This is a genomic window from Marivirga sp. (assembly GCF_024636815.1).
Classification (GTDB): Bacteria; Bacteroidota; Bacteroidia; order Cytophagales; family Cyclobacteriaceae; genus Marivirga.
This window is the reverse complement of record NZ_JAGXGF010000101.1, coordinates 1-53,756: the sequence shown is the minus strand read 5'-3', so window position 1 is coordinate 53,756 and position 53,756 is coordinate 1. Positions and strand designations below refer to the sequence as shown.

The 53,756-nt window shown below is 33.9% G+C and carries 46 protein-coding genes; 26 read left to right on the top strand and 20 right to left on the bottom strand.

Translation table 11 applies throughout. The features are described from left to right. Positions 1–157: 157 nt before the first annotated feature. From rfaD to Q0L29_RS07775, 3 genes are all read left to right on the top strand, one after another. Entirely contained in the window at positions 158–1,111 is a 954-nt protein-coding gene (gene rfaD, locus Q0L29_RS07785) for an ADP-glyceromanno-heptose 6-epimerase (RefSeq protein ID WP_296620551.1), read from the top strand. A gap of 67 nt (positions 1,112–1,178) precedes the next feature. After that, positions 1,179–2,000 carry a mechanosensitive ion channel domain-containing protein gene (locus Q0L29_RS07780; RefSeq protein WP_296620550.1) on the top strand — a complete coding sequence of 274 codons (822 nt, stop codon included), beginning with the start codon at positions 1,179–1,181 and terminating at the stop codon, positions 1,998–2,000. Between the two features lie 131 nt (positions 2,001–2,131). Beyond that, positions 2,132–3,283 (top strand): BamA/TamA family outer membrane protein, encoded by a 1,152-nt coding sequence (locus tag Q0L29_RS07775; protein ID WP_296620548.1) that lies wholly within the window; start codon positions 2,132–2,134, stop codon positions 3,281–3,283. On the opposite strand, the gene Q0L29_RS07770 is transcribed toward Q0L29_RS07775, so the two are convergent. From Q0L29_RS07770 to Q0L29_RS07745, 6 genes are all read right to left on the bottom strand, one after another. Beyond that, complete coding sequence (locus tag Q0L29_RS07770; protein WP_296620546.1) at positions 3,264–4,190, bottom strand: hypothetical protein; 927 nt, start codon at positions 4,188–4,190, stop codon at positions 3,264–3,266. The two genes, Q0L29_RS07775 and Q0L29_RS07770, sit on opposite strands and share 20 nt — an antisense overlap. Before the next feature lie 102 nt (positions 4,191–4,292). Further along, a complete protein-coding gene (locus tag Q0L29_RS07765) occupies positions 4,293–4,865 on the bottom strand; it encodes a hypothetical protein (protein ID WP_296620545.1) in 573 nt (190 codons plus the stop codon). A 123-nt stretch (positions 4,866–4,988) separates the two neighbouring features. Further along, a complete protein-coding gene (locus tag Q0L29_RS07760) occupies positions 4,989–7,220 on the bottom strand; it encodes an NADP-dependent isocitrate dehydrogenase (RefSeq protein ID WP_296620543.1) in 2,232 nt (743 codons plus the stop codon). Between the two features lie 697 nt (positions 7,221–7,917). Beyond that, positions 7,918–8,736, bottom strand: coding sequence for a 3-methyl-2-oxobutanoate hydroxymethyltransferase (gene panB / locus Q0L29_RS07755; protein WP_296620541.1), 819 nt, complete (start codon positions 8,734–8,736; stop codon positions 7,918–7,920). A gap of 8 nt (positions 8,737–8,744) precedes the next feature. Next, positions 8,745–10,274, bottom strand: coding sequence for an ATP-binding protein (locus Q0L29_RS07750; RefSeq protein ID WP_296620540.1), 1,530 nt, complete (start codon positions 10,272–10,274; stop codon positions 8,745–8,747). Between the two features lie 172 nt (positions 10,275–10,446). Then, complete coding sequence (locus tag Q0L29_RS07745; protein WP_296620537.1) at positions 10,447–11,289, bottom strand: DMT family transporter; 843 nt, start codon at positions 11,287–11,289, stop codon at positions 10,447–10,449. A gap of 100 nt (positions 11,290–11,389) precedes the next feature. On the opposite strand from Q0L29_RS07745, the gene Q0L29_RS07740 reads away from it, so the two are divergent. Further along, positions 11,390–11,671 (top strand): GNAT family N-acetyltransferase, encoded by a 282-nt coding sequence (locus Q0L29_RS07740; protein ID WP_296620535.1) that lies wholly within the window; start codon positions 11,390–11,392, stop codon positions 11,669–11,671. A 54-nt stretch (positions 11,672–11,725) separates the two neighbouring features. Here Q0L29_RS07740 and topA read toward each other — a convergent pair whose 3' ends face one another. Next, entirely contained in the window at positions 11,726–14,086 is a 2,361-nt protein-coding gene (gene topA, locus Q0L29_RS07735; protein ID WP_296620534.1) for a type I DNA topoisomerase, read from the bottom strand. 136 nt (positions 14,087–14,222) lie between these two features. On the opposite strand from topA, the gene Q0L29_RS07730 reads away from it, so the two are divergent. The 3 genes from Q0L29_RS07730 to Q0L29_RS07720 all read left to right on the top strand — a co-directional run bounded on the left by Q0L29_RS07730 (position 14,223) and on the right by Q0L29_RS07720 (position 16,153). Further along, a complete protein-coding gene (locus tag Q0L29_RS07730; RefSeq protein ID WP_296620532.1) occupies positions 14,223–14,720 on the top strand; it encodes a histidine phosphatase family protein in 498 nt (165 codons plus the stop codon). A 6-nt stretch (positions 14,721–14,726) separates the two neighbouring features. Then, on the top strand, positions 14,727–15,800 hold the full coding sequence (locus Q0L29_RS07725; protein ID WP_296620531.1) for an agmatinase family protein: 1,074 nt from the start codon (positions 14,727–14,729) through the stop codon (positions 15,798–15,800). A gap of 95 nt (positions 15,801–15,895) precedes the next feature. Further along, a complete protein-coding gene (locus Q0L29_RS07720; RefSeq protein ID WP_296620529.1) occupies positions 15,896–16,153 on the top strand; it encodes a hypothetical protein in 258 nt (85 codons plus the stop codon). A 72-nt stretch (positions 16,154–16,225) separates the two neighbouring features. Here Q0L29_RS07720 and Q0L29_RS07715 read toward each other — a convergent pair whose 3' ends face one another. Further along, complete coding sequence (locus tag Q0L29_RS07715) at positions 16,226–18,085, bottom strand: tetratricopeptide repeat protein (RefSeq protein WP_367275762.1); 1,860 nt, start codon at positions 18,083–18,085, stop codon at positions 16,226–16,228. 303 nt (positions 18,086–18,388) lie between these two features. Between Q0L29_RS07715 and Q0L29_RS07710 the strand changes: the two genes are divergently transcribed. Genes Q0L29_RS07710 through Q0L29_RS07700 form a run of 3 tightly spaced genes read left to right on the top strand, consistent with a single transcriptional unit; the run spans position 18,389 to position 20,426 of the window. Then, positions 18,389–18,931, top strand: coding sequence for a hypothetical protein (locus Q0L29_RS07710; protein ID WP_296620525.1), 543 nt, complete (start codon positions 18,389–18,391; stop codon positions 18,929–18,931). A gap of 24 nt (positions 18,932–18,955) precedes the next feature. Beyond that, entirely contained in the window at positions 18,956–19,723 is a 768-nt protein-coding gene (locus tag Q0L29_RS07705; RefSeq protein ID WP_296620524.1) for a hypothetical protein, read from the top strand. Beyond that, complete coding sequence (locus Q0L29_RS07700) at positions 19,716–20,426, top strand: hypothetical protein (protein WP_296620522.1); 711 nt, start codon at positions 19,716–19,718, stop codon at positions 20,424–20,426. Before Q0L29_RS07705 ends, Q0L29_RS07700 begins: the two co-directional genes overlap by 8 nt. 63 nt (positions 20,427–20,489) lie before the next feature. Here Q0L29_RS07700 and Q0L29_RS07695 read toward each other — a convergent pair whose 3' ends face one another. Genes Q0L29_RS07695 through proC form a run of 3 tightly spaced genes read right to left on the bottom strand, consistent with a single transcriptional unit; the run spans position 20,490 to position 23,359 of the window. Continuing rightward, positions 20,490–21,689, bottom strand: a complete 1,200-nt coding sequence (locus tag Q0L29_RS07695; protein WP_296620520.1) for a glutamate-5-semialdehyde dehydrogenase — start codon at positions 21,687–21,689, stop codon at positions 20,490–20,492. A gap of 54 nt (positions 21,690–21,743) precedes the next feature. Beyond that, complete coding sequence (gene proB / locus Q0L29_RS07690; RefSeq protein WP_296620518.1) at positions 21,744–22,541, bottom strand: glutamate 5-kinase; 798 nt, start codon at positions 22,539–22,541, stop codon at positions 21,744–21,746. 11 nt (positions 22,542–22,552) lie between these two features. Further along, complete coding sequence (proC, locus tag Q0L29_RS07685; protein WP_296620517.1) at positions 22,553–23,359, bottom strand: pyrroline-5-carboxylate reductase; 807 nt, start codon at positions 23,357–23,359, stop codon at positions 22,553–22,555. Between the two features lie 386 nt (positions 23,360–23,745). Between proC and Q0L29_RS07680 the strand changes: the two genes are divergently transcribed. Next, positions 23,746–25,776, top strand: a complete 2,031-nt coding sequence (locus Q0L29_RS07680) for a copper-translocating P-type ATPase (protein ID WP_296620515.1) — start codon at positions 23,746–23,748, stop codon at positions 25,774–25,776. 349 nt (positions 25,777–26,125) lie between these two features. Here Q0L29_RS07680 and Q0L29_RS07675 read toward each other — a convergent pair whose 3' ends face one another. Then, positions 26,126–26,551 (bottom strand): hypothetical protein, encoded by a 426-nt coding sequence (locus Q0L29_RS07675; protein WP_296620513.1) that lies wholly within the window; start codon positions 26,549–26,551, stop codon positions 26,126–26,128. Positions 26,552–26,930: 379 nt separating this feature from the next. Between Q0L29_RS07675 and Q0L29_RS07670 the strand changes: the two genes are divergently transcribed. Continuing rightward, on the top strand, positions 26,931–28,883 hold the full coding sequence (locus Q0L29_RS07670; RefSeq protein WP_296620512.1) for a tetratricopeptide repeat protein: 1,953 nt from the start codon (positions 26,931–26,933) through the stop codon (positions 28,881–28,883). Here Q0L29_RS07670 and Q0L29_RS07665 read toward each other — a convergent pair. From Q0L29_RS07665 to Q0L29_RS07655, 3 genes are read right to left on the bottom strand one after another with little or no spacing between them, the layout of a single operon-like run. Further along, on the bottom strand, positions 28,880–30,109 hold the full coding sequence (locus Q0L29_RS07665; protein WP_296620509.1) for an alanine dehydrogenase: 1,230 nt from the start codon (positions 30,107–30,109) through the stop codon (positions 28,880–28,882). The two genes, Q0L29_RS07670 and Q0L29_RS07665, sit on opposite strands and share 4 nt — an antisense overlap. Further along, the gene (tsaE, locus tag Q0L29_RS07660) at positions 30,102–30,551 is read right to left on the bottom strand and encodes a tRNA (adenosine(37)-N6)-threonylcarbamoyltransferase complex ATPase subunit type 1 TsaE (protein WP_296620507.1); all 450 of its coding nucleotides are present in this window, start codon (positions 30,549–30,551) and stop codon (positions 30,102–30,104) included. Before tsaE ends, Q0L29_RS07665 begins: the two co-directional genes overlap by 8 nt. Then, positions 30,541–32,103, bottom strand: a complete 1,563-nt coding sequence (locus Q0L29_RS07655; protein WP_296620505.1) for a bifunctional response regulator/alkaline phosphatase family protein — start codon at positions 32,101–32,103, stop codon at positions 30,541–30,543. The genes tsaE and Q0L29_RS07655 overlap by 11 nt, the downstream gene beginning before the upstream one ends. A gap of 32 nt (positions 32,104–32,135) precedes the next feature. Here Q0L29_RS07655 and Q0L29_RS07650 point away from each other — a divergent pair, with 32 nt between their 5' ends. The 11 genes from Q0L29_RS07650 (at position 32,136) to pgk (ending at position 43,010) form a co-directional block, all read left to right on the top strand. After that, positions 32,136–33,392: an HD domain-containing protein gene (locus tag Q0L29_RS07650; protein WP_296620504.1), complete on the top strand. Its 1,257-nt coding sequence runs from the start codon at positions 32,136–32,138 to the stop codon at positions 33,390–33,392. Then, positions 33,382–34,431 carry a UDP-3-O-(3-hydroxymyristoyl)glucosamine N-acyltransferase gene (gene lpxD, locus Q0L29_RS07645; RefSeq protein ID WP_296620502.1) on the top strand — a complete coding sequence of 350 codons (1,050 nt, stop codon included), beginning with the start codon at positions 33,382–33,384 and terminating at the stop codon, positions 34,429–34,431. The genes Q0L29_RS07650 and lpxD overlap by 11 nt, the downstream gene beginning before the upstream one ends. Beyond that, positions 34,432–35,826 carry a bifunctional UDP-3-O-[3-hydroxymyristoyl] N-acetylglucosamine deacetylase/3-hydroxyacyl-ACP dehydratase gene (locus Q0L29_RS07640; protein ID WP_296620500.1) on the top strand — a complete coding sequence of 465 codons (1,395 nt, stop codon included), beginning with the start codon at positions 34,432–34,434 and terminating at the stop codon, positions 35,824–35,826. A 52-nt stretch (positions 35,827–35,878) separates the two neighbouring features. After that, positions 35,879–36,658, top strand: a complete 780-nt coding sequence (gene lpxA, locus Q0L29_RS07635; protein ID WP_296620498.1) for an acyl-ACP--UDP-N-acetylglucosamine O-acyltransferase — start codon at positions 35,879–35,881, stop codon at positions 36,656–36,658. Positions 36,659–36,726: 68 nt separating this feature from the next. Further along, positions 36,727–37,344: an ABC transporter ATP-binding protein gene (locus tag Q0L29_RS07630; protein ID WP_296620496.1), complete on the top strand. Its 618-nt coding sequence runs from the start codon at positions 36,727–36,729 to the stop codon at positions 37,342–37,344. Positions 37,345–37,443: 99 nt separating this feature from the next. Then, entirely contained in the window at positions 37,444–37,893 is a 450-nt protein-coding gene (locus Q0L29_RS07625) for a hypothetical protein (protein WP_296620495.1), read from the top strand. A 72-nt stretch (positions 37,894–37,965) separates the two neighbouring features. Next, positions 37,966–38,502 (top strand): NUDIX hydrolase, encoded by a 537-nt coding sequence (locus Q0L29_RS07620; RefSeq protein WP_296620493.1) that lies wholly within the window; start codon positions 37,966–37,968, stop codon positions 38,500–38,502. Beyond that, positions 38,492–39,547, top strand: coding sequence for a trans-acting enoyl reductase family protein (locus Q0L29_RS07615; protein ID WP_296620491.1), 1,056 nt, complete (start codon positions 38,492–38,494; stop codon positions 39,545–39,547). The genes Q0L29_RS07620 and Q0L29_RS07615 overlap by 11 nt, the downstream gene beginning before the upstream one ends. Before the next feature lie 181 nt (positions 39,548–39,728). Continuing rightward, entirely contained in the window at positions 39,729–40,439 is a 711-nt protein-coding gene (locus Q0L29_RS07610; protein WP_296620490.1) for a tetratricopeptide repeat protein, read from the top strand. 306 nt (positions 40,440–40,745) lie between these two features. Beyond that, on the top strand, positions 40,746–41,699 hold the full coding sequence (locus Q0L29_RS07605; RefSeq protein WP_296620488.1) for an L-threonylcarbamoyladenylate synthase: 954 nt from the start codon (positions 40,746–40,748) through the stop codon (positions 41,697–41,699). 123 nt (positions 41,700–41,822) lie between these two features. Continuing rightward, on the top strand, positions 41,823–43,010 hold the full coding sequence (gene pgk, locus Q0L29_RS07600; protein WP_296620486.1) for a phosphoglycerate kinase: 1,188 nt from the start codon (positions 41,823–41,825) through the stop codon (positions 43,008–43,010). Between the two features lie 62 nt (positions 43,011–43,072). Here pgk and Q0L29_RS07595 read toward each other — a convergent pair whose 3' ends face one another. Both Q0L29_RS07595 and Q0L29_RS07590 read right to left on the bottom strand, forming a co-directional pair. Beyond that, a complete protein-coding gene (locus tag Q0L29_RS07595) occupies positions 43,073–43,843 on the bottom strand; it encodes a helix-turn-helix domain-containing protein (protein ID WP_296620484.1) in 771 nt (256 codons plus the stop codon). 443 nt (positions 43,844–44,286) lie between these two features. Beyond that, positions 44,287–44,553: a hypothetical protein gene (locus tag Q0L29_RS07590; protein WP_296620481.1), complete on the bottom strand. Its 267-nt coding sequence runs from the start codon at positions 44,551–44,553 to the stop codon at positions 44,287–44,289. Positions 44,554–44,677: 124 nt separating this feature from the next. Between Q0L29_RS07590 and dinB the strand changes: the two genes are divergently transcribed. Continuing rightward, on the top strand, positions 44,678–45,883 hold the full coding sequence (gene dinB / locus Q0L29_RS07585) for a DNA polymerase IV (protein ID WP_296620479.1): 1,206 nt from the start codon (positions 44,678–44,680) through the stop codon (positions 45,881–45,883). Between the two features lie 8 nt (positions 45,884–45,891). On the opposite strand, the gene Q0L29_RS07580 is transcribed toward dinB, so the two are convergent. Beyond that, positions 45,892–47,037, bottom strand: a complete 1,146-nt coding sequence (locus tag Q0L29_RS07580) for a DUF4221 family protein (protein WP_296620477.1) — start codon at positions 47,035–47,037, stop codon at positions 45,892–45,894. Positions 47,038–47,106: 69 nt separating this feature from the next. Further along, positions 47,107–47,328 (bottom strand): hypothetical protein, encoded by a 222-nt coding sequence (locus tag Q0L29_RS07575; RefSeq protein WP_296620476.1) that lies wholly within the window; start codon positions 47,326–47,328, stop codon positions 47,107–47,109. A gap of 596 nt (positions 47,329–47,924) precedes the next feature. Between Q0L29_RS07575 and Q0L29_RS07570 the strand changes: the two genes are divergently transcribed. After that, positions 47,925–48,653: a DUF4114 domain-containing protein gene (locus Q0L29_RS07570; protein ID WP_296620473.1), complete on the top strand. Its 729-nt coding sequence runs from the start codon at positions 47,925–47,927 to the stop codon at positions 48,651–48,653. A 28-nt stretch (positions 48,654–48,681) separates the two neighbouring features. Here the strand turns inward: Q0L29_RS07570 and Q0L29_RS07565 are convergent, their stop codons facing one another. Then, positions 48,682–50,475, bottom strand: coding sequence for an SLC13 family permease (locus Q0L29_RS07565; protein WP_296620471.1), 1,794 nt, complete (start codon positions 50,473–50,475; stop codon positions 48,682–48,684). A 125-nt stretch (positions 50,476–50,600) separates the two neighbouring features. Here Q0L29_RS07565 and dnaE point away from each other — a divergent pair, with 125 nt between their 5' ends. Beyond that, the gene (dnaE, locus tag Q0L29_RS07560; protein ID WP_296620469.1) at positions 50,601–53,552 is read left to right on the top strand and encodes a DNA polymerase III subunit alpha; all 2,952 of its coding nucleotides are present in this window, start codon (positions 50,601–50,603) and stop codon (positions 53,550–53,552) included. Positions 53,553–53,756: the final 204 nt, after the last annotated feature.

Genomic DNA, 53,756 nt, shown 5'->3' with positions numbered 1-53,756 from the left:
GCTCCAGTTAGGATTAAAAAGCTTATGCGCTGCGTTAAAATGTTCTTTACGATTAACGTAAACCATGTCAATCTTAATTTTTAGGCTGCAAATATACGTTTATTCATTTATAATAAATAGTTTTGCTTAAAGAGCTTAATATAAAAACATACATCTCATGATAATAGTTACCGGAGCCGCTGGATTTATTGCATCAAATCTTATCAAAAAACTTAATACTGATGGTTTTAACCACATTATTGCGGTTGATAAATTTGATAAGCCTGAAAAAAATAAAAATCTGGAAGGCTTAAAAATTCAAGAAAAAGTTGAAAGAGAAGTGTTTTTTGAATGGCTTGGGAAGCAAAATGAAAAAGAAATTGAATTTATATTTCATTTAGGTGCCAGAACAGATACCACTGAATTCGATACCGAACTATTAACTAAACTCAATACTGAATACACTAAAGAAGTATGGAAGAGATGCATTGACATGCAAATTCCTTTAATTTATGCCAGTTCTGCTGCAACATATGGCTTGGGTGAATTAGGTTATGATGATGACGAAAGTAAAATACCTGATTTAAAACCTCTTAACCCGTATGGCATATCCAAAAATGAGTTTGATAAATGGGCGCTTAAACACGAAAAGAAACCATTTTATTGGGCTGGATTAAAGTTTTTTAATGTTTATGGGCCCGGTGAATATCATAAAGGGAGAATGGCAAGCGTGATTCTTCACGCTTACAAGCAAATTTCGGAAACGGGAAAAATGAAATTGTTCCGTTCTCATAATCCTGAATTTAAGGATGGAGAACAAATGAGAGATTTCGTTTTTGTAGATGATGTGGTTCAGGTAATGATTTGGTTGATGCATCACCGAAAAAATTCAGGTATATACAATCTGGGTAGCGGAAAAGCCCGTACTTTTTTGGATTTAGTAAAAGCAGTTTTCAAATCCATGAATAAAAATGAAAACATCAGCTTTATTGATACCCCAGAAGATATCCGTGATAAATATCAGTATTTTACAGAAGCAAAAATGGAGAAATTAAAATCAATTGGTTACCTTAATGATTTTACTAGTTTAGAAAGTGGGGTAGATGCTTATATAAAACAAATGAAACCATAAATGGTTTAATCCGATAAAATAATGTATGTCAATACATTTAAACTAAAACTTACCAAACCATAAAAACATGTTTGAACAATTAGATCCGGAATTATTAGATAAAATTTATTCTTATGCTATTGAAATAGGAATCGCATTAATAAAAGTAATTCTCATATTTATTGTAGGTAGAATTACTATTGGTTATCTCATGAAAGGCATAGATAAAGCCTTCAAAAAATCTGAACTAGATGTTTCCCTTGTTTCTTTCTTGGGTTCATTTTTTAGATTTGTATTTTATATTGCCTTAGTATTAGTTATTGCTCAAAGCATTGATATAAAAATTGCTGCTATTCTAGGAGTGTTAGGTGCCGCTGGTTTAGCGATAGGTTTGGCCCTACAGGGCAGCTTATCCAACTTTGCAGGTGGTATATTAATTTTAGTAACAAAACCATTCAGAGTAGATGATATAATCGAAGCTCAGAGCTATTTCGGAGTGGTTGAGAAAATTGACATTCTCCATACCTATGTCAGAACTTTTGATAATCAAGTGATTGTGATGCCAAATGGAGGATTAGCCAACTCAAATGTCACGAATACCACATTAAAAGATACCCGAAGAGCAGAATTGAAAGTGGGTGTAGCTTATGGATCTGATATTAGTAAGGTCAGAGAAATCATATTGGATGTAGTGTCACGAGATGAGAGAATTCTTGACGACCCTGCCCCAGTCGTAAAATTCACCAATTTTGGAGATAGTTCACTAGATTTAAGTGTTAGAGTGTGGACTGCTACTGATAATTTATGGCCAGTTTATTGGGATAATATGGAAGCTATCAATAATGAATTTGTAAAAGAAAACATTGAAATCCCTTTTCCACAAAGAGATCTTCATATGAGAACAAAATAATAAATATGGTTAAAAACATTTTATTCTTAGCCTTCGATTATATCGAGGGCTATTTTTTTGAAAAAAATCAAGAAAAATTAACAACTAAAAGGACGAATACCGTTCTTTAGAGAGTTCTATAAAAATAAATTGTGAAGAAAACTATGCCTGTAAAACTGAAAGTATTTATACTAGCCCTGTTTCTAGTTTGTGGTCACTCCTCCTACTCTCAAAATTTTGTCAAAAGATACCTTAATAATATAATCAATGATACAAGTGACATATCAAAACCTCAATTTTTGATTTATCCCACAGTAGCTTATGCTCCTGAAACAAGCTGGGAATTTGGCTTAAGCTCATTGCTAGTATTTTATGCCAAACAGGATACCTCTAACCGCTTAAGCGAGGTGAATGGATTTACCTTTTTCACCTTAGAAAATCAGTATGGTCTGTGGTTTGATCATGCCATCTATTCTGATGAGGATAATTGGTTTTTCTTAGGACGGATTCGTTTTCAAAGTTTTCCATTGTTTTATCATGGTATAGGAAACCAAACTCCAGAAGATTATATAGCACGAGTAGATGCTAATCAAATCTTTATCAAAGAAAGGGTTTTACGTAAGCTTAAAAAAGATTTGTTTGTTGGGTTGGAAATGGATTTCCAACGCCTAAGCTCAGTGGATTTTATTCCAGCTGAAGGCTCAAATGGAATTCAAGATTTACCTTTGGGAAGTCAAGGATCAACAAACTTAGGTTTCGGGCTAGGTTTAGTTCATGACAATCGACACAATGTTTTAAATGTAAGAAAAGGATTTTTCTCAGAACTAGCTTTACTTCATTATAATCAAGCATGGGGCAGTACATACGATTTTACCACTGTGATATCAGACACAAGAATTTACCGACCTGTTGGAGCAAACAATGTCTTTGCTGCGCAAATATTAGGTCAATTTAATTCAGGAGAGGTTCCGTTTAACCAATTAGCGCTAATGGGCGGGGAAAGTATAATGAGAGGCTATTATTATGGTAGATACAGAGACCAAAATCAGTTAGCTGCCCAATTTGAATATCGATTTTTACCTATACCTTTTAATTTCACTGATCGAATCGGAGCAGTAGTTTTTGCAGGTGCAGGAAAAGTATTTCCAGAATTACGCAGTTTTGATTTGTCTGATATAGTAGTTTCAGGAGGAGCAGGAATTAGATTCTTACTATTCCCTAAAAAAGATATTTATACTCGTTTTGATGTAGCGTTAACTCAGGAAGGCCCAGGATTTTATTTATTTATTGGTGAGGCTTTTTAAAATCTAATTTTTCAGATAGCATTTTTGCCTCCTTAACAACTGCTCTAGGATATTGATTTATGTCTAATATTCTAATGGCATTTCTAGTTTTGAGCTTCCCTTCTTTCAACTTATAATCGAAGTCTACTTTTTCTTCATTTATAAGCTCACTAAAATGATATAAATCATATTCATCCTTTAATAAATCTGCAAGTTCGATATCATGAGTGGATACAAAAACCAAATTATTATTACTGGTCAAATAAGATAATACGGCTTTCCCTGCTGCAATTCTTTCTATCGTATTGGTTCCTTTAAATATTTCATCTAGAAGGAATAAATGAAAGTAATTGTTCTCAGAACAAGATGTCATTTCTTTTATAGTTGATACCTCTTCAAAATAATAACTTTTTTCATTCATTAAATCATCACTAATTCTGATAGCTGACATCAATCGCATTTTAGGTAATTGAAAAGCCTCGGCAAAAGAAGTATTCAGTGCCATTGCAGTAATGACATTAACTCCTACTGTTCGAATAAAAGTAGTTTTTCCAGACATATTGGAACCTGTTAATAAAATTGATTTGCCAGAAGTGTCAATATTATTCTCAACACAATTTTCAATTAATGGGTGATAAATTGCTGTAGCCTTAATACCCTCTTCAGGTCTAGAAAAATGTGGTGTACAATAATTCTGTATTCCTTTCCGCAATGAACTAATGGAATAAAGCATATCAATTCTACCAATAGAATTAAATAAATTCTCAATATATTTTTGATGGGTTTTAATTTTATTTAGCGCCTTAAAGAACATAATGGGTTCCAAAACCAAAATGATTTTGATAATTTCCAAACTTCCCCAAAATAAATTAGTAACATCACTTTGTGCTTTATTTTCGATTTGAAATAAATAGAAGTGCTTTTTCACATTCTCGATGGCATTTATGGACTTCTTAAATTCCTTATCTCTGAAAATATCAGAATCATAGTCATTAAGGCTTTTAGCTAAGGAATGTAATTTTAAAAGTTCTTATAATGAAGAAATATAATGGTCTAGATTGTTCTTATTTCTATAGTGGACACCCATATTAATGATAATCAAAACAGGGACTACAAAAACCATTGCAGTACTATATAATAGGCTAAGTACACAAATTAAGGACGTAATGGATAAAAAAGGAAGAATCCAATACCACTTTGGTGCTTCGATGGGTTTATCTTGAAACAATTTAGCAATATAAAATGCTTCCGTTTGATCGAGTTTTGATAATTGCTTTTCTAAAAATGATCTGAACTGCTCATCCTTATTAATTTTATGAATTAACTTTTCATCCTCCTCACTAATGTCATTTTCATCATTAAATGATCTTAATTGATGATAGAGATACTGCTGACCAACTTTAGAATTGCATCTATCCAAAAACATAAAAAGCTCCTCAAAATCCATATCATTGCAAACTTTACCAGATAATTGATGTGAAGAATCGGGTTTTGTGGCTTTTAGATAATATTCTGATATCCAGCTAAAAAGAAAGGTTTGGTTCTTCGGTTTTCCAAATTGTGATTTCGCTTGCCTTTTGTCTTTATACTTAAAAAATTTCAACTATATAAACTTATAATATTCAAAGAAATAATATTTCCAAAATTAGCTGATTTTTTGTTTTAAAACCAAAAAACCATCGATCTTCCGATCGATGGTTTTTAAATATTATAGAAAAATTTGAATTTAACTCTTAATAGATTCTAAAATCTCATTTAAAGTATTACTAGGTCGCATTTGCTTCTCTAAAATACTTTCGTCAGGCTTATAATAACCTCCCATATCAACAGCATTACCTTGTGCTGATATCAGTTCTTCATTTATTACTGCTTCCTTTAAACTCATATTTTCAGCTGCTCTACTAAAAATCTTTTTCAAATCAGCATCCTTATCTTGATTTGCCAAAGCTTCAGCCCAATACATAGCTAAATAAAAGTGACTTCCTCTGTTATCAATTTCATTTACTTTTCTAGATGGAGATTTATTTTCATCCAAAAATTTTGATGTCGCATTATCCAAAGCAGCACCTAAAATTATTGCTCTTTCATTTCCAAAAGTTTTTCCTAAATGATCTAGAGAAACTGCTAATGCTAAAAATTCCCCTAAAGAATCCCATCTTAAGTGACCTTCTTCCATGAACTGTTGAACATGCTTTGGAGCAGATCCACCAGCACCAGTTTCAAATAATCCACCACCATTCATTAATGGTACGATAGACAACATTTTTGCACTTGTCCCCACTTCTAGAATTGGGAAAAGATCAGTTAAATAATCTCTTAATACATTACCAGTAACAGAGATTGTATCTTTTCCTTCTACAATTCTCTCAAATGAGAAACGAGTAGCCTCCACAGGATTCATAATCCTGATATCCAAACCATTAGTATCATGATCTTTTAAATATTCTTTGACCTTTTTGATCAATTCAGTATCGTGTGAGCGATTGCTATCCAACCAGAAAACAGCTGGGTTTCCTGTGTCTTTAGCTCTATTTACGCCAAGTTTAACCCAGTCTTTGATTGGTGCATCTTTCACCTGACACATTCTCCATATATCACCTTGCTCTACTTCATGACTGAATAAAACATTACCGCTTGCATCCGTAACTTCAACAGTTCCAGCTTCAGGAATTTCAAAAGTTTTATCATGAGACCCATATTCCTCGGCTTTTTGTGCCATCAATCCAACATTGGAAACGCTTCCCATGGTAGCAGGATTTAAAGCGCCATTTTGCTTACAGAATTCTATTGTTTCTTGATAAACTCCAGCATAACTTCTATCTGGAATAATGGCTTTTGTATCTTGCGTTTTATTGTCTTTATTCCACATCTGCCCTGAAGTTCTAATCATGGCAGGCATGGAAGCATCAATAATCACATCACTTGGGACATGCAAATTAGTGATCCCTTTATCAGAATTTACCATAGCCAGATCTGGTCCATCATTGTAGCAAGCTTCAATATCGGCTTCGATTTCTTTTCTTTTATCCTCTGGTAAATCTTCTATTTGAGAAAGCAGAGAGGCTAATCCGTTATTAACATCTACCCCAGCTTCATCTAAGGTTGCCTGATGTTTTTCAAAAACTGGTTCAAAGAAAGCTTTCACAGCATGACCAAAAATGATGGGATCAGAAACCTTCATCATGGTAGCTTTCAAATGAATTGAAAATAAAACACCTGCCTTTTTCGCTTCTTCTTTTTGCTCTTTTAAAAATGTGCGTAAAGCAGAAGCACTCATCACTGCAGCATCAATAACTTCACCTTCTTGAAGTTTTAATCCACTTTTCAGATCTTTAACATCTCCGGATTTTGTTTTCAATTCAATTTTAACCTCAGTTGCAGCTGGTAATGTGATTGATTTTTCACTTCCGTAAAAATCTCCTTCGCTCATGCTGGCAACATGGGTTTTAGAATCTTTACTCCATTCACCCATACTGTGCGGGTGCTTTTGTGCAAATTCTTTTACAGCTTTTGGCGCACGTCTATCAGAATTCCCTTCTCTTAAAACCGGGTTTACGGCACTCCCTTTTATATTATCATATTTAGCTTTTACTTTCTTTTCGTTATCATTTTCAGGCTCATCAGGATAATCTGGCAAATCATAACCTAATGATTGTAATTCTCTGATTGCATCTTTTAATTGAGGAATTGATGCACTGATATTTGGTAATTTTACAATATTAGCTTCAGGGGTTTTAGCAATTTCACCCAGCTCAGCTAAATCATCATTAATTTGTTGTTCTGGCTTTAACCTCTCTGGGAATTGAGAAATAATACGTCCAGCTAGAGAAATATCTCGTGTTTCAACAGCTACACCAGCTGAATCGGTAAATGCTTTTATGATGGGTAGAAAAGAATAGGTTGCTAAAGCCGGAGCTTCATCTGTTTTGGTATATAAAATCCTTGCAGTCTTAGACATGGTTATAATGTATTTGATTTAAATTTTAATAAACATCAATAAGTAACGGTCATTTGGAAGCCTTGTTCCAAATTCACAATGTGAAATTAAATAAAAGTAGGAGTAGATAAAATTATTTCCTTAAGCATTCTTTAGGTAGCACTAAACATTATTAACAACAAAATGTTTTTAAGCAAAAAATTATGGAATTTGTAATAGCTGGAGGAACGGTTTTATTAGCTATTGGAGTAGTATATGTTTCTTTGAAAAGGGTTTTTAGGGATTGATAGTTACTATATGAGATTAGTTGGTTTACCATCAGCCATTAGAACAGCATCGTTATTCATAATAGAATATTAAAAAAATCTAATCATTTCATTCTGTGTGTCATTCCTGAGAAGGCAGGAATCTAATAATTTTAACCTTTGGTTAAAATATAAAGAATTGGTTTTGGGTACAGAACTTATATCCGTCAACATATTGTGGTCTGAATATAGAATATTGAAACTTCGTTTCAATAAAACAAGATTCCTGCCTGCGCAGGGATAGCCAGCCCCGTACCCATAGGTCGGGGACGTTCTAATCTATTTCAGTAGTTAATATGGAATTATATTCAGTGGTTAATATGAAAATACAACAATTTGAACCAGATTATGTGCCTTCAAATTACCCAAATTGAAGGTATATAAAATACTAATGATTTTAAGCTCTAAAAACACTAATACATCTCATCCTCATTAGGAAAATCCACATTCTTCACATCTCCAACATACTTACCTATAGCTTCTGTAATGATGGTATCTAACCTGGCGTATTGGCGTAGAAATCTAGGCTTAAATTCAGTGGTTATACCTAATAAATCATGTAATACTAAAACTTGTCCATCAACGTAAGGTCCTGCACCGATTCCAATGATTGGAATATTAACTTCCTCAGCCACTCTTTTAGCTAATTGAGCAGGTATTTTCTCTAAAACAATGCTAAAGCAGCCACATTCTTCCAATATTTTAGCATCCTCAATTAATTTTTCTGCCTCTTCTTCTTCCTTTGCCCTAACAGTGTAGGTTCCGAATTTATAAATAGATTGAGGAGTTAAGCCTAAATGTCCCATAACAGGAATTCCAGCACTCAAAATCCTTTTAACAGATTCTTGAATCTCAGCTCCACCTTCCATTTTTACGGCATGTCCACCTGATTCTTTCATGATTCGAATTGAAGAACGCAAAGCTTCAGATGAATTTCCTTGATATGAACCAAAAGGAATATCTACTATAACCAAAGCCCTCTCAACGGCTCTTACTACAGCAGAAGCATGGTAAATCATCTGATCAAGTGTAATTGGTAAAGTGGTTTCATGTCCAGCCATCACATTTGAAGCGGAATCTCCTACTAAAATAACATCAACTCCTGATGCATCCACCAATTTTGCCATGGAAAAATCATAAGCCGTAAGCATAGAGATTTTTTCCCCACGGTTTTTCATTTCCTGCAATTGATGAGTAGTTATTTTTTTGATAGCTTTTTTATGAACTGACATGAAATCCTTTATTTATTTGTCTTTTTTATTTTGTATCTATTCGGAACATTAATGATAAACTTAGTCCCCTCTCCTTCTTTTGATTGAACGTCTATCGTTGCATTTAATTTCTTAATTACATTTTTAACAATATACATCCCAAGTCCGCTTCCTTCACTATTCTCAGAAGCTCGATAAAACATATCAAATATCTTTTCTAATTTATCCTTAGGGATACCTTCACCATTATCTTCGATAATAATTTTTGCTTCTTCAGCTGAAGTTTCAATATCAATATTTATATAAGAAAATTCAACTCCTATATATGTTCTATACTTAATAGAATTTGATATTAAATTATTTAGAATAATACGGATTTTAGTTAAATCAGAATAAAATGGATACCATTGAATTATTTTAGTTCTAATTTCAAGGTTTTTGGTAGTATAAACATGATGGAAATTGGTGATACTATTATTTACTTCAATCAAAAAATTAATGGGTACTGCATCAGGCTCTTCCAGTCTATTATCTCTTGACATCGCCAATAAATCCACAACAAATTTATCAAGCCTATTAATACTGCCAATAATCATTTCAATAATTTTCCGAATTTCTGCTGGACGCGTTTCCGTTTTTATTATTTCTATTAAACCCATTAAAGAGCGCAATGGAGAACGAATATCGTGGGAAGCATGATAAACGAAGTTATCTAATTCAAAATTTAATCTTTGAAGCTCTACCAAGTTTTCCTTAAACTCACTGATGTCTCTGAAGATTATGTCATAATATATGGTATCGTCAGTTTCTATTTCTAAAGCTGAAATGGAAACCCAGGTTTCAGATTCATCCCATCTTTCAAATTTAGTTTCAAATTCTTCTATTGATTCCTTATCGGTCAGCTGCTCTAAAAACCTTTTAATATCTTCATCCTCTTTAAAAGGATCCGTCATTTTCATATGACATTGCTTTTCAGTTAGGGCTAAAATATTTAACCCTTTTTGATTAATTTCTATTATCTCTAAATCTGATTTTCGAACTCTCATGATACCTATCAGAGAGTTTTGGAAAAAGTGTTTATACTTTTCCTCACTAGATTTTATGAATTCTTCACTATTTTTTTTCTCTGTAATATCTCTATGAGATCCTGAAACCCTTATAGGTCTATTATTTTCATCAAAAGTTAGTTTAGCAGTAGATTGCACCCAGATATAATGCCCTGCTTTATGCTTTAACCTAAATTGAATGTTATATTCTTCTTGTTTCCCTTCAATAAATTCTTTTAAAGCATTTGTAGCATCTTCCTTATCTTGTGGATGCAACAAATTTTCCCACAAGCCGAAATGCTCTTGGATTTCTTCTTGTTTATACCCCAGCATGGTAATCCATGGGGGCGAAATAAAAACCTCTTCGGTAATTAGGTTTCTATCCCATAAACCTTCATTAGCACCTGCAGCTGCATATTGATACTGCGCAAGCTTTTTCCTATACGCCTCTAATTCATTCTTCAATAAGAGGTTTTCCTTTTCCAAAGAGATATTTTCTTTATTAATATTCATTCAATATTCACTATAACATGAATTACTAATTCTAAAGATATAACAAACTTATCTGAAGCCAGTTATTAAATTTTCCATAAATTGTGAAAAACCTTGGTAAGGAACAATCAAAATCTAATCAATTCGATGATATGCCCTATTTGTTCGAGAAAAAGACCTGAAAAACCAGTAATTATACTTTCCCAATCTTACTTTTGAACCAAACATTCAATATCACTCCCGCCAAAATTAAAGCAATTCCGGAAAAGACTATCCAATTATAGGTTTCATCAAAGAAAACATATCCATATCCAAGAGCATAAACAATGGTTAAATATTTTAAGCTAGCCACTTTTGATAAATCTTCTGCCTGATAAGACATGGTCATGAAATATTGGGCAAATTGAGTTAATACTCCAATTGCTAATAAAATCAACCACTCCTCCCCAATAGGCATAGTCCAATTGAAGGCTGAATAAAGCCCAGTAAGTGGAGTAGTGACTAAAGGAAAATAAAAAACGATAACCATAGGGTGTTCCGTTTTATTGATTTTCCGTATTATATTGTAGGCCAAACCTGCCATTATGGAAGAGCCGATACCGATGGCAAACATTTGTAAAGAAATCCTTGGATCAAATCCTTGTATAATAATTAAACCGGCAAAAGCCATTATATAAAAAATCCATTGTTTAGGGTGTACTTTTTCTTTCACTATAAAAACACCTAAAATGGAAGTGAAAATTGGAGAAAGGAATTGCATGGTTACAGCACTACCCAAAGGTATATTTTGCAACGTATAGAAATACATGGTTAAAGCAACTGCACCTACTGCACCTCTGGCAATCAATAGCTTTTTATTATTCCCCATTACAGGAACTCCTATGGATTTAAGATAGACAAAACTCATCAGAAAGGAAATGAGAGATCTGAAAAACACAATTTCAATCGCAGGAATATTTGGCAACATTTTTACGAAAACGTTCATTGTTGCAAACAGAAATCCTGCAATGATCATGTAAAGAATACCTTTGTTCATTCTGACTAGTGTGTTTTAAAATTGCAAAGCTAAGGCTAAACTTGAAATCACCTTGTCTTTAGCCATATAATCATTAGTTTGCAAGCTAAATACAGCTAAGATGAAAATAGAATTAAAAGAAAAACAACAGACCGGAAAGCTTTTTGTTGGAGAGGAAAATAATCCTAAAGCAGAAATGCAATTCACTAGAGAAAGTGAACATATCTTAAATGTAAAGCATACTGAAGTATTAGAGGAATTGAAAGGTCAAAGCGTTGGTAGAAAATTATTAGATTATTTAGCTAAAAAAGCCAGAAATGAAAACTTTAAGATAAAAGCCGACTGTTCATATGTTCAGCATGTTTTCAATAAGTATGATGATTATAAAGATGTTCAACTTTAAGAATCAGTACTGAATAAAAAAGCCCTTCAAATATTTTAAAGGGCTTTTTTGATGCTATTTTTTCTTCTTAGTTGCTTTCTTCTTTGGGGCAGCTTTTCTTCCTCCTTTTTTATCGGGAGTTTTTTCAGCTAACTCAACACATTCCTGATAAGTTAAATCAACAGGCTCTTTATCTTTAGGGATTTTTACATTCTTTTTACCAAACTTAATGTACGGACCCCATCTACCATTTAAAACCTGAACTTCAGGATCTTCATCGAAACTTTTGATAAATTTTTCTCTATCAGCCTTTCGTTTTTCTTCTATTAACTCAATGGCTCTATCTGCTGTGATGTCCAAAGGATCCTCCCCTTTCGGGATGCTAACAAACTTACCATCATGACGAACATAAGGACCAAAACGCCCAATAGCCGCCACCATTTTTTGACCTTCATAATCGCCTAATTCACGAGGCAATTTGAACAATTCCATAGCATCTTCAAGTGTGATGTTTTCTATAAATTGCCCCTTTCTTAAACTAGCAAATTTTGGTTTCTCTGCCTCCTCATCTTCAGTATCTGGTGTTTCTCCTAATTGTACTAAAGGACCGTATTTTCCTAATCGAACAATTACCTTCTTACCTGTTTTAGGATCAACTCCTAATTCACGACCAGTATTAACATCTTTCCTTTCAATGCTTTCAGCATCGTCAACTTTTTGATGGAACTCACCATAAAACTTCTTGATCATGTTATTCCAGATCTTTTCACCTTTGGCAATTTCATCAAATTCCTGCTCTACTTTAGCAGTGAAGTTATAATCTGTAACATTTGGAAAATGCTCTACCAAGAAATCATTTACCACCATGGCCAAATTACTTGGATATAATTTATTTTTCTCCGCTCCGGTTATTTCAGTTTTTTCTGAACGATTTATTTTTCCGTTCTCCAACACCATCTCAACATATTTCCGATCTTTTCCATCACGAAATTCTTTGTTGACATAGCCTCTTTTCTGAACAGTAGAAATAGTTGGCGCGTAGGTAGAAGGTCGTCCAATTCCCAACTCTTCTAATTTCTTTACTAAAGTTGCTTCATTATAGCGAGCAGGCGGTCTGGTGAAGCCTTCTCTAGATTGCATTCTTTTCAAGTCCAAAGTTTGTCCTACTTGCAATGGAGGTAACATGCCTTTCGTTACATTGCCTTCTCCTTCTTCATCCTCATCTGTAGATTCAATATAAACTTTTAAAAACCCTTCAAATTTTACAACCTCACCACTTGCACTTAAAGTTTGATCAGTATTTGAAATATCAATGCTCACATTGGTCTTCTCAATTTGTGCATCAGACATTTGTGATGCAATTGCTCTCTTCCAGATTAAATCATAAAGCCTTTGTTCGTTGTAATCACTGCTTGCCTCCTTTGTAGCAAAATTTGTTGGACGAATTGCTTCGTGAGCTTCCTGTGCTCCAGCTGATTTTGTTTTGAAAGTTCTGGTATGTGCATAATCTGCACCGTATTCTGACTTAATCTCTCTAGCTGCACCATCTTTAGCTTCATCAGATAAATTCAGGGAATCCGTTCTCATATAAGAAATCTTACCTGACTCATAAAGTCTCTGGGCTAAAGTCATCGTTTGAGAAACAGAAAAACCTAATTTTCTGGAAGCTTCCTGCTGTAAAGTAGAAGTAGTAAATGGCGGAGCTGGTGTTTTTTTAGCCGGCTTTTTCTCTAGCTTTCCTATTGAAAACTCAGCATCCAGACATTTTTCCAAAAATGCCATGGCCTCTTTTTCGGTTTTGAATCTACCCGGAAGTTCGGCTTTTAATTCTTTTCCTTCCACATTAAAGAAGGCTTGTATTTTATAAAAAGATTCAGCTTTAAACTTTTCAATCTCTCGTTCTCTCTCCACTACTATTCTTACCGCCACCGATTGAACCCGACCAGCTGAAAGTCCAGTTTTGATTTTTTTCCATAGAATAGGCGAAAGTTCAAAACCCACTAATCTATCTAAAATTCTTCTGGCTTGCTGTGCATTTACTAAATCTATATCAATTCCTTTAGGGGAATTAATCGCATTTTGAATGGCTGATTTTGTAATTTCCCTAAAAACGATTCTTTTGGTTCTAGCATCATCTAAATTTAAAGCTTCTTTCAAATGCCATGAAATAGCTTCTCCCTCGCGGTCATCATCAGTCGCGAGGTAGATCATTTCAGCTAATTTTGCTTCTTTTATCAAAGCCTTAATGACCTCCTTCTTATCCTTAGAGATTTCGTAAGTAGGTTTAAACCCATTTTCAATGTCGATTGCATTGTTTCCTTTTGGCAAATCCCGAACATGGCCATAACTAGAAAGCACTTTATAATCCTTTCCTAAGTAACCTTCAATAGTTTTGGCTTTGGCGGGTGACTCCACTATCACTAAATTTTTCGACATATCTACTGGCTTATTTTAAATTGAAATTCAAATATCATTATTTTTTTTTAGAAAAAAAGAATTTAGGTTTTTACTCGTTTATTGAGATAGTTTAATGAATAATCCTAATTTTACTTACAAACAGTTAATCAATCAAATGCTTAAAGACCTTTATTTAATTCGCCATGGCGAGGCAGAAGAACCAAATGCCGGCTTAAAAGATGTGGAACGCCAATTAACAGCAAAGGGTTTGCAGGATGCCTCCAAAGTGGGCATGTATTTGAAACAAAAAGAGTTTCACCCTGACATTATGTTGCATAGCATCGCGCAAAGAACAACTGATACGATGAATAGAATAAACGAGCAACTGGGTGTTAAAGCTGATCATATTGAAGCTTCAGAAGATATTTATGAGGCATCCGCACGCATTATGTTGCGCGTGATATCGGAAATTCCGGCAGAAATGCGTTCTGCTATTATTATTTGCCATAATCCTTCTATCACCTATATTTCTGAATATATTACGGGTGCTGAAATTGGCTATGTTGAACCTGCCGGAATCGTACATATACAAATTCCTTATTCCTCTTGGTCGGAGGTATCGGAAAAAAATTGTGATTTAATAGAATATATTAGACCAGAAGAAATTCAATAATTATTTATGACTAAGAAACAGGAAATAATAAATGCCTTTGACCCAAATGGAATAGGCAAAACAGATAATATTTTTGCGTTACCTTTTGATGAAAAAACGGCAGATTTAATTTTAATTCCAGTTCCCTGGGAAGTGACCGTTTCCTATGAAGCCGGCACAGCTCAAGGACCTCAACATATTTTAGAAGCCTCCTCTCAAGTAGATTTATATCAAAAAGATATTATTGCTGCCTGGAAAATGGGTATTCAGATGCTCCCAATCAATCAAGACTTATTAACGAAAAGTAATAAGCACCGAATAATGGCGGAGGAATACATTGGCTTATTGGAATCTGGAGAAGAAAAAACGGAACAAGGTAAAAATCTTTTAAAAAAGGTTAATTCTGTTTGTGCTGAAATGGTAGAATGGGTAAAATCCGAATCTCTAAAGCAACTGGATAAACATAAGCTTTTGGGATTAGTGGGTGGTGACCATAGTACCCCTTTGGGTGCAGTTCAAGCTATAGCTACTAAACACGAATCTTTTGGAGTGCTCCAAATTGACGCACATATGGATTTCAGAAAAGCTTATGAAAACTTCGAATATTCTCATGCTTCTATCTCCTATAATATGTTGCAAACTATTCCGCAAATCGAAAAAATGGTTCAGGTAGGGATTCGAGATTTTTGTGAAGAGGAAATTAAATTTGCTGAAAAGCAAGGCGAAAGAGTAAGTGTTTTTTATGATGATGATATAAAAGTGGGCATGTTCGAAGGCGAATCCTGGACTATCATCTGTGATAGAATCATCAAAGAACTGCCAAATGAAGTGTATATCACCTTTGACATAGATGGCTTGAGACCTGAACTATGCCCGAATACCGGTACGCCAGTACCAGGCGGTATTAGCTATTCTGAAATCATTTATTTATTGACTAGGTTGGTTAAAAACGGTAAGAAAATCATTGGTTTTGATTTGAATGAAGTGGCTCCGGGCGAAAATACCGATTGGAACGGAAACGTAGGTGCCAGAATTTTATTCCGTCTATGCAATTTAATGGGCGTTTCTCAAGGGAAATTAGAGTGGGATGAGAGTTTTTAATTAGCTTTCATTTCTTTAGGGCTCTCTTGATAAATAATAAAGTATTAAAAACAGGACTTAAACGCTTTTAAGGCGCTTTATTCAAAATAAAATCATTGAATAAACTCCTGAATTTAATCATTTTAGTGAAATTTGAGGTTTTTGACATTTTTGATAGAAATAAAATCCAAATTATATTTTGCAGTTTCTTTCTTTTCTTTTTGTTTGATCAAAAAGAAACAACGCCAGAGGCATTCCTTTGGGAAAAATCAAGAAAGTTTAATGTCAGCCAGAGGCTGACCAGCCTCTGGCTGGCTTCTGCCCAAAACCCAACTCTGGCCCGCTGTTTTGTCCTCCCTCGCGCTCACCAATGAGCAAATTTTTTTGGTCTAGAGATTTAGAGGTATTAATCAAGAGTACCCTCTTTAGCCTTTTTTTTTAGAAAATTAAACCCTAAACCCAATCACCAACATATCATCGGTTTGCTCCATTTCGCCTTGCCATCTTTTCATTTCCAATTCAAGGCTTTTCTGTTGTTCTGGTAAGCTTTTATTTGATATGTTTTCAAGTAATGACTTGAACCTTTTTCTTAAATATTTTTTCTGAGTATTGATTCCAAATTGGTCGGCAAAACCATCTGAACTTAAAAAGAATGTTTGATTTTCTTCTATGTCAATCTCTTGAAAAGTAAACTTTTTATCGGGACTATTGAAATACTCCCCTACTGTGAAATTATTGCCTTTAAACTCTTTTAATTTATTATTCTCCACCAAATAAAGTGGCCTTTTAGCTCCTGAAAAAGTAACTAATTTATTTTCATAATCTATTTTACACAAAGCGACATCCATGCTGTGGCTACTAGTGGTGATTTCCTTTTGCTTAAGGATTTCCATTACCTTAACATCTAACTTGGCAAGGATTCTATGAGGTTCAGTTTCTTGCTCTTCGTTCACAATTTGATTCATAGTGGCATTCGCTATAACCGTCATAAATGCTCCTGCCACACCGTGCCCTGTACAATCTATTAAAGCTAAAATATCACATCCTGTTTGACGAGAATACCAATAAAAATCACCACTGACAATATCTTTAGGTTTATAAAAAACGAAAGAGGAGGGAATATTCTCTTTAAAATTATTTTTATTCATGATCCCTTCCTGAATACTTTTTGCATATTCAATGGAATCCGTAATATTCTGATTCCAGCTTTCGAGTTTCATTTTTTGTATCTCAATCGCCTGTTTACTTTTTAAAATCTGTTGATTTTGAAATTCCAAAAGAGCTTTTGCTTTTCTATTTTGCTTAAATTTCAGAAAGGATATAATAGCTAAAGCAAGTAATAAAACCGAAAAAGCTACAGACCCAAAAGTGTAAAGTCGACTATTTTGATATTGTAAGTTTTTAATTTCAGATTCCTTTTTCAAAAGTGCTATCTCTTTTTCTTTTTGCTCTAATTCTATGCTTTTTTCTAGCTCAGCTATTGCCCTACGAGATTTCTCATTGAATAAACTATCATTCATAATATGATATTGATTCATGTAGACATAGGAATTTTCCAAGTCTTCTAAATGAAGATAAACCTCCGCAAGGGTGCTATAAGCATCCAGTAAGATGGGCTTGGCATAAATATCGCTTGCTATATCAACAGCATCTAAAGCTGCATTTTTAGCAGCAAGATGACTACCTCTGGCATTATGAAGCCTGGCAATTTTCACTAATGCAGCTGAAACACCAAATTTATTATCAGATGCCTCTTCTTTCTTTAATGACTTATTGAAATAATAAAGCGCACTATCATACTCTTGTCTATTAAAATAAATCTTACCGATATTGCTGTAGGGATCAAACAATGAAGATTGCTCGGGATTTTGCTCATAAATATGTAATACTTGTCGATAATAATTTTCAGCCTCCAATTCTTGTCCTTGATCCAAATAAATATTTCCAATATTATTTAAAATTCTCAATAACTTGGGACTGTCCTTCAACTCCTCAAAAATTTGTTTTGCATCAGTGTAATAATCCAATGCTCTTTCAAAATCCTGATTGATAGAATAAATATTTCCGATATTGCTTAAAGATTTTCCAACACCTTCTTTATGATCCAAAGAATCATAGAGATTAAAGGCTAGCTTATAATTCCGAAGTGCCTTATCATAGTCACCTTTTTGTTTGTAATAGACCCCCAGATTATTATAAGCTGTAGCTTCACCTTGAAGGAAATTTATTCTTTTAGAAATTTCTAGTGCAGTATTCGCGTACTCAAAACTTTCAGCAGGCTTGCTTTTGTATTGTATTTTGAACAAGTTATTTAGCCTTCTAACTTCTGTACTATCTTTTGTATTTCCTTTTCTTTGAGAAATTGAACTAAAGCAAAAACAAAAAAGCAATAATAGTATTAAAAAAAATGAATGTTTATTAATCATATTAAATTTCTATCTTGCTAAGATGCTATAAATATTTGAAAAAGTAATATTCAAATTCTCTATATTTATCTTGAATTAATTACTATTGATAAAATATATTATTTTTATTCTGATTAGAAAGTGATTCCAACCAATCTTATCCTACATGTGTCATTAAATCGAACTTTTAAATTCCATAAAATAATGAAAACACCCATACTTAAACTATTGACTCTGAGCTTAATTTTAATAAGCTTAACATCATGCGAACTTTGGGATACAGCTCCAAATTTTGATGTTGAAGAAGTAGAAGGTTATAGACCAATCTACGCTACAGAAAGCGAAATTGCAATTAAAACTTTGTCTGCAAGAGAAATTGAGGACCCAGGTAAAATTTATGTGATTAATGATTATCTGCTTTTAGTGGATATATTAAAAGGAATTCATGTATTTGATAATGAAAACCCTGAAAATCCTCAAAACATAGGATTTATACAAATCACTGGAAGTAATGATGTAGCAGTAAGAGACAATATTTTGTATGCGGATCAAGCTACCGATTTACTGGCAATTGACATTAGCAATCCTGAAAATGTAAAACTTGCTTCTCGAGTGAAGGGTGTATTTCCATTTGGAATGCAATATCCTCAACAGCAGGGGTTTTATTTCGAGTGTCCGGATCCAGAAAAAGGTATAGTCGTAGGTTGGGAACTTACTACTCTTCAATCTCCAAAATGTTACCGTTAATTCCATTTAAAACTATCCTAAGTCATGAAAAATTTAAAATTACTTCCACTTATATTAATAACAATCTCCCTAACAGTAATGACCTCATGTTCGGGCGATTCAGAATTTGATGCCTCAGGGGAAGGCAGAGGAGGATCAATGGCCAGATTTACTTTTCTAAAAGGCTATTTGTATATAGTTGATGAAAGCACTTTAAAAACCTTTGACATCAGCAATCCTGAGAATCCAAGTTTACTTGGAACTGAAAATGTGGGAATGGGTGTAGAAACCATCTTCCCATATGAAAACTATTTATTCTTAGGTACCCAATGGGGAATGAAGATATATTCTGTAGAAAACGGGCCAGTTCCTAATTATTTATCTGATTTTGAACATTCATTTTCTTGCGATCCAGTAGTGGTGACTAATAGCATTGCTTATGTGACATTACGAAGTGGAACCACCTGCCAAACAGGTGAAGATAGAATGGAGATAGTGGATGTTTCAGACTTAAGAAATCCACAATTGCTAAATACCATTCCAATGCAGAACCCTCATGGATTATCTGTGAGTGATACTGTCTTGTTTGTTTGCGAGGGTGACTTTGGATTTAAAGTTTTTAATATCAAAGACAGAGCAAATCCAGAACTCATTTCTCATTATGATAGCATTCCAAGTTATGATGTTATTACAAATTATGGCAGAAAGGAATTAATTATAACGGGTAAAAACGGGATATTTCAGTATGATTATAATGACCCTTACAATTTAAAAGAATTAAGTCAAATCCTGAGTGCACAGGCAAATGAGTAAATTTTTATCACTTATTATTCTAACATGCATAACTTCAATTGGATTAGCACAGAATAATGCATTTGAAAATGGAGATGAAAAAACTGAATTTGAACCGATTTTTCTTACTTATATCTCATTAAGTTCTTCTTTTGAAACTTATAATTCATTGGATATTGGCTTAATGAAAGATATTGGCCCAAAAAGTGCAATTGGCGCAGAATTTGGATATATCTATAATTTAGAAGGGCTAACTCAACGAATTGAAGAAAATTGGTATAAGGATGTTTATGGTGTTAAAGCTTATTTTTATTATCGCTTTTTCTTAAACATTGATAATAATTACCCTGCTAATTCTAAAACATTTATAGATATAGAACCCCAGTTTTATTGGACTAGTTTCAATGCTGAAAGAATTGGTGGTTATAGCTGTAATGATGAATTTGGAGATTGCGAATATTATAAATTTTTTGATTCCGGAGTTGATAGAATTGTTCCTGGACTTAATATTAAAATGGGGAAGATATATGATTATGATCCCTTCTACATCACCCTTTTTGCCGGTTTAGGATATAGACATATTTATGAGTTTTCTGAAATGTACAATAATAATGTGCTGCCTGATAAAACTTTTAACAAAGGTGGTGAGATCAGTGAATTACAAACTGGCGGTATCTTGAAATTACGATTAGGATTGCAGCTAGCTTATAATATTTGGAGATAAAACTATTTTAACAAAAAAAAGCTTGCCAGTTGGCAAGCTTTTTTAATTATACTAAGCGTACTATTATTTTCTTACCTGTCCATTTCCCAGAACATAGTATTTATTCGTAACTAATTGCTTCAAGCCTAATGGACCTCTGTGGTGTAATTTATCCGTACTAATTGCTAACTCAGCACCCACTCCCATTGCACCACCATCAGTGAAGCGAGTTGAGGCATTGTGATAAACAGCTGCACTGTCTATTTGCTCCATGAATTTCACCGCATCATCTTGAGTTTCAGTGAGGATAATATTTGAATGACCACCAGAATATTTATTGATAAATTCGATAGCGTTATCCAGACCACTCACTGAAGTAATAGCAGCTTTCATAGATAAGAACTCTTCGTACCAAATATCTTCACTGTCAATCTTATCATTGGTCTCTAAATGATCGATTACTTGATCACTAGCTACAACTTGAACCCCATTTTCACTAAGTGCCTTTTCAATAGTCTTAAGCGTTTCCTCAAATTTAGGATGGTCTTTATCTACTAATATCTTGTCCAATGCATTACAGGCAGAAATTTTGTCAGTTTTAGCATTGATAATTACAGGAATAACTTTTTCCATATCAGCATCAGGAGCCACATACGCGAAATTATTGCCTCTACCACTTACTAAAACTGCACATTTTGCATGCTGTTTCACGAAATCAATTAATCTTTCACCTCCTCTTGGCACAATCAAATCTAATGGCTGGTCAGGATTTCTTAAGAATTCCTGCGTAGTTGGTCTATCCATTTTCAGATACTGAATCCAGTTATCTTCCAATCCATTTTCTTTTAATGATTGATGCCAACATTTTACCAACTCCTCATTACTATTATGGGCTTCTTTACCACCCTTCAATAATATTTTGTTATTAGCTTTAAATGCTAAAACAGCAGCCTCAATGGTAACATCAGGACGAGACTCATAAATGATCATAATGGTACCGAATGGTGCTGCTTTATTGGTAATGTGCAGTCCATTTTCTAAGGTATCTTCACTTATTACAGTTCCAACAGGATCATTTTGATCTTTCACTTCTCGTACCGCTCTGATCATATCATCAACCTTAGCTGAATCAACTATTAAACGATCATAAAGCGCCTGATCATCTCTGTCAAACGCATCTAAATCTTTTTTATTTGCAGCAATGATAGCATCCCGATTTTTATCAAGATTATCAATCATCGATTGTAAAACTGCATTTTTAAGTTCTGTATTTAAAAGCTTCATAAAAGCGTATAAATTTTAGTTCAAAATAAATTTTCGAGAGGGTGAAATACTAAATTAATCTTCTTCCTCTTTGTAGATTCTAGTACCAACATCTTCTCCATGAACAATGTCAATAATAACATTCTCACGTTTACCGTTAGCGATATAAGTAACGATATCCTTTGATGCGGCACCCTTGGCTACATTGATCTTGGATTCCATTCCTCCACGACCTTCTCCTTCTTTTTTATCGGATTCCTGAATAAATTGTTCCACTTCTTGCTCCGTTGTTACGCTACTAATAACATTTGAATCATCATGATCAGGATGCCCGTCAAAAATTCCATCCGTATCTGTCAACAAGATTAGAGTGTCAGCATTAATCAATTCAGCCACTAAACTTGCCAATTCATCATTATCAGAAAACATGGACATAGAAAGCGAAACTGCATCATCTTCATTTGCAATTGGAATAATTCCTTGATTTAATAAACCTTCATAACAGTTTATCATATTATCCCGATGCCTACCGAAGTCGAAATCTCTTTTGGTTGCCAAGACTTGTGCACATCTCATTCCATAATCGTGGAAAATACTATAATAATGACGCATCATTCTTGGTTGCCCAACAGCAGAATAAACTTGTCTACGTTGAGCGGCATTATCTATATTATCAATTTTATTATCGTCCAGCACTTCTTTTCCTGCAATTACAGATCCTGAAGAAATGATGACAGTCATCACATCCTCTTCATAAAGACGTGCTACTTGATCTACAATCCTCTTCAAAATAGGAACCACAATGCGATTATCCTTATTGGTCATCACATTAGTTCCAATTTTCACTACTACTCTTTTGCTATGTGTTTTCACAATTCTATAGTTTAAGATTCTTTTCCTAGTTCAACCGCTCTATTAAATGCTGCATAGGCTGCATCTTCTATCAATTGCTTTATATTATTATCTTCCATTGAATCTAAAGCAGCACGCGTTGTTCCTCCTTTAGAAGCTACCCTCTTCATCCATCCTTCTGGACTTAAATCAGATTTATTAAATAATTCCACAGCACCTTCGAAAGTAGTTCCTACTAATACTTTCGAATCATGGGCGGAAAAACCCATTTTCCTGGCTGCCTCCATCATAGAATGCATAAAATAGAAAACATAAGCAGGACCACTACCTGATATACCTGTTGAGGCGTCTATGTCATTTTCTGTATCTAACCTTACTGAACGACCAGTAGTGTCTAAAAGATTTTCAACAGTTGATAATTCTAATCTTGAAACTTCATTTGAGGCAGTGAAAGAAGTCAAGCCTTTGCCAACTTGAGCAGGAAGATTTGGCATTGCTCTTACCACTTTTGTGATTCCCAAACCATCTTGCATGCTTTGGATAGTTACACCCGCCATAATAGATATCACGATTTGATCAGGTGACATCATAGGCTTAAGCTCTGCAAATAATTCATCCGAATGAAATGGTTTTACTGCAATAAAAATAATATCTGCTTTTGGGAGACAATCTGCTAAATTAGTAAAAACATCAAAACGACTAATTTTCTTTAACTCCTCTGTTTTTTCAGGACTGGTATCTGAAATCATTAAATTATGATTTGACAAAAATTCAGATTTTACTAAGGCTTTAGCATAAGCTAATCCCATGTTTCCAGCTCCTATAACAAGTACTTTCATAAGTAAATTTTTATTTATTTAATATAAAGAATTAATTCTAAATGTACTGCAGTCTATGCAAGCATTGTGCATCTAAACCTTCATTTCATGAAATATTAGTAATATTTCAAATTAATTTTACACTTAATAAGTTAATAATCAGGTGTTTACACCTATAACATGATGGAATTCAAATTAATTTCAATAGAAACTCAGCATGATAAATTCTTACGCCATATAGTCGGAAACCTGCAATAATGACAGGCTAATTTGCAATTATTCATAAATTAACGTAATTGAAATGATATGTCATCCAATAAAACATATGCTTTGAAACATTATTAAATTAATTCCATTTATAGTATAGGTTACTTTTATATAATCTTTTAATTAACACTTTTTTATCAATGTCTTCAACACATCAACATTCGCAAGAAAACCACAATCATGACGAACACGAAGGACATGAGCATGAACATGACCATCACGAACATCATGCTCAGATGATTAAAGATTTCAAAAAGCGGTTCTGGATTTCTATCATTATCACAATTCCTATCATGGTCTTAGCACCTATGATTCAGGAATTATTGGGGTATGAATTACGCTTCCAGTATGACCGCTACGTTCAATTTGCTTTATCCACTATAGTCTTCTTCTATTGCGGGTTTCCTTTTCTAAAAGGGCTAAAAGATGAAATTTCAGATCGCAAACCTGGCATGATGACTTTAATTGCACTGGCCATCAGTGTGGCATATTTTTACAGTTCAGCAGTCGTTTTCGGCCTTGAAGGCAAAATCTTTTTCTGGGAGTTAGCCAGCTTAATTGCCATTATGCTTCTGGGACATTGGATCGAAATGAAATCAATAATGGGCGCCTCAGGCGCTGTGGAGGAACTAGCTAAATTACTTCCTTCTACCGCTTTAAAATTAGATGAAAATGGAGATACCCATGAAGTGAAAATATTTGAATTGGAAGCAGGAGATTTGGTGCTGGTTAAACCTGGCGAGAAAATCCCTGCTGATGGAATAATTGAAAAAGGCAAAAGTGATATCAATGAATCCATGATTACGGGCGAATCCAAGCCTGTGAGTAAAAAGGAAGGCGATGAAGTAATTGGAGGTTCTGTAAATGGCTCTTCCTCCATTCAATTCAAAATTAAAGAAGATAGTGAAGGCTCTTATTTGAATAAGGTAGTGGATATGGTGAAATCCGCTCAAGAGACTAAATCCAAAACTCAAAACCTGGCTAATAAAGCGGCTGCTTGGCTATTTTATATTGCCCTTTTTTCTGGTTTCACCACATTAGGTGTTTGGCTGTGGCAAGGAAAAGAATTTGACTATGCGCTGGAAAGAATGGTGACGGTTATGATCATTGCTTGTCCGCATGCTCTAGGTTTAGCTATGCCCTTGGTAGTGGCAATTTCAACCTCTGTTTCTGCTCAAAATGGCTTATTAATTAGAAATAGAACTGCTTTTGAAAATGCTCGCAAAATCACTACCATTATTTTTGATAAAACAGGAACGCTCACTAAAGGAAATTTCGTAGTAAATCAGATTAAGAGTACTTCAAAGGAATATAAAGATGATGATATTCTTAAAATAGCGGCATCGCTGGAAAAAGAATCTGAACACCCGATTGCAACAGGGATTTTGCAAAAGCATGAAGATCAGGGATTAGATTTTGCGGAAATTTCTGATTTCGAAAATCTGACAGGAGAAGGAATTCAAGCAAAAGTTAAAGGGGATTTAATCAAGATTGTAAGCCCTGGTTACTTAGAAGAAAATAACATTGAATTACCGAATGATACTAAAAATGAAAAAGCAGAAACAATAGTTTATATTCTCAAAGATAAAGATTTGATAGGGTATATTTCTCTTGCTGACGAAATTAGAGACGAATCTTATGAGGCGGTTAAAATATTAAAAGAAAACGGCCTGAAAGTGATTATGGCTACCGGTGACAATGAAGAAGTTGCTAAATCAGTTAGTAAAGAATTAGGCTTAGATGATTATTATGCTGAAGTGCTCCCGGAAGACAAGCAAAAAATCATTGATGATTTACAAAATAAAGGTGAGGTAGTGGCGATGACAGGCGATGGAGTAAATGACGCACCTGCCTTAGCCAAAGCAGATGTAGGGATTGCAATTGGATCAGGAACCGATGTAGCAGCAGAAACCGCTGATATTATTTTGGTTAATAGCAATCCAATGGACATCGTGCATCTTTTAGAATTTGGGAAGTCAACCTATCAAAAAATGATGCAAAATCTATTTTGGGCAGCAGGTTACAATATTGTGGCTATTCCTATGGCAGCCGGTGCTTTGGCTTTTGCAGGAATTATTCTGAGCCCAGCGGTTGGTGCTGGATTAATGAGTTTAAGTACAATTATAGTGGCTTTAAATGCCCAGTTGCTTAAAAGAAAAATGAAGAATTAAAAAAAACTTCTTCCTTCTAAATTTTATTTAGCCCCATTGTAAAACTCAGGTTATAATTTAAAATCGAATCCCTTATTCCTTTAACACCTCTCTCCCTTGAAGGTTTTTTCACCTTCAAGTTTCTGTGTGATTTACAATGTAGAAATATGGGTGAGTTCCCAAGTGGGGGGGACACATAAGAAAGTCCAGGGGTTCACAGGCTTGTATGAACACGAATTTTAAAGCCTTATCCAACTGCATCATTCTACCTACAAGGAAGAGGACTTGCTCAGGTGGAATCATCTCTACTGTTCATCTGCTCCGAGAAGTTACTTCTCATAAATTATAAACAAAATCGAAATGATTCACTCTATTTTGCATAAATTGGTATAGAAATGTAACCTGTGGGATTTTCAGGTGGAGAATCTACCATATTTTCATTTGAGCTAGCTTTAATACTTCCACCAGTGAAATTATTTTTAAATTTAAGTGTAGCTACTGAAACCGTATAATTAATCTTCACCTCCGTTTCAATATTTACTATTTCAATTTCCCCTGATTCAACTGACCAGTTTACCACCTTATTGATGTTATCTCCTTGCTGTCTTTTTTCGATTTTAAAAATATAATCATTAGAGCTTCCTGGTTCTACAATTTCTGGCCCATTAAGACAGATACCACTGTAATTTGGCCCCAAACTACAGTCTAAGGCCCCTTCAGTTTGAACATCCTCTTCCTTACAAGACATTATGACAAACAAAATAATAATGCTGGAAATTTTGAGTAAATTCTTCATTCTATGAATATTTAAGGTTTAAATACTATTTTCATATAGAATGAAGCCAAATCAAAAAAGATACAGTTTTGCTTAAACTTCTCATCAAGAACAAAAGAAGTGTGAGAAGAAAGAATATAATTACATCTATAATTCCAGTTTGATTTCTTTGGGCTATTTTTTATTAAACAACTCAAAAACAAGGCAGATTAAAACTGTTAATCTTTGATTTATTATAAAATGAATCCATAAATTGCATGATAATTATCCAAAAAACAGACTTAAAGTGCATAAAGCATTACTTATACTTCTTGTTTTCTTTAACTGCTTCCATTGTCACCCTCAATCAATTACCGAATTGAAAGAAGATTTAAGTAGCGCTAAATCTGATTCACAACGGATGAAATTATATTATGAACTAAGTTCAAAATATCAATTGAACGATAATGAAAAAGCCATTTCTTATGCTGAACAGTTATTAGGGTTGGCTATTAAAAAAAAAGACACTACTAATATTATATATGGGAAAGCCATGATTGCTTATTCCTACTATAATTTAGGTGCCCTGGACAAAGCCTTGAAAATATATTTAGAAGCTCATGAAATAGCTTTAACATCAAAAGACCCAAAATTAATAGATTACATTATTACCCATCTTGCTATTACCTACGATGAAATGAGGAATTATAGCAAAGCATTAGAATACTATCAATATAATATTCAATATGCGGAAGAAAATAACCTCCCTGAAGACAAAATGATAGGCATGTTAAATATTGCTGATATGTATATACGTATGGAGGAATATGATTCTGCTGAATACTATGCTATGAAAGCCATAGAATTCGACAAATTAAGTAATGATTATTTAAAATCGATTGCTTATATAAACTATGGCGTGGCTTTAGAAAGAAACAATAATTTTGATAAAGCCCTGATTTATCTTTTAAGAGGCTTAGAAATTCAATATTCATCTGATCCAGATTTCGCTGCCATAAGCGAGGCTTACCAAACGATTTCAAATATTTATGTCAAGAAAAAACAATTTAATAACGCACTTCAATTTGCAGATTCCTCCGTTTATAATGCGAAAAAATCAGAATCTAACTATTATTTAAGAAAAGGCTACGAGCTTAGGAGTATTATCCATAAATCATTAGAAAATAATGCAAAAGCATATGATGATTTGAAAAATTTTATTGACACAAACAATAAAATTTACAGTGAAGAAACAACTGAGAAATTCCTTGAACTGCAAGAATTATATGAAGCTAAGCAACGGGAAGCTGAAATAAATTTACTCAAACAACAAAGTGAATTAAGCAAAGAATCAATCACTCAAAAGAATATTATAATATTAGGTTCTTTAATTATCCTGATACTTTTGGCGCTCTTTTTAGTCGTTTATATCAGTAGAAACCGATTTAAGCAAAAGGCTTTAACTTTATTAAACTCTCAAAATAAAGAGATAGAAGAAAGGAATTTTCAGTTAAGCGAAATGACAGAAGAGCTCAAGAGCCAAAAAGAAGAAATAGAATCTCACAGAGATCAGCTTTCAGAGGCTTTTAGTATTTTAGAAAAAAGAAATAAAGATGTTACGGATAGTATAAATTATGCTCAAAAAATTCAAAATTCGCTGTTGCCAGATTTAGCTACTATAAAAAAATCTTTGCCAGAATCCTTTATTTTCTATCAAGCGAGAGATATTGTAAGTGGAGATTTTTACTGGTTTCATCAGAAAAAAATAAATGGCAATGAAATTAAATTTATTGCTTCCATTGACTGCACGGGTCATGGAGTGCCAGGAGCATTTATGAGTATGATTGCTGATGCTTTATTATCCCAGATTATAATTGAATTGGATTATAATCAGCCATCTGAAATTTTAAAAGAAATGGACAGAAGGCTTAGAATCATGTTAAAGCAAGATGATAGCTATAGCAATGACGGAATGGAGATTGGACTCTGCAGAATTGATGATCGAAAATTAATATTTGGTGGTGCGGGTCATCGGTTAATTTATTTTAAAAATGATGAAATACATGCTATAAGAGATAACAGGCATTCTATTGGTGAAAATTTTATTGAGCATCAAAAAATGAGGTTTGAAGACCATTATATTGAAATTGATAGTCCACTAACAGTTTATTTATTTTCAGATGGAATTCAAGACCAATTTGGAGGATCAAATGATAAAAAATATGGTGTCAAAAGGTTGAAAAACTATATTACTTCGATCCATAAAGAACCGCTCAAAAATCAGGAAAAGTATATTAAAGATATTGTAATAAACTGGAAAGGGAATAAAGAGCAAGTAGATGACATGCTTTTAATAGGATTTAGACTGACTTAAAATCTAGCCGCCATCAATAAACTCAACTCTTTATATTTTAAATCAAATTTTTTGGCAATATGCATATTCGTTAAACTTCCCTTATAGGTATATACTCCTTTCATAAACCATGAATGGGTAAATATCATTTCTTCGATTCCGCCTACATCCCCAGCTTGTAACAACATAGGTGTTAAAATATTACTAACAGCATTACTTGCTGTTCTAGATACTCTTGATGCTATATTAGGGACGCAATAGTGTATTACATCATATTTTTTAAAAGTAGGATTATCATGAGAGGTAACCTCGGAAGTTTCAACACAACCACCTTGATCAATACTGACATCAATAATTACTGCGTTTTTACGCATATTCATCACCATTTCTTCACTAACTATACATCCACTCCTACCTTTTTCAGCTCTAATAGCACAAATTAAAACATCAGCTTCGGTCAAAGAATCGCTCAACATAACAGTGTCCATTGAACTAGTATGGATTGGCTGACCTATAGCATGTTTAATTCTTCTTAGTTTATATAAATGATTATCATAAATTTCAATATTCGCCCCTAATCCTAATGCCGCACGAGCTGCATATTCACCTACAGTTCCAGCTCCTAAAATCACTACTTTAGTGGGTCTAACTCCTGTTATACCACCCAATATAATGCCTTTACCATCATTTAAATTACTCAATAACTCCGTGGCAATTTGAATTGCAGAAATACCAGCAATTTCACTCATTGCCCTGACCATGGGCATTCCGCCCACTTTATCTTCTATCAATTCAATACCAATGGCAGTAATTCTTTTTTCATTGATCAACTGAAAATATTCTTTATTCAACTGCCCAACTTGAAGTGCAGAAATCAAAAAACTACCCGGCTTGAACATTTCGATCTCTTCCTTCACAGGTGGTTCTATTTTTACAACCAACTGAGCTTCAAAAGCTTCTTTTGCAGAATAAACTATTTTGGCTCCCGCATCACTATATTCATTATCAGTGAAATTACTGCTCAGTCCCATTCCACTTTCCACTATCACTTCATGGCCATTATTGGATAATAAAGCTACTGCTCCAGGTGTAAGTGGAACTCTTTTTTCTTGTAAAGAAATTTCATTAGGGATTCCTATTTGCATGGCATTTTTACCACGTTCTACGGCCAACAACTCTTCTTGTGGATAGAGGGCACTTTTTCTTGCTAGAACGTCAAAGCCTTTTCTTGAAATCTCCTTAGCCATGCTTACTTATTTTAAAATTCCTTTTGGTTTGTTCCTTAGAAAGATTAATCTCAATTAATATAAATTGATCCGGAATAAAAGAAGGAATCATTTCAGGCCACTCAATCAAACACAACTTCCCTACGTAAAAATAATCTTCCACGCCTATCTCAAATGCTTCTTGTTCATCTTTTATTCTGTAGAAATCAAAATGAAAGATTTCACCTGCTTTGGCCGACATATATTCATTCACCAATCCAAAAGTAGGACTACTCACATGATCTTCTACCTCTAAATAATCACATAAATGACTAATAAAAGTAGTTTTTCCCCCGCCCATTTCAGCTTTAAACAACCAAATATTATTATTTTTTGCAAAATCATAAATTTTAGCTACTGTCTGAGGCAAATCATCTAAATCTACGTCCGAAAATGATATATTTTCAGAGATTTCACTTTCCATCTTTCGAAGTTAATGAAATAATGGGAATTATCATTTCTTCCATTGAAACTCCTCCATGCTGAAAGGTATCTTTAAAGTAATTTACGTAATAATTATAGTTATTAGGATAGGCAAAAAAACTTTCCCCCTTGGTGAAAACATAGGATGTACTCACATTTAAGGTTGGTAAATGAAACCTTTCAGGCTTGGGAACTTCCAAAACATCATTATTCTTTTTATAGCCTAAATTTTTTCCTTGCTTATATCTTAAATTGCTATTTACATTTCTATCACCTACAATTTTGAATGGCTTCTTTACTCTGATGGTTCCATGATCGGTAGTAATCACAACCTTAGCTTTCTTTGTAGAAACCCGCTTCAATAATTCAAGAAGAGGAGAATGTAAAAACCAGCTTTTAGTCAGTGAACGATAAGCAGATTCATCGGCCGCCAATTCTCGGATCATTTTCATATCTGTTCTTGCATGGGAAAGCATGTCCACAAAATTATAAACCAACACATTTAAATCATGGTCCATCATGGCAGAAACATGGTCTAACACTTGTTTTCCTTGATTCACATTTACAATTTTATTGTAAGTGAATTTGCCTGATATATTTTTTCTTTTCAGCTGCCTTTCAATAAATTTATCCTCGAAATTATTTTTGCCTTCGTCATCGTCTTCTGTCACCCAAAGGTCAGGATGTTTTTTAGCCATTTCATCTGGTAAAAGACCAGAAAATATTGAATTTCGAGCATAAGCAGTAGTGGTGGGTAAAATAGAATAATAATTTTCCTCTTCTTCTATATTGAAGTATTTAAGAATTTCAGGCTCTAACAACTTCCATTGATCAAACCGTAAATTATCAATCACTATAAAAAAAACAGGCTCCTCTCCCATCTTAGGAAAAACCTTTTCCTCCATTAATTTATGACTCAATAATGGCGCCTCATCTTGGTATTCATTCAGCCAATCTTCATAATTATCATCTATAAATTTTGCGAAATTGGTATTAGCCTCTACATGTTGCATAGAAAGCACTTCTGACATGCTTTGATCATCCGTTTGATCTATTTCCAAATCCCAAAATACTAGCTTCTTATACATCTCAGCCCATTCGGCATGATCCATTACATCTCCAAAAGCCATGCTGATATTACGAAAATCTTGCTGATAACTTTGGTTGGTTTTCTCGGACACCAGGCGCTGATTATCTAAAATCTTTTTGACTGAAAGTAGAATTTGATTAGGATTAAGAGGTTTAATAAGGTAATCTGCGATTTTAGATCCTATTGCTTCCTCCATAATATATTCTTCCTCACTTTTAGTAATCATCACTACAGGAAGATTTGGATTATTACTTTTAATCAGGCTCAATGTTTCCAAACCAGTCATGCCTGGCATATTTTCATCTAGGAAAACAATATCGAATTTTTGCTCTTTACATAAATCTACAGCTTCCGAACCGTTATTTACCGGAGTAATTTGATAACCTTTGTTCTCTAAAAAAATAATGTGAGGTTTTAGCAGATCTATTTCGTCATCTGCCCATAAGATTTGATAATTTTGCATAGTATATATTTGAGCCTTTAAATTTATTAGAATTGAAGAAGTTAAAAAAGGTAAACGATCCTATTTACGGATTCATTACAATAAAAAGTGAATTACTTTTTAGTATTTTCAATCATTCTTATTTCCAACGCTTACGCAGGATTAGGCAATTGGGTTTGAGCGAACTGGTTTATCCTGGTGCCACCCATACTCGCTTTCATCATGCATTGGGCGCAACCCATTTAATGGGCGAAGCTTTAGATCATTTAAAAGAAAAAGGAATCCATATTAATGATGTAGAATATGAATCGGCTCAAATCGCTATTTTACTACATGACATTGGTCACGGTCCTTTTTCTCATGCCTTGGAATATAGTTTAATAAAGGGAATTACGCATGAAAATATTTCACTGCAATTTATGAAAATGCTCAATAAGGAATTTTCGGGTCAATTGGATACTGCTATTGCAATGTTCAAAAATTCCTATAAAAGAAAATTCTTCCATCACCTAATTTCAAGTCAGTTGGATGTAGATAGGTTGGATTACCTCAACAGAGATTCCTATTATACTGGCGTTTCAGAAGGAAATATAAGTGTGGATAGAATCATCAGCCATTTGGATGTGATAGAGGATGAAATTGTAGTAGAAGAAAAAGCCATTTACAGTATTGAAAATTTTCTTAATGCACGAAGATTGATGTATTGGCAAGTTTACTTACACAAAACAGCTTTAAGTGCAGAAAGAATGTTGGTTCATTTGATGAGTAGAGCAAAAGAGGTGCATAGTTTGGATAATATCTCACCTGCTTTAAAATATTTTCTGGAAAATGATTTCACTTTGGAAGAATTTCAAGAAAATCCGGAAATCGTTCATCAATTCTCAAAATTAGATGACTCTGATATATGGCATGCCATCAAAGTATGGGAAAACAATAAAGACAAAGTGCTTAAAAATTTAAGTCAGAGAATTCTACAAAGAGATTTATTTAAAATAAAATTAGGTAACGAACCACTTAAAAAAGCTGATATAAATACCTTAAAAGGAAAAATCGCACAAGAATTTAATTTATTAAATAAAGAAGCAGCCTTTTTTATTTCACATGGGGAAGTAACCAACTCTGCTTATGTCTTAGGTGGAAAAAGTATAAAAATAATTACTAAAAAGGGGCATTTAATGGATGTTACTCAAGCAGCGGATTTACCAAACATCAAAGCAATGAGTAAAATAGTTAAAAAATATTACCTATGCCTACCTAAAAACGTATCTTTGTCAATTATAGCAACCATAATTATTTTATATGGAGTTTAGTGTGAATCAAATAGCCGGAATGATTGGAGGGCATGTTGAAGGAGATGGAGAAAGAATAGTCGACAATCTTGGAAAAATAGAAGATGGTAAACCAAAAACTATCAGCTTTTTATCGAATGATAAATATGAAAACTATATCTACCAATCTGATGCGGCCGCCATTATAGTAAAGAGTAATTTCGCTCCCAAAAAAAGCATCAAACCAGCTTTAATCAAAGTTGATGATCCTTATTCTGCTTTCACTCAATTATTAGAAGAATATAATAAGATTTTGTCTTATGCTAAGTCTGGTGTGGAAAATCCAGTTTACATAGGAGAAGGAAGCTCTGTTGGAGATAATATTTACAGAGGAGCTTTTTCATATATTGGGAATAATGTGAAAATCGGGAATAATGTGAAAATATATCCTCAGGCTCATATAGGAGATAATGTTGAAATTGGTGACAATACTATCATTTTTCAGGGCGTAAAAATTTATGCCGATTGTAAAGTTGGAAAAAACTGCAATATTCAAGCGGGCACTATAATAGGAAGTGATGGATTTGGTTTTGCTCCCCAAGCAGATGGGACTTATAAAACAATTCCACAATTAGGAAATGTGATTTTGGAGGACAACGTTAGCATTGGTGCCAATACAACTATTGATTGTGCAACTTTAGGTTCCACAATTATTCGTAAAGGTGCTAAAATTGATAACTTAGTTCAAATAGCTCATAATGTTGAAATTGGAGAAAACACAGTGATAGCATCACAAACTGGAATCTCTGGCAGCACTAAGGTAGGTAAAAATTGCGTTATTGCAGGTCAGGTTGGAATAGTAGGACATATTGAAATTGCAGACCACACTACAGTAAGCGCTAAATCTGGTGTATCAAAAACAGTGAAACAAAAGAATACAATTCTTTCGGGAATGGTAGGTTTTGAACACAAGCAATACCTGAAAGCAAGTACACTATTCAAAAGATTACCGGAATTACACCAACAAGTTCAGCAATTGGAAAAAATAGTTTTAAATTTGCCGACTGAAAAAAAGAACTAAATGTATAATAAACAGCACACTATTAAAAAAGCGATAAGTGTTTCAGGTGTAGGGCTACACACTGGTCATAAAGTTACTTTAACCTTCAAGCCTGATGAAATCGATAGTGGAATAAAATTTCAAAGAGTAGATTTACCTGAAAAACCAATTATTGAGGCCGATGCTGATTTGGTAGTAGATACTTCAAGAGGTACCACAATCGCTAAAGGTGATGCAAGAGTATCAACCGTTGAACACGTTTTATCAGCCTTAGTAGGATTGCAAATTGACAATATTTTAATAGAGGTAGATGGGCCAGAAACCCCAATCATGGACGGAAGTGCTAAGCTTTTTTATGAAGCCTTAGAATCTGTTGATTTAGAAGAACAAAATGCACTTAGAAACTTTTTTGAAGTTTCTGAAAGTCTTTTTCTCACTGATGAAGAGAAAAATGTGGAGATGGCTTTACTACCTGTGGATGACTACAGAGTAACAGTCATGATTGATTATAACTCAAAGGTTTTAGGGAGTCAACATGCTTCATTAAACAATTTAGACGATTTCAAAAAAGAAATTTCCACCTGTAGAACTTTTGTTTTTCTTCATGAACTTCAGCAGCTTTACAATAATAATTTAATAAAAGGTGGTGATTTAAACAATGCTATTGTTGTGGTTGATAAATTGGTTTCAGATGAGGAATTAAAAGAACTCGCTAAAATTTTCAATAAACCTAATGTTGAAGTAAAAGAAGAGGGAATACTTGATAATATAGAGTTAAGATTTAAAAATGAACCTGCCCGCCATAAATTATTGGATGTGGTTGGCGATTTAGCTTTAGTAGGACGCCCTATCAAAGGGCAAATTTTGGCGGCACGACCAGGACACTCTACCAATGTAGCTTTTGCACAAAAAATAAAGAAGTATATTAAGAAAGCAGAGAAATCTGCACCAAAGTATGACCCCAATGCTGAGCCTGTGATGGATATAGATGGTATTTCGGCTATGTTAAGACATAGATATCCTTTTCAGTTAGTAGATAAAATCATCCATCAAGATCACAAAACCGTAATAGGCCTAAAAAACATTACTATAAATGAAAACTTTTTCCAGGGTCATTTTCCTGGAAACCCCGTAATGCCGGGCGTTTTGCAGATAGAAGCAATGGCTCAAACAGGAGGAATTTTAGTTTTAAGTTCTGTTGATGAGCCCTCAGAATATTGGACTTATTTTCTCGGTATTGATAATTGCAGATTCAGAAAAATGGTGAAGCCTGGCGATACAATCATCTTGAAATGTGAGCTTTTAGCTCCAATAAAAAGAGGAATAGCCAAAATGCAAGGTTACGCATACGTAGGAAATAGTATTGTCAGTGAAGCAACGCTTACTGCAAGAATTGTAAAAAAAGATGAAGAATAAAACCTTATAGGAGGTTATAAAATAAGCGTTTATTGCTTAAATAATAATTTACATGGACAAGTCATTAAACTATATTCATCCTGATGCAAAAATAGGAAAGGATGTCGTAATCGAACCTTTCACCTATATTGATCAGGATGTAGAAATTGGAGACGGTACTTGGATAGGACCAAATGTTACCATTAATTCAGGAGCAAGGATTGGCAAAAACTGTAAAATATATTCAGGTGCCACTATATCAGCGGTTCCCCAAGATTTAAAATTCAGCGGTGAAATCACCATTACAGAAATTGGTGACGAAACAGTAATAAGAGAATATGTAAATATCAGTCGAGGTACTAACGACCGAAAGGTTACCAAAATTGGTTCTAAATGCTTGATCATGGCATATGTACATATTGCACATGATTGCATGATTGGTGATAATTGCATTTTAGTTAACTCTGTTCAAGTTGGCGGTCATGTTACGATTGACGACTGGGCAATTATTGGGGGGGCTACAGCCATCCACCAATTTGTAAAGATTGGAAGTCATGTAATGATTTCTGGTGGATCATTAGTAAGAAAAGATGTCCCGCCTTATGTTAAGGCAGCTCGCGAGCCTCTCACCTATTGTGGAATTAATTCCGTAGGCTTGAGGAGAAGAGGCTTTAGCAATGAAAGAATAAATGATATTCAAGAAATCTATAGAAGCCTTTATCTCAGTGGTAAAAATAATGCAGAGGCGCTGGAAAATATAGAAACCTTAATCAGAAGTAGCGAGGAAAGAGATAATATAACAGCATTCGTAAGGAAATCAGAAAGAGGTATTATGAAAGGCTATGGAAATTAACGTTTAAAAGTAATTTTAAATGAATAGCAATATTTAAAAGTGTATTACTTTATACTAATCCGCATCATATGCAATTAATTCTTGAAGGCTTATCAAAAAAATATCCAAAAAATAAGCTGTTTGATAATTTAAATCACACTTTTGAAACAAATAACACCTATGCTATTACAGGTGAAAATGGAAGCGGTAAGTCAACACTTATTAAAATTATTGCAGGAGTAATTGCACCTAGTAAAGGCAAAGTAAAATTTATTGAAAATAATCAATCAGTAGAAAAGGAAGAAATTCATCATTTATTAGGCATAACGGCCCCATATCTTCATTTAATTGAAGAATTCACTTTAAAAGAACATTTGGATTTTCATTCAAAATTCAAGAATACATTGAAGGAAAATGATGTGATGGATGAATTAGAAAACGCAAATTTACATCATAGTTTAAATAAATATATAGCAGAGTTTTCATCCGGAATGCAGCAAAGATTGAAATTGATACTATGCTGTAGCTATGAGGCAAAGGTTTTACTTTTAGATGAACCGACCTCCCATCTTGATTCCAAGGGAATTGAATGGTACAAAAGTTTATTAAAAAGAACAAATGACCAAAGAATAACCCTTATTGCATCAAATGACCCTACTGAATACAATGATTTTACAAAAAAAATCATTAATATTGGAGTTGTTTAATAGTAAGTAATTAAATAAAAAAATTAAATAATTTATTGGATTATGAACAATAATTCAGACTTTTAAACTTTAGAATACAAATAACTAATATATTATCTTATGAAAAGGAACATTAAACTTTTAAGCTTTTTAGCATTATCTTTCGTTGTCTTATTCAGTTCATGTAAGAAAAAAAATGATCCGAGCCCGGAACAACAAAGAGTTGATGAACTAAGTGCAACATGGGTTATTGTAAGCGCAAGTGTTAATCCAGATTTCCCTGCAGGAGAAGTGACAATAAATTTCAATGGTAGTAACTTAACTTACTCCGTTACCAATCTTCAATTGTTTGAAGATAATAATTTAAATCACGCAGGAGTTTTTTCTGGCGAAGGTTCTTTTTCTGTAGATCCTAATAATACTAATCAAGTTACTTTATCACCTGGTGGAACTATAACTATTGCTAGCATAAATAAAGAGAACGGTAACTTATCAATAAACTATCAATCCCCTTATCAAAAGGCAACGGATGATGAACAAACTATTACATTAAATCTGGAATTACAATAACAAATAAGTAACATTAATTATAATCTAAAGCCGTCTTTTCAGATGGCTTTTTTTTATCCTATTAAATTCAAGATGAATATAATAAGGCAATACAGCCCACAATCCGAGGAAGAAAAAATATTTAAACAACAAATGCTCCAGCTTTACCAAGAAAAAAGCATAGTGGCTTTTAGTCGTGAGAATTTAGAGGCCCATTTCACCGCATCTGCCTGGATATTGAACCCTAACACTCAAGAGGTTTTGCTACTTCACCATAAAAAGCTTGATAAATGGCTGCAACCTGGTGGGCATGCTGATGGAGAAACTGATTTAGAAAAAGTAGCTAGAAAAGAAGCAAATGAGGAAACAGCACTTGAAAATTTAGATTTAGTTTCAGATCAAGTATTTGATATTGATATTCATCTAATCCCAGAAAAGAAAGGAATACCTCAACATGACCATTATGACGTTCGGTTTGCTTATTTTTGTTCGAATAAAGGGGGAACTCAAATTAATTCAGAGAGTAAGGACTTTCAATGGATTAATATTAAAGATGTACATACTCTTACAAAAGAACCCTCTATTTTGAGAATGGTAAAAAAATCAAAAAGCATTTTAAATGGCATATAAGATTCTGATATATGGTGCTAATGGGTATACAGGAAAACTAATTGCACGAGAAGCAAAAGAAAAGGAAATTCCGGTAGAATTAGCAGGGAGAAATACAGAGGCAATCAAAAAATTATCTAAAGAAACTAATTTTCCTTATCATATTGTCAAATTAACTGAAAAGGAAAATCTAGAAAAATTACTAGAGGGTTTTCATACCGTAATCCATTGCGCTGGACCCTTTTCGGAAACAGCAATTCCAATGGTAGAAGCCTGCATCAAGTCTAAAACAAACTATCTTGATATCACAGGTGAAATTTGGGTCTTTGAGGACATTATGAAATATCATGAACAAGCCAAAAAAGCAAATATTGCACTTATTCCTGGAGTAGGATTTGATGTAGTACCTACAGATTGCTTAGCTAGATATTTAAAAGAAAAGCTTCCTACTGCTACATCATTGGAACTAGCATTTGTAGGTTCAAAAACTGGCATGTCTAGGGGTACGGCAGTGACAATGGCTAAAAATATATCAAAAGGAGGATTTATTAGAGATAATGGTGAAATCAAAAATGTACCACTAGCCTATGAGGTTAAGGAAATAGAATTCACTCATAGAAAACAATGGAGTATGACCATTCCATGGGGAGATCTAATGACCAGCTATCATCAAACAAAAATTCCAAATATTAAAGTTTTTAGTGGAGCTAGTCTCAAAATGATAAATAAAATCAAGAAATTTAGAACTTTGAAATTTCTTCTAGGTATAGCTTGGATTCAAAAATTAGTGAGAAGAAAAATTGAAAATTCCGTCACTGGTCCGAGTGATAAAAACTTAGAAACTGGAAAAACTTATGTTATAGGAACAATTACAGATGAGTCAGGAAAGAGTTTTACGACTGAATTGATCACTCCAGAGGCGTATTTCCTGACAGCTAAAACAGCCTTGACTTCTGCTATAAAATTGGAAGAAAGTACTTTAAACGGCTACTTAACCCCAGCTCAAGCATTTGGAATAGACTTCATAATGGAATTTGAAAATGTGGAAAGAATTGACAGGACATAAAAAAACCCCGGTGAACCAAACCGGGGTAAACTATCAACCTTAAAATTACGCCCATTTGAATAAATGAATCGTAAGCTTATCACAAATGTAAAACGCTTTTTTCAAACGGAAATAGCACAAGTGATACTTAAATCATTCATGTAAGGTTTTTTATATTTTACAACATTAATTGTTTAAACATATGTTAAAATTTAATTCTATTATTTTACTAATTAGCCCAATAATATTTTTCGCTTGCAGTCCTTCTGAAGAAGAATTGATGAAAGAAAGTAGAAAAAATATGCAATCTGAAAATTACAAAGAGGCAATAAACTACCTTGACAAGGTAATTTCTAAAAATAATGCTAATGCAAACGCCTACAATATGAGAGGAGTAGCCTATCTACAATTATTAGATTATTCAAAGTCAAAAGAAGATTTTACGGAATCAATAAAAATTGACTCCTCAAATTATAAGCCGTATTATAATAGAGGAAATGTTCATTTAGAGTCTAAAAATTATGAAAAAGCACTATTAAATTACAATCGAGCTATAAATATACGCCCAAATGATGCAGATTTATACATCAATAGAGCTACAGCACTATTTGAATTAAAACAATATGATGCAGCCTTAGAAGATAATAAATTTGCCATTAAGTTATCTCCAAATAATTATATACCTTATCTTAATAGTGCGAAAACATTGTTACAATTCGGCTCATTTAACAAAGCTGATAGCTTATTAAACTTAAGTTTAAAAATAAATCCTGAAAATGGAGAAAGTTATTACTGGAGTGGTTTTATCAAAATTAATACAGATCAAAAGGAAGCCGGATGTGATGATTTGATAAAAGCAAAAAATAGAGGGTTTCAAGACGCAACTGAAGCGCTGGAGAAATTTTGTAAATAGAGAATGATTAAAGGGGGAAAGTTTAATCCTTCTCCCTTTAAAATATTACCTAGAGGCTAACAATACCATTGCAAAGGCCACAACACTTAACCAAAATTTATAAGTTGCAATTGCCGGTATTGCAATAATTCCTAATTCCATAAAAACTAAAACAAGTATAATTATTATAGCTACAAGTTTTATTAAATTTCTAGATTTCCTACTCATATTTTTAAATGTTTTGGTGATTTCAATTATAAATATATCATTCTCAATTTACAAATCCGCATATCATAAAAAAATTAACTTAAATTCGCCTTTAGAATTATGGCAGAAATAAATAGCGATATAAACAATGCAAAAGCTTTACTTGATGCTGATAATCTGATCGGGTTCCCTACTGAAACCGTATATGGTTTAGCTGGAAACGGCTTGAAAGCAGAAGTAGTAAGTAAAATTTTTGAGGTGAAAAATCGCCCTCACTTTGATCCATTAATCCTGCATTCACATAGCCTTGAAGCCATCAGTGAATACGTTAAAGAAATTCCAGAAACAGCTAAAATATTAGCAAACACTTTTTGGCCTGGTCCACTAACCATATTATTGGAACGCAACGATAAAATACCTGATTTAACATGCTCTGGATTGGACAGAGTGGCCTTTCGTATTCCAAAACACACTCAGGCGCTAGGCCTTCTTAAAATATTAAATTATCCTTTAGCAGCACCCAGTGCTAATCCTTTTGGTTATATAAGCCCAACCAATTCACAACATGTACAACAACAATTAGGCGATAAAATACCTTTTATTTTAGAAGGGGAAATTAGTGAAGTGGGGATAGAATCCACCATAGTGGGATTCGAAAATGGAAAAACCATCATTTATCGATTGGGAGGACTTGAAGTGGATGCAATCAAAAAATTAATTGGTAAAGTACAAACACTTCCACATTCCAGTTCGAAACCGGATGCACCTGGTATGCTCAAAAGTCACTATGCTCCTCGTAAAAATATCACCCTTGGAAATATTGAAGAATTAATAGAAAAGAACTCCAAATCAAAATTAGGAGTTTTATCATTTTCTAAGTTTTACAATGAAGTAGAGATGTCTTTGGTACTTTCAGAATCAAAAAACATGCACGAAGCGGCTAAAAACTTATTCTCTCATCTTCGTAAATTAGATGAGAGTAATGTAGATTTGATTATTACTGAAAAAGTACCATCAGAAGGCTTGGGGAAAGCCATTAATGATAGACTGCAAAGAGCAGCAGTCAAAGAATAAATTTATAACCATAATTATAACTCAATGAAATGAGCATAAATATTTAAGAGAAAAATAATATCAATGGCTTAAAGAGTATTTATCACAAATCCCATGAGACCAACTTTAAAAAATAAAATACTGATGAAAACTGTAAAAGATTATTCATTCGAAAACAAAACCGCATTAATCAGAGTGGATTTAAATGTTCCTTTAAATAAAGATTTTCAGGTAACTGATGATACCAGAATAAAAGCCACCATTCCAACAATAAAAAAAATATTGGAAGACGGAGGCAAAGCAATCTTAATGTCTCACTTAGGCAGACCAAAAAACGGACCTGAAAATAAATTTTCTCTACAGCACATAGTAGGCGATTTAGAAAAGGCCTATGGTACTAAAGTTCATTTTAGCGAAGATACAATAGGTGAAAAAGCAGAATCTGCAGCTCAAAATTTAAAGAACGGTGAAGTTTTATTATTGGAAAATGTTCGGTTCCATGAAGGAGAAACTAAAGGAGATGAAGGATTTGCTGAAGCGCTTTCAAAATTAGGAGATGTTTATGTAAATGATGCATTTGGAACCGCTCACCGTGCTCATGCATCTACCACAGTAGTTGCAAAATTCTTTGAAGATAAAATGGCCGGCTTTGTTATGGCAGCAGAAATAGAGAATGCTGATAAGGTATTAGAAAAAGCAGATAAGCCTTACACTGCAATTATGGGAGGCGCCAAGATATCCGACAAAATCTTAATCATTGAGAAACTATTGAGCAAAGTAGATAATCTGATCATAGGCGGTGGAATGTCTTACACATTCTTTAAAGCTATGGGTGGAAAAATCGGAAACTCATTAGTAGAAGAAGATAAATTAGACTTAGCAAAAGAATTAATTCAAAAAGCTAAAGAACAAGGGGTTGAATTAAAATTACCAATCGATTCAATAGTGGCAGATGATTTTGCTAATGATGCTAATACCAAAATTGCACAAAATCATTCAATAGAAGATGGTTGGATGGGGTTAGACATCGGACCTGAAGCAACTGCTATATTCCAAAAAACAGTAGAAGAATCAAAAACTATTCTATGGAATGGACCAATGGGTGTTTTCGAAATGGAGAAATTTGCAAAAGGAACAAAATCAATAGCTGAATCAGTGGTAAAAGCTACAGAAAATGGAGCTTTCTCACTAATTGGTGGTGGCGATTCTGCCGCTGCAGTTAACAGCTTAGGTTATGGAGATAAAGTAAGCTATGTATCAACTGGTGGTGGTGCTTTGCTTGAATATATGGAAGGAAAAGAATTACCTGGAGTAGCCGCTCTGAAATCTTAATTTTAAAATATAATTAATCTTCCGCTAGCGTCTCGCTAGCGGAAATTACTAACCCCTCTTATTTACTTCTTCAATTTTGTTACTTCCTCTTTAATTTCAAGCACAATATCAGTAAGCTCTCTTAGGCTCATAGGACGATGATCTCCGTTTTTAACATCAGGAAATTGAGTACTGATAAAAGCCTTAGCTTCCCAAATTTCCATTACGCTCTCCACTGGAATTTCATAAGGCGAATAAACAGTATTGTCGGAAACCATAAAAAGCACACCTTTTTCCTCGGCATAATTGAATACCCTTTTATAAACTACTCCCTCCTGCTCACTCACAATGATATAAGTTTTTCCATTTCGAATCGATTCAGGATTTTCCACATATTCGCCTATAATGATAGTACCGGGCTCCAAAGGCAGCATGGAATCACCACTGATTTCAAATGCACGGTAGGTGCTGCTTCGAGGTAAATTAGGTAATTGAAAACGAGGAAGCTCCTGTAAATATTCAGGATCAGCATAGCCATTGGTATATCCGGCAGATGCCTTTTGAGGCACTAATTCAATATTTTCTCTTTCCTGACTATCTACTGTAATAGCCAGAACTTTAGTAGGCTTTCGGCTAATAGTTATCGGACTGGATAAATCTTTACCTAATAAATCATCTACACTGACATTGAATAAATCAGACAATTTCATCAATGTTTGAATCCTGGGATCTGCCCTACCTTCTTCATAAGAACCAATTTGCGGACGCTTCACTCCTAGTTCATCAGCTAAGTCCTGCTGTGTCCAACCTTTTTCCTTCCGGAGATATTTAATATTGTTATTAATCAAGCTCATTTTTATAAGATTCAAGATTCTAGAGCCTGAAATCAAAGCCCTTTCATCAGTTTTTATTTTTTTGGTATCAAGTCGCTAGATAATAGAACCGATATTCTAGAATCTAGACAAAAGAACTTCACTATTTGTATTCCCTAGCTAACCACTTCATCTCTTAGCCATTTCCGGTCTGACCTTCGGTACTGACCTAACCACCCCACTTCTAGCTTATTTAAACTTTTCAAAATACAGTCTGACCCGTCCTTTTTCAACTTCCCACACCCATCATCCCTTATCTCAAAGTATCAAATAGTTAGAAAAAGTAAAATAACAAGATTCGATACTCTATTTCTACTTATTTCTATATTATTTTAAAATTCATACTTTATATTCCCTCTTCTAATTTTATTTTCAACTATTCTCCTCTCACTTTTAGCACTGCCTATAGTCCCCCTTTGGGGGATTTAGGGGGCTCTAAAAATCATCAAATCATCTGTTTCTCTGTAATGCCCATTCAAATGATATAGTACTTTTTGATGTAAAGAAATCTTATCTTCAGCCCTACTAAAGCGATTCCTAATTCTGCCAACCACTTCGCTTACGGTATCCTGTGGTTCAGCTAATGTATAACCGTACCATCTTCTGTCACCCGTTTTAGTGCGCACATGAAAATGCACCTGACATCGCCCTGAATTGAGACGCTTACTCGATAATTTAATTTTTACATCCATCCATTAATATTTTTTAAAAGCCATGAACTTTTTGACTTGAATTACTATTTATTTTAGTAATTTTGATAATAAATTTAGTATTAATAATTAAAAAAGCCAAAAAAAAGCTAATTATTTTAGTTTTATGCAAGAAAATACTATCAGATCCATCATTCATTTAGATATGGACACCTTTTTTGTGTCTGTCGAACGCCTTTTAGATTCAAGCCTGAATGGCAAGCCTGTTATTGTTGGGGGCGGACACAGAGGTGTAGTAGCAGCCTGCAGTTATGAAACTCGGGCATATGGTGTGCATTCTGCTATGCCCATGAAAACGGCATTACAACTCTGCCCTGAGGCTTTGGTGATAGCAGGAGATATGCAAAACTACAGTCACTACTCAAAATTGATTACAGAAATCATTAGAAGTGAATCGCCCATTTTTGAAAAGGCTTCTGTGGATGAATTTTATCTGGACGTAAGCGGAATGGATAAATATTTTGGTTGCTATGAATGGGGAAAAGAGCTGAGAAAGAAAATCATTAATGAAAGCGGACTACCGATCAGCATGGGGCTTTCGCAAAATAAAATGGTATCGAAGGTAGCCACTGGAGAAGCAAAACCTAACAACACTCGGCAAATACTACCTGGCACAGAAATCGCATTCTTAGACCCTATGCCTGTGCATAAAATTCCGATGATCGGAAAGAAAACTTCAGAGCTTTTACGATCTATGGGCGTGAAGAAAGTGGAAACGCTCAGGCAAATCCCAAAGAAACTGATGGAATATACCTTCGGTAAAAATGGGATTGTGATGTGGCAAAGAGCACACGGGATAGACCATACGCCAATTACGCCCTATAGCGAACAAAAATCCATTTCCACAGAAAGCACTTTCCATGATGATAGCATGGACATAAAGCAAATGAAAGCCATATTGGTAGCCATGATAGAAAAACTGGCGCACAAACTCCGTGAGCAGAACCGCCTGACTTCCAATATCTCCATTAAAATCCGCTACAGCAATTTTGATACGGAAAGCAAACAAAAGAAAATCAGCTATACCGCCAGCGACAAATCTTTGATTCGCTTTGGAAAAGAGCTTTTTGACCAATTATACACCCGCAGAATGATGCTCCGACTGATAGGAGTGCGCCTCAGCGGATTGGTGCACGGCAACTACCAAATTAATCTATTTGACGACACAGAAGAATACATCCAACTTTACCAAGCCCTGGATAAAATTCGCCACAAACATGGGCTGGAAAGCATAGTAAGAGGCAATACCGTTGGGCTCGACAAAAGACTGAGACGGGATGAGAATTGGTTTGGGGTAGAAAACAATGTCTAAACAAGCTTTTACTCAAACTTAATTAAGCTGAAGTCAAAACTATCCTCCTTGTTTTCTTCATTATAGGGATGGTCATAAGAAATCCACAACCCAGCTTCATCTACAAATGTAATTTCCTGATTATATGTCCTGTCTGGAAATTTCTTTTCGGTGACCTTGTTTAAATTTTTATCTAGCACTATAACTGAAAATGGAGAGCGTATTCTTCTTGATTGCCCTGACAAATCTCTTCCTTCCTCAAATTCTCTCGGCAATTGTACAAATCGATAAAAAATCTCTCTATGCGAATCATATAACAATTTCAAATACCTTCCATATTCCACATTTTCCTTAATGATTTCCTCAATAGAATTAGGCTTTTTTAAACTAAACAGTTGATTATCAGAAATAAAATTACTTTTTGCATTATGAGAAATTAATTCGTCATGCTTTATACTTGAAGTATATAAATTATGATCAGCAGGAAAAGTATAATAGAACAATCCATCATTATAATAGCGGAAAAACCACATACCGATTTCTCCTTTTTCCCAATAATTAACTGGAAATGTAGTATTAAAAACAAATAGACTGTCCTCCTTTGGATCATAAGCTGCCGCTAATGGAGTTTGGACTTTGTCTTCAGATACCACATAGTTCCAATTCCCTTGCAGGATTTGAGTGAAATAGAGTTTCCCATCAACTACATCTATCTGATTTTGTGTTTTTGACCATGAATCAATAGAATTCAATCCTTGATTAGGCAAATTATACTTTTTCAAGATATCGCCTTCATCATTTAATATTACAAACTGATCTTTTCTTTTCGGTATAATCAGTATTGAATCTAAAGAAAGCATTTTCATTCCTTTCAAATACCCAATTCCATTTGGACCTTCTTTCTGAACAGGGATATACTTCAACAACTGACCTGATTGCCATTTATAAATCTGGATTCTATATTCCTTATCATTAAAGATAGAAAAGTAGATTTGCCCATTAAAATTATCGAAGAAAGTATATTTTGAGTAATCAACAGTATTCTCATCAATTCCAATACTTTTAGTTTTGGTACTGATTTTTAATTGACCATCTAATACTTTTTGCTCTTTAGATCGTTTAGAACAGGCAGAAATAATAAAAATAAATACAACGAAATAAATTAATCTATACATTTTACTAATTTAAGTTAAAAAATACCTACCATGATATTGATGGTAGGTATTTAAAATATCAATCATTTACTAACCTGCTATTTCTTTAGGTTTTTCCCCTTCAACAACTGGTCCGTCTGGATCGCATGATGTACAACTTGTACTTCCCTTATCTGCACAACCAGCATCGTAATCAAATGTACAGCTTTCTTCAGATTGACGTGCTACAGCTCTATTTTCACCACTAAAATAAAAAAAAGATGTCGCTACTAATACAGTTATAATTGCTAAAATTCCCTTTATTTTTTTCATAAAAAAACTATTTAAATTTTAAAATTGATTTAACACAATCCTTCAACACCATTAAAAACTTGAAATGAAAAGCTTATTCGAGATGAAAACACTTAGGTGAGTTCAAGTCAATTTATTTCACTTTGTGGGTTTGGTCAAAAGCTGCTTTCGCTAGCACTAACAACTTTCAATCCTACCATTTTTCAATAGTATTTTTGAATTGATGTTGTAAATCAAAAAAAAAAAAAATGAAAAAGCAAAATAAATTACATAAAATATTTAACTCTTAGTTTGATGTTAAAACATCTAAAAAATATATAGTCAAATCATAAGTAAGATTAAAAACCATAAAAGATAACTACTATTCGAATAATTATATTTTCAATAGGTTGATTAATCACGTAAAATATACATCCAAACTAAGTAATGAAAAGAGATTTATAGTTGATATGATAAAAATAATTAAAATAATTAAACCGTTAATATAAAAACTTCCAATACTTTCTATACATGTGACATATATACAAATCTTAACTTTAGATATGTAACAGGTAAAATAGCTAAACTGACTACCTTTGATTAAGTATTAAATAAATTACACCTTAATAAAGCCAATTATGAAAGTTTTAAATAAATTATTTCTCTTAGTTATACTTACTGTTTTAACATTTGCCTGTAAACGATCTGAGGTAGCTCCAGATATTCCAGAAACACCAGATGACATAATAACTACTGAGTTAGAACCGGATATTCTCGAAGAATTAGATAGTATTTTTCCGCCTAGTAAAGATTTTATAGAAAAACATCCCTATTTATTTGAAGAATCAAATAATCTCAACATTGTATTAACCGAGGAATCAGAAGTTTTTATAACTTTTGTATTGGAGGGAGCCACCTTAAAAAATTCTTTAGGCTATTACATTTACAACCCAAGCACAAAAACAGTAGAAGTGGGAGAATTAGATTTGAATATTTTATTCCCACATATTAGTGATGAAATTTTGAATCAGGGAGACATGTTGCAATTGGGCGATGAGACGTTCCCTGCCGGAACCACTGTTGGATTCTTTTTAATTTTAGATGGCTGGAGAACTGGTCAAATAAATTACGGAAATGAAACTTTTTACACAGATATTTACCTTAATTCAGAAGAAGTACAACAACATGTATTATTCAAGTTCGAAAATTTTAATGCCGTTGTACTAGCCTTTGAAGACCAGTTTGTGAATGGTGAAAGAAGCGATAAGGATTATAACGATGTCGTTTTTACTGTATCAGATAACCAAAACAATCAGGCTATTACACGATTTAACTTAAATGGTATACCGACACTTATAAAGCCTTAAAGTGTATTTGATGGTCTAAAAATAAAATCTAAAACGAATAAAAAACAGGAATAAGTAAGGAAGCAATAATCCAAAAAATCAATCCGAGGGGAGCGCCAATTTTAAAGAAATCTTTAAACTCATAATTACCAGCACTATACACCATAGTGTTGGTCTGATAGCCAATAGGGGTCATAAAGCTGGCGCTTCCTGCTATCATCACTGTTATCAAAAAAGGTAGTGGGCTATAACCTAAAGCATCAGCTATAGCCATAGAAAGTGGAGCCATTAAAGCCGCTGCTGCATTGTTCGACATGATTTCCGTAAAAATCATCGTCATTAGATAAATGACTCCTATTATAATAAATGGTGCTAACTCATTTTCTGTAAATGATGTTAAATGTGTAACCAACCATTCATTCAAACCACTTTTCTCCATGGCGGCCCCAAAGCTTAATGAACCCGCTAGTAGAAATATCACTTGCCAATCTATAGAGCGGTAAGCATCCGTCATACTTATAATTCTAAAAATCCCTAATAAAAAAACTCCGGCCCAAGCTGAAGCCACAATAGGCAAAATATTAAATGTAGCAGTCAATATTACTAATCCTAAAATCCCTGCCGATAAATACAATTTTTTTTTATCCGGTATATCCAAGTCACTTTCCCTAATAGAAAAAAACGGAGCGTTAGGATTATTTTCTGCTTTTTGCAAAAGTTCATAACCCTTTTGGCTTGTTTGTAATAATAGAGTATCTCCTACCTTTAAGCGAATATTATCCATATCGTTGAATTTACGCTTTCCCCGATGCCTTATAGCAAGAACATGTGAGTGATAGTTTTCAAGAAAATCTATATTTTTAAGTTTCTTATCTACCAAATTAGTACCTGGCATAATGATAACCTCTACTACTTTGGTCTCTTCTTCAGGGAAATGTTTATCAGTAATCGACTTTACTATCGAAACATGTTGATCGGCCACCACCCTCTTCACCTTATCCATTTCACCTTTAATCAACATTACATCACCCGTCTGAAGGCTTGTGCTCATTTTGGGATCTTTGATCGATTTATCACCTCTCTTTAATTCCACTACCTCAAAAAACAAATCCTTTTCCTTAAATAATGCCTCAATACTTATTCCCTGTTTTTCATCCGGCAATTCCTGTATTTGGATTTCCGTCATGAATTTTTTTATCTCATTATCATCCTGTAAAGGCTTAATTTGTGATTCCTTAGGTAACAAATGCTTTCCTACAAACATCAAATACAACAAGCCTACCACCAGAAACACAAGACCAATAGGAGTCATAGTGAACAATCCAATTTCATCAAAGCCATTATCTTTGGCAATACCTGCAACCAAAAGATTAGTGGAAGTTCCTATTAAAGTGCAAGTTCCACCTAATATTGCTCCATAAGATAATGGGATCAGAAATTTGGTTGGATGTAAATTTACTTTTCTTGCTGCTTTAGAAACAATCGGAATAAATGTTGCCACTACAGGCGTATTGTTAACAAAAGCAGACAGTAACCCTACTCCAGAACTCATTCCTAAAATTGCCCCACTGTAGGATTTATTAAAAAGTCGAGTAGCTAAGGGAGCCAATAATTTAATCACTCCAGCCCTTATTAAAGCACTACTTAAAATAAACATCGCGGCTACCGTCAGTGTGGCACTATTTGCAAAGCCTCTAAAACTTTCTTCCGGTTCTAAAACACCAAATATTATCCACAACACCATCACACCTATAGCTACCAAATCCACACGGACAGCCTCGGTAGCAAATAAAACAATAGCAATTAATATAACCAGAATGGTGATTAAGAAGGATAATTCCATAGACTTCGAATATATAGGGCTGTCAGTTGCAAAACAAGAATTTATTTGAATTCGAGATAAATAAAAAGTAAAAACAATTTTAAATTAAACTAATATTTTTAGTAATTTTACTAAAAATATTAGTAATGCATATCAACTGTCATACACACTTTAGCTTCAAATACGGTACTTTATCGCCAGAAGAACTGATATTGGAATGTATTGAATATGGTATTCATGAAATTGCACTAACTGATATCCATAGCACAGCCGCTTACATTGAAGTTTTTCGTTATTTGAAGAATGAATATGCTCATTATCCGCTGAAAGTAATCCCAGGAATTGAATTCCGTAAGCAAGAACAATTAATTTATATCGGTATTGCCCGTAATAATCAAGGTTTTGAAGAACTCAATGCTTTTTTATCCTATTACAACCGAAATGATTTACCCTTACAAAGCAGGCCTCGATTCACGGACAATGTCGCTGTAATCTATCTCATGCAGACTGCTCCTGAAAATCTTCGCACCAATGAATTTATTGGAGTGAAACCAGAAGAACTTAACCGTTTAAAATATCAACATCATAGATTTCTAAAAGAAAAATTATTGGCTTTAACTCCTGTTACCTTTAAAAATAAAACAGGCTTTAATATGCATCGCTTATTGCGTGCCATTCAGCAAAACCAATTGCTAAGTCGTTTAGATAAAAAAATTCAGGCACAGCCCAATGAATTCATGAAACCCAAAGCAATACTCCTCCAGAATTATCAGGGATTTGAATTTATGCTAGAGCAATCTAGAAAACTAATAGATGAGAGCCATTTTGAAATTCAATTTGGCCAATCCAAAAATAAACGTTCTTTATTAGGATCAGCCATAGAAGATTGGCAATATTTTGAAACTGAAGCAAGAAAAGGTTTTAAAAACCGATATGGAAAGCAAAATGCGGTGCTTACTGAACGTTTTGAGCGAGAAATGGAAATCATTAGGCAAAAAGATTTCACTGCATACTATCTCATCACTTATGATATGATTCAGTTCGCACAAAGCAAGGACTTCCCTCATGTAGGTCGTGGTAGCGGAGCCAATAGTATGATAGCATATTGTCTCGGAATCACCAATGTAGACCCTATTGACCTTGATCTTTATTTCGAACGTTTTCTGAATCCATCTCGAACCTCACCACCTGATTTTGATATTGACTTTTCCTGGCAACATAGAGATGAAGTGATTCAATATATGTTTGACAAACATAACGCACATCACACCTGCCTACTCGGAACGCATACTACTATGAAATCCCGTATGATGCTACGTGAAATAGCAAAAGTATTTGGTCTACCTAAAACTGAAATAGATAAATTGGCAGAGAACCCTAACTATGGAAAGAAAGACAATTACTTGCAAAAGGTATTACACTATACCCAACACATGGTAGCAAAGGAATTCCCCGCTAATATTTCCATTCATGCAGGTGGATTATTGATCACAGAACAGCCCATTTATGCATTTACAGCAACAGAAATGCCTCCAAAAGGATTTCCTGTTTCTCATTTTGATATGTATAGTGCAGAAGATATTGGTATTTACAAATATGATATCCTCAGTCAAAGAGGTCTTGGGCACATTCAGGATACCATTAAAATCGTGGAAGAAAACCAAGGTAAAAAAATAGACCCACGGAAAATCCACACTAAAGTACTGGAAAAAGATCCCGTCATCAAGAACCTCATCAAAAATGGTAATACTATGGGGTGTTTCTATGTAGAATCTCCAGCGATGAGGATGCTGCTGGCAAAACTACAATGTGAGGATTATATCACTTTGGTAGCGGCTAGTTCGATCATACGACCAGGGGTTTCTCAATCTGGCATGATGAGAACCTATATCGAACGTCATCACAGTAATGGTAATTACGAATCCATTCATCCCATAATGGATGAGCTAATGAAAGAAACCTACGGTGTAATGGTCTATCAAGAAGATGTGATACGGGTAGCTCACCACTTCGGTGGATTAACTTTAAGCGAAGCAGATATTTTACGCAGAGGAATGTCAGGAAAGTACAGATCTCGTAAAGAATTTGAGAAGGTAGAAAATCAATATTTTAAAAATTGTCGTGAAAAAGGTTATGATGAAAAGGTAATTCAAAGAGTTTGGTTTGAGATTTCTAGTTTCTCAGGCTTTTCTTTTGCAAAAGGTCATTCTGCCAGCTTTGCAGTAGAAAGCTATGAAAGCTTATTCCTTAAAGCGCATTACCCCATCGAATTTATGGTGGGCGTTATCAATAATTTTGGAGGATTCTATAAAACTGAATTCTACATTCATGAAGCTCGAAAAGCAGGAGCAGAAATCATAAACCCATGCGTTAATAAAAGCAACTACCTTACTAGAATAGAAGGGAAGAAAATATATTTAGGATTTATTCATATTAAAGATCTCGAGAAAAAATTAGCAGAGAATATCCAAATTGAGAGAGAAAATAATGGGTTTTTCAAAAGTATAGAAGACTTTAAAATCAGACTCCCAATTAAGAAAGACCAGTTATTCATTCTAATAAGAATAGGAGCATTTAACAGCTTTAATAAACCTTATAAACATCTTCTATGGAAAGCTTACTCTCTATATCTTAAAAAGAAAGAAACAAATAATGTAAATCTATTTGAAGAAGAGCCTATAAATTACAGCTTACCCGAAATGAAAACAACAGCTTTGGAAAACTCATTTAATGAGTTAATGATACTGGGTTACCCTACATGTAATCCCTACATTTTAATAAATAGCCAAATCACTCCAAACGCTTATGCTGTGGAATTAAAAAATAAAATCAATGAGAAAGTACACCTTATAGGCTATATGATCACTATAAAAAGAACTTCAACAAAAAATGGAGAGCCTATGTATTTCGGTACCTTTCACGACTGCTATGAAAACACTTTCGACACGGTTCATTTTCCAAAAATAACTGCTAAATATCCTTTCAGAGGCAAAGGCTTCTATAGCATAATAGGCAAAGTAGTCTTAGATTATAGCTATCCACTCTTGGAGGTAGAGTTTATGGAGAAGCAGGGGTGGTTAAATCCTGATTATCTTTAGGGGGTTAAGGAGCGGGGGATGAGGGGAGTCATTATGGAGAAGGGTATAAAAAGTAAGGGCATAAAAAAACCCTGACGAGGATAAACCTGTCAGGGTTATATAATAAGGGAGTATCTCATAAACTGTGTAAGTTCTAAATTAGGACTTATGAAACAGTTATTGAGCCTCGGAAATTTAGGAAGTGATTTTGCAAAAATCGCTACT

Excerpts from the sequence above, each read along its gene's own strand:
- rfaD (WP_296620551.1), top strand. The coding sequence starts at position 158 with ATGATAATAGTTACCGGAGCCGCTGGATTTATTGCATCAAATCTTATC.
- Q0L29_RS07780 (WP_296620550.1), top strand. The coding sequence starts at position 1,179 with ATGTTTGAACAATTAGATCCGGAATTATTAGATAAAATTTATTCTTAT.
- Q0L29_RS07760 (WP_296620543.1), bottom strand. The coding sequence starts at position 7,220 with ATGTCTAAGACTGCAAGGATTTTATATACCAAAACAGATGAAGCTCCG.
- panB (WP_296620541.1), bottom strand. The coding sequence starts at position 8,736 with ATGTCAGTTCATAAAAAAGCTATCAAAAAAATAACTACTCATCAATTG.
- Q0L29_RS07750 (WP_296620540.1), bottom strand. The coding sequence starts at position 10,274 with ATGAATATTAATAAAGAAAATATCTCTTTGGAAAAGGAAAACCTCTTA.
- Q0L29_RS07745 (WP_296620537.1), bottom strand. The coding sequence starts at position 11,289 with ATGAACAAAGGTATTCTTTACATGATCATTGCAGGATTTCTGTTTGCA.
- Q0L29_RS07740 (WP_296620535.1), top strand. The coding sequence starts at position 11,390 with ATGAAAATAGAATTAAAAGAAAAACAACAGACCGGAAAGCTTTTTGTT.
- topA (WP_296620534.1), bottom strand. The coding sequence starts at position 14,086 with ATGTCGAAAAATTTAGTGATAGTGGAGTCACCCGCCAAAGCCAAAACT.
- Q0L29_RS07730 (WP_296620532.1), top strand. The coding sequence starts at position 14,223 with ATGCTTAAAGACCTTTATTTAATTCGCCATGGCGAGGCAGAAGAACCA.
- Q0L29_RS07725 (WP_296620531.1), top strand. The coding sequence starts at position 14,727 with ATGACTAAGAAACAGGAAATAATAAATGCCTTTGACCCAAATGGAATA.
- Q0L29_RS07710 (WP_296620525.1), top strand. The coding sequence starts at position 18,389 with ATGAAAACACCCATACTTAAACTATTGACTCTGAGCTTAATTTTAATA.
- Q0L29_RS07705 (WP_296620524.1), top strand. The coding sequence starts at position 18,956 with ATGAAAAATTTAAAATTACTTCCACTTATATTAATAACAATCTCCCTA.
- Q0L29_RS07700 (WP_296620522.1), top strand. The coding sequence starts at position 19,716 with ATGAGTAAATTTTTATCACTTATTATTCTAACATGCATAACTTCAATT.
- Q0L29_RS07695 (WP_296620520.1), bottom strand. The coding sequence starts at position 21,689 with ATGAAGCTTTTAAATACAGAACTTAAAAATGCAGTTTTACAATCGATG.
- proC (WP_296620517.1), bottom strand. The coding sequence starts at position 23,359 with ATGAAAGTACTTGTTATAGGAGCTGGAAACATGGGATTAGCTTATGCT.
- Q0L29_RS07680 (WP_296620515.1), top strand. The coding sequence starts at position 23,746 with ATGTCTTCAACACATCAACATTCGCAAGAAAACCACAATCATGACGAA.
- Q0L29_RS07675 (WP_296620513.1), bottom strand. The coding sequence starts at position 26,551 with ATGAAGAATTTACTCAAAATTTCCAGCATTATTATTTTGTTTGTCATA.
- Q0L29_RS07670 (WP_296620512.1), top strand. The coding sequence starts at position 26,931 with ATGAAATTATATTATGAACTAAGTTCAAAATATCAATTGAACGATAAT.
- Q0L29_RS07665 (WP_296620509.1), bottom strand. The coding sequence starts at position 30,109 with ATGGCTAAGGAGATTTCAAGAAAAGGCTTTGACGTTCTAGCAAGAAAA.
- tsaE (WP_296620507.1), bottom strand. The coding sequence starts at position 30,551 with ATGGAAAGTGAAATCTCTGAAAATATATCATTTTCGGACGTAGATTTA.
- Q0L29_RS07655 (WP_296620505.1), bottom strand. The coding sequence starts at position 32,103 with ATGCAAAATTATCAAATCTTATGGGCAGATGACGAAATAGATCTGCTA.
- lpxD (WP_296620502.1), top strand. The coding sequence starts at position 33,382 with ATGGAGTTTAGTGTGAATCAAATAGCCGGAATGATTGGAGGGCATGTT.
- Q0L29_RS07640 (WP_296620500.1), top strand. The coding sequence starts at position 34,432 with ATGTATAATAAACAGCACACTATTAAAAAAGCGATAAGTGTTTCAGGT.
- lpxA (WP_296620498.1), top strand. The coding sequence starts at position 35,879 with ATGGACAAGTCATTAAACTATATTCATCCTGATGCAAAAATAGGAAAG.
- Q0L29_RS07630 (WP_296620496.1), top strand. The coding sequence starts at position 36,727 with ATGCAATTAATTCTTGAAGGCTTATCAAAAAAATATCCAAAAAATAAG.
- Q0L29_RS07625 (WP_296620495.1), top strand. The coding sequence starts at position 37,444 with ATGAAAAGGAACATTAAACTTTTAAGCTTTTTAGCATTATCTTTCGTT.
- Q0L29_RS07620 (WP_296620493.1), top strand. The coding sequence starts at position 37,966 with ATGAATATAATAAGGCAATACAGCCCACAATCCGAGGAAGAAAAAATA.
- Q0L29_RS07615 (WP_296620491.1), top strand. The coding sequence starts at position 38,492 with ATGGCATATAAGATTCTGATATATGGTGCTAATGGGTATACAGGAAAA.
- Q0L29_RS07610 (WP_296620490.1), top strand. The coding sequence starts at position 39,729 with ATGTTAAAATTTAATTCTATTATTTTACTAATTAGCCCAATAATATTT.
- Q0L29_RS07605 (WP_296620488.1), top strand. The coding sequence starts at position 40,746 with ATGGCAGAAATAAATAGCGATATAAACAATGCAAAAGCTTTACTTGAT.
- pgk (WP_296620486.1), top strand. The coding sequence starts at position 41,823 with ATGAAAACTGTAAAAGATTATTCATTCGAAAACAAAACCGCATTAATC.
- Q0L29_RS07595 (WP_296620484.1), bottom strand. The coding sequence starts at position 43,843 with ATGAGCTTGATTAATAACAATATTAAATATCTCCGGAAGGAAAAAGGT.
- Q0L29_RS07590 (WP_296620481.1), bottom strand. The coding sequence starts at position 44,553 with ATGGATGTAAAAATTAAATTATCGAGTAAGCGTCTCAATTCAGGGCGA.
- dinB (WP_296620479.1), top strand. The coding sequence starts at position 44,678 with ATGCAAGAAAATACTATCAGATCCATCATTCATTTAGATATGGACACC.
- Q0L29_RS07580 (WP_296620477.1), bottom strand. The coding sequence starts at position 47,037 with ATGTATAGATTAATTTATTTCGTTGTATTTATTTTTATTATTTCTGCC.
- Q0L29_RS07575 (WP_296620476.1), bottom strand. The coding sequence starts at position 47,328 with ATGAAAAAAATAAAGGGAATTTTAGCAATTATAACTGTATTAGTAGCG.
- Q0L29_RS07570 (WP_296620473.1), top strand. The coding sequence starts at position 47,925 with ATGAAAGTTTTAAATAAATTATTTCTCTTAGTTATACTTACTGTTTTA.
- Q0L29_RS07565 (WP_296620471.1), bottom strand. The coding sequence starts at position 50,475 with ATGGAATTATCCTTCTTAATCACCATTCTGGTTATATTAATTGCTATT.
- dnaE (WP_296620469.1), top strand. The coding sequence starts at position 50,601 with ATGCATATCAACTGTCATACACACTTTAGCTTCAAATACGGTACTTTA.